This is a genomic window from Kribbella sp. NPDC051620, from assembly GCF_044453825.1.
In the GTDB taxonomy this organism is placed as follows: Bacteria; Actinomycetota; Actinomycetes; order Propionibacteriales; family Kribbellaceae; genus Kribbella.
The window spans coordinates 1-56,518 of sequence record NZ_JBITDB010000011.1; the positions used below are offsets into that span (position 1 = coordinate 1).

Sequence of the window (56,518 nt, forward strand, 5' to 3'; positions counted from 1 at the left end):
GGGGCGGGCACCCCCCCAACGTTTGGTGGTTAAACAACCCGGGGGGGGGCCCCCCCCCCCCGCCGCGCCCCCCCCCCCCCCCCCGGGGGGGGCCCCCCCCGGGGGGGGGGCCCCCCCACCCCGAGTTTCTTGCTGTTGGACCCGGGATGGGGTTCTATCGGGTGGGTGACGGTGACTGAGACGCACGGGGCGATCGACGCGGTCTGGCGGATCGAGTCGGCTCGGATCATTGCCGGGGTGGCGCGGATCGTGCGGGATGTCGGGCTGGCCGAGGAGCTCGCGCAGGACGCGCTGGTCGCGGCGCTGGAGCAGTGGCCGGAGTCCGGCGTACCGAACAATCCGGGTGCCTGGCTGATGGCGATCGCCAAGCGGCGGGCCATCGACCTGATCCGGCGCAAGGAGACGTACCAGCGCAAGCTCGCCGAGCTGGGGCATGAGCTCGAGATCGACGGGGACAGCGTCGAGGACGATGTCGAGGCGATCCTCGAGGACACCATCGAGGACGATCTGCTGCGGCTGGTGTTCACCGCATGTCACCCGGTGCTGACGACCGACGCGCGCGTCTCGCTCACGCTGCGGTTGCTCGGCGGGTTGAAGACCGACGAGATCGCGCGCGCGTTCCTCGCGCCCGAGGCGACCATCGCGCAGCGCATCGTCCGGGCAAAGCGCAATCTGGCCAAGGCGGAGGTCGAGTTCGAGGTACCGACCGGTCAGGACCTGATCGACCGGCTCTCGTCGGTACTGGAAGTCATCTACCTGATCTACAACGAGGGCTACTCCGCCACCGCCGGAGACGACTGGATGCGGCCGTCGCTGTGCAACGAGGCGCTCCGCCTCGGCCGGTTGCTCGCCGAGCTGATGCCGGCCGAGCCGGAAGTACACGGTCTGGTCGCGCTGATGGAGATCCAGGCGTCGCGCGCCAACGCCCGCGTCGGCCCCAACGGCGAGCCGGTCCTGCTGCTCGACCAGGACCGCCGCCGCTGGGACCGCCTGCTCATCCGCCGCGGACTCGAGAGCATCGACCGCGCCTGGAACCTCGAAGGCACCCCTGGCCCGTACCTGCTCCAGGCAGCCATCGCCGCCTGCCACGCCCGCGCCGCCGAGGCCGACGACACCGACTGGGCCCGAATCACAGGCCTGTACGCCGTACTCGCACAAGTCACCCCGTCACCCGTGGTCGAGCTCAACCGGGCAGTCGCGATCTCGATGGCCTTCGGTCCCGAGCGCGGACTGACGGCCGTCGACGCGCTGGCCGACGAACCGTCGCTGAAGGACTACCACCTGCTGCCGAGCGTCCGAGGCGACCTGCTCTTCAAACTCGGCCGCCTCGACGAGGCCCGAGCCGAATTCGAGAAGGCAGCCAGTCTCACCCGCAACGAGCGCGAACGAACCTTCCTATTGGACCGCGCCGCAAACTGTTAAGCCCCCACCCCGACTCGCTCGTCGGGCCGGAGTGTTGTGCCCGCCCGAATCACCTGCGGTGCACGGTCTGGCCAATGGGACTCGACTTGACGCTGACGTCGTCGAACGGCTGACTCACGCCCGGGCCGGCGTATAGGCCCCACCCCGACTCGCTCGTCGCGCCGGAGTGTTGTGCCCGCCCGAACCACTTGCGGTGCGCCGTCCAGCCCGCGGGACTCGTCCAGCGCTGGCGGTTGGTGCCGTCCACCGGTTGACTCGGTCCGGCCAGTCATAGGCCACCGCAAACCCACTGGTTGGATCAACGCCTTGCGCCAACCCGAACCACAGCCAGATAGCTCTCGCTGGTGGCGGGTTGCCGGATCAAGCGATGGTGTTTGAGCGGAAACTTCTCGTCGCCAGGTGACAGATTCTTTCCGGTCAGCTCTCCCAAACCGCCATCCCGGGCATGGCAGCAACGAGTTGCCGCATCGCAGGCCCGCGACCAATTGGCCACGCGTTCCAGGTACCCATGGCGTCGCCGCCCGAGTGGTTTGGGTGGGCTCAAGGCCCCAGCTCGACATGCGAGCACGGGTGGGGCTTAGACACCCACGCCCAAGCCCTGCGTTGGCAGCAACGAGTTGCCGCATCGCAGGGCCGCGACCAACTGCCTACGTGGTCCAGGTACCCATCGCGTGGCCGCCCGAGTGGTTTGGGTGGGCTCAAGAGTCCAGCTCGACATGCGAGCACGGGGGGCCTAAACACCCCACCCCAACCCCGCGTTCCGACCGTCTCAGAAATCTTTTGGGGTAGGTGTCGATTTGGTGGGTGGTCGATCGACGCAGCGGTGAGGCCAGATGAGAGGCATCGGCCGTTGTGAAGGAGCACATCATGCAGAAAGTCATCTCGGCCGACGGCACCCCGATCGCGTACGACCGCCTCGGCGACGGGCCCGCCGTCATTCTGGTCTGTGGTGGGTCGGTGGACCGGATGTCGAACGCGCCGCTGGCCGCGTTGCTGGCGCAGAGCTACACCGTCTACAACTACGACCGCCGGGGTCGCGGCGACAGCGGTGACGCCGAGGTCTACGCGATCGAGCGCGAGTTCGAGGACCTCGACGCGATCTTCGCCGAGGCGGGTGGCTCGGCCCACCTCTATGGCACGTCGTCGGGCGCCGCACTGGCTCTGCTCGCGACCGCAGCGGGCCGGCCGGTGAACAAGCTGGCGCTGTGGGAGCCGCCGTACTTCCTCGAAGGCGCCGAAGGCCGTCCGCCGGCTGACACCGCGTCGATCTACCGCGGGTTCGTCGCGGAGGGCCGGCGGGACAAGGCGGCGGAGTACTTCATGGCTGAGGTGGTCGGGATGCCCGCCGAGTTCGTGGCGCAGGCGAAGGCCTCGCCGTGGTGGCCGGCGCAGGAGGCGATCGCGCACACGCTCGCGTACGACGCGACGGTGATGGGCGACTATTCGGTACCGACCCAGGCGATCAAGGCAATTCACCAGCCGACCCGGGTGCTGACCGGGGGAGTCGCCTGGCCGTGGATGGCCGAGAGCAACAAGGCGGTGGCGGAGCTGCTGCAAGATGGCAGTCACGTAGTACTGGCTGAGCAGCAGCACAACGTCGACCCCGCGATACTGGCTCCCGCGTTGAAGGAGTTCTGGTCATGAACACCACGGTCTCGAAGGACGGAACCACGATCGCCTACGACCGGGCCGGTGATGGTCCGGTGGTGATCCTGGTCGACGGTGCGCTGTGCAGTCGCGCGCAAGGGCCGATGCCGGAGCTGGCCAAGTTGCTGGCCGGCGAGTTCACGGTCTACCACTACGACCGGCGCGGGCGGGGTGACAGCGGCGACGCACCGGAGTACGAGGTGGAGCGGGAGATCGAGGACCTAGCCTCGGTGATCGAGGCGGCGGGCGGGTCGGCTTATGTGTACGGATCCTCGTCGGGGGCGGCGCTCGCGTTGCGGGCTGCCGCCGCGGGGGTGCCGATCAGCAAGCTGGTGGTGTTCGAGGCGCCGTACGTGATCGACGACAGCCGGAAGGCGGTCCCGCTGACCTGGGTTGCTGACCTGCAGGCGCTGTCGGATCGGCCGGGGGAGGCGATCAGGTACTTCATGACGAAGGGGATCGGGCTGCCCGGTTTCGTCGTCACGCTGATGAAGCTGATGCCGGCGTGGAAGGAGTTGAAGGCGGTCGCCCATACGCTCTCGTACGACGCTGCGGTGGTCGGCGAGAATGCGTTCGGGAAGCCGCTCGACGCGTCGCAGTGGGCGGGTGTGGAGCTGCCCGTGCTGGTGGTGGGCGGCGGGAAGAGCCCCGCGTGGATGCGGGCGTCGGTCAAGGCGGTCGCGGACGCGATACCGGGAGCCGCCCATCGGGAGATCCCGGGACAGAACCACATGATCAAGGCATCGGCGATCGCACCGGTACTGACCGAGTTCTTCGGGGGTTGAGGTGAAGTTCACGACGAGGATCGCCGGGACGACGGTGACCGGGATCGAGGTGCCGGCGGAGGTGATCGAGGCGCTTGGTCGCGGGAAGAAGCCGCCGGTGGTGGTCACGCTGAACGGGTACACCTACCGCAACACGGTGGCGGTGATGGGTGGGCGGTACATGGTCGCGCTGAGCGCCAAGCACCGCGAGGCGGCTGGGGTGGCCGGGGGTGAGGAACACGAGGTGGAGCTGGTGCTCGACGACCGGCCGCGCGAGGTCGAAGTACCGGCAGATTTTGCCGCCGCTCTGGATGCTGATCCCAAGGCACGGAGGTTTTTCGACGGTTTGTCGTACAGCCAGCGCAGCTGGTTCGTCCTCGGCGTCGAAGAAGCCAAGAAACCGGAAACCCGCGCCAACCGCATCGTCAAAGCAGTCGAACGGCTGGCCTCGGGCCGAGGCCAGCGCTGACGACGACGGGCTCGTGGCGCTGGGCGCCACCTCGCCACCAGAAGGGGGAGTGGCGCAAGGCCGCCTTATGGGGTGGTGCAGGGCGGCCGACGTGCGAGGGCGGTGCAGGACGCCGATGCGCGAGGGGCGGTAGGGCGCCCGATGTCCGAAGAACCGCCGGCGGGCCGGGGTTCTTCGGACTGTCAGGTGTGGGTCAGGCGACGGTGATGAGGCCGCCGGCGTTGGTGCGGGCCGCGTCGAAGCGGGCCTGGGCGTCGGCCCAGTTGACGACGTTCCACCAGGCCTTGACGTAGTCCGGCTTCACGTTCTTGTACTGCAGGTAGAAGGCGTGCTCCCACATGTCCAGCATGACGATCGGGATCTGCCCGGCGGGCAGGTTGCCCTGCTGGTCGTACAGCTGGTGGATCAGCAGCTGGCCCTGCAGCGCGTCCCAGCCGAGGATGGCCCAGCCGGACCCCTGGATGGTGGTCGCGGCAGCGGTGAAGTGGGCCTGGAAGGCGTCGAACGAGCCGAACGACTCGTCCAGCGCGGCAGCCAGCTCGCCGTCCGGCTTGTCGCCGCCGTCCGGGGAGAGGTTCTTCCAGAAGATCGAGTGGTTGACGTGACCGCCGAGGTTGAAGGCGAGCGTCTTCTCCAGCCCGACGATCGAACCGAAGTCACCGCTCTCGCGGGCCGCGGCCAGCTTCTCCAGGGTGTCGTTCAGGCCGTTGACGTAGGTCTGGTGGTGCTTGGAGTGGTGCAGCTCCATGATCTCGCCCGCGATGTGCGGCGCCAGCGCGCCGTAGTCGTAGCCGAGGTCCGGAAGCGTGTACTTCGTAGTCAACTCTGCTCCTTCGTCAGGGCCCAGGAGGGCCGGTGGCTCTACCTTGAGACTTCAACCAGTGTTGAGGTCAAGCGGACACTTCCGTGCCCACCCGTACCCCGGCCGGCTAGCTCCTAGTCTGCCCCGTCCGTCCACAGCACCGTAGGCCGCCTCGCAACAGTTCACCCTCTGGTCGCTCCGGTACTTCGGCCAGCCCCGCCTCACCCCTTCGCGAGTACCGCCCGAAGTACCGGCTCGAAGGCCGCCGGGTCATCGGTGAAGCCGGTATGCCCGCCCGGAAACCGGGTGGGTTCGGCCCCCAAACCGGCCGCGAGCGCCGTCGAGGTGCGCTCACAGAGTTGACCACTCGACTCCACCCCGATCCCGACCACGATCCGGACCGGTCCGTCTCGCAGAGCGTCCACGTCAGGCTCCCAACCGACGCTCGGCCCCAGCTCGTGCCCGAACCAGAACCGCTCGTCCGTCACCGACTGCGGATCGCGCTCACCGCCGAACATCCCCTCGATCGCCCCCGGCGGCACCATGATGTTCGCCTGCGCGAAGAACTTCTCCCACGCGCCGATCACGTCCCCCGACAGATAGGTCGCCCGCAGCTCTTCGGACAGCCCGAGCTGCTCGACCCGGTCGTCGAGCAGGTTCAGCAGCGGCGGCTCGTGGGCAATCACCGTGCTGACCGCATCCGGGAAGAGCTCAGCCAGCGTCAGCACACTGACCGCCCCACCGCTCGACCCCAGCGCGACGGCAGGCCCGGCGCCGACGTGGGTGATCAGTGCGGCCAGGTCAGCAGCCCGTTGCGCCGGAGTCGAGTCCTGATCGGGGTTGTCGAGCGGGCTGCGGTTGATCCCGCGCGGGTCGGTCGTCAGCACCGTGTGGTCCGTGGCCAGCAGCTCGGCCAGTGGCGCGAAGGAGTCGGCGTCCATCGGAGCCCCGACGAGCACCACGAGCGGCCCGCTGCCGCGCAATTCGTAGTACAGGCGAGCATCGTCGACATCGAGGGTCAAAGCGGTCTGTGTTGTCATGGCTCGACCATGCGGGAGACCGTGCTCCGGACTCCAACACCTGTTGACCGGTGATTGACACGCCTGGTGTGTTAATAAGAACGAGTGCCCGACGATCTGGAGATCCGGCTGCTGCGGTACTTCGTCGTCGTGGCGGAGGAACTGCACTTCAGCCGCGCGGCGCAGCGGCTCTTCATCGCGCAGCAGGCGCTCAGCCGCGACATCCGCCGGCTGGAGGACCGCCTCGGGGCGCGGCTCTTCGATCGGACCACCCGCCGGGTCGAGCTGACGCCGTCAGGTCAGAAGCTGCTCGTCAGGGCCCGCGAGCTGATCAGCCTGCACGACCTCACCGTGCACGAGTTGCGCGGCTTCGCCCCGTCGATGACGGTCGACGTGGTTGGTCCTGGCCTGACACCCACGCTCGTACTCGCGGCCGCGCGCCGGATCGCTCCCGAGTTGGAGTTCTTCGTCCGCTTCCACACCGGCACCGAGGCCGCCGTACCGCTGGTGCTGGCCGACCGTCTCGACGTGACCTTCGGCCGGCATCCCGGGCGGGCCGAAGGTCTGCGTCAACGCGTCGTACGGTACGAACCGCTGGCCGTCCTGCTGCCCGAAGGCGACCCGCTCGCCGACTCGGCCGAGATCTCGCTGCAGGACCTGAAGGGGACCGGATTGTGTTACCGGGCAGGGAATCACGCCACCCCGGCCTGGGATCACGCGATCCTGCAGGTGCTCGCGCCCTGGGGTGTCGACCGGACGCTCGCGCATCCGCACGTCGAGGGTGGCGCCGACGAGTTGGCGCAGCACATCCGCGACCGGAGCTCCCCGATCCTGACGATGAGCACCCAACCGCCGGTCCCGGGCGCGGTACTGCGCCCTGTCATCGACCCGGTGATCCTCTACCCCTGGTCGATGGTCTGGCGAGCAGACTTGGCCCATCCCGCGCTGGACGCCCTCATTGCAGCCATCGACGAACTCGCCATCGACGACTGGCTCGTCATCCCTGACGGCGCCTGGCTCCCAGAACCTGAAAGCTCAGTCAGACGCTGACATCGAGTACGAGCTTGCCCTGCGTCCGTCCGGTCGCCATCCGCCGATGAGCCTCAGCGGCCTCGGCCAGCGGGAAGGTCTCCTCGACCTCTACCTGTACTTCGCCGTGCTCGACCAGCACCGCGATCTCGCCGAGCGCATGTCCGTCCGGCTCGACCAGGAACGGCCGCACCCGCACGCCGGCCGCCGCAGCCTTGGCGAGCAGTTCAGGTGAAGTACCGGATGGTACTGCGACCAGCAGTCCACCCGGCTTGAGCACCTTGATCGACTGGTCGACCGTGGTCTCGCTACCGATCAGGTCGACCACCAGATCGAGGTCGCCGGTCGCCGTCTCGACCGCCGTCGTCTGGTAGTCGATCACCTCGTCGGCGCCGAGCGACAGCAGCCAATCGTGTTTCGCCTTACTTGCCGTCCCGATCACGTACGCGCCAAGGTTCTTCGCGAACTGAACCGCCAGGTGCCCGACGCCGCCACCGGCCGCGTGGATCAGTACTCGCTGGCCGTGCTGAAGATCCGCCGCGGCGGTGAGGATCTGCCACGCCGTCAACCCGGCCAGCGGAAGGGCAGCTGCTTCGGCATGGCTGAGGTTGGCAGGCTTCTTCGCGAACTGACGGGCGGGCGCGGTGACGTACTCGGCGTATGCCGAAGCCGCCCGCGGGAACCACGGCATGCCGTAGACCTCGTCGCCGACCTCCAGCGTGTGTACGCCGAACCCGATCTCCTCGACCACACCGGACACGTCCCAGCCGAGGATGAACGGCGGCGCACCGAGTACGCCCTGCATACCGCCGCCCTCGCGGGTCTTGTAGTCGACCGGGTTGACGCCGGCCGCATGCACGCGGACCAGGACCTCGGTCGGCAGCGGCTCGGGTCGCTCGACCTCGGCGACGTACAGGACTTCGGGTCCGCCCAGCTTGTTCTGCGTGATGGCTCTCATGGGGCCGGACGCTATCTGCGCGACCGTACTTTCCCGCAAGGGCTGCTACTATCTTCTGGAAAGTGACCAGCTCAGGAGGGCCTTCCGTGACCGTCAGCTGTTCGACCGGAGTGCATGACAAGCATGATGTGTACGCCCTTCAGTGCCCCTGCCGCGACGTCCTCGACCTGCTCGCGAACAAGTGGGCCGCGCTCGCGATCGGTGCGCTGGAAGACGGCCCGGTCCGGTTCGGCGAACTCCAGCGCCGGCTGCAGGGCATCAGCCCGAAGGTCCTGACCAACACTTTGCGCCGGCTCGAGGACAGCGGCTTCATCGACCGCGAGATCTACGCCGAGGTCCCCCTCCGCGTCGAGTACTCCCTGACCGACCTGGGTCACAGCGTCTCCACCCCTCTCAGCGCCCTCCGCACCTGGGTCGAAGCCCACCTCCACGAGATCACCTGACAACTGCCGTGCGGCGTCCCGGCCGCCAACGGGTCATCCGTGGTGTGACTCCGGTCGCGGTCTCATAGACTGCGGCTCTCGATCCCCCGAATCTCGACCGAACCTGAGGAAGTTGTTCGTGCTCACGATGCAGGACGCGCTGCTCGCGCTGACCAAGTACTGGACCGAACGCGGTTGCATGGTGGTGCAGCCGTTCAACACCGAGGTGGGAGCCGGCACGCTGAACCCGGCGACCATCCTGCGCGTCCTCGGTCCCGAGCCGTGGCGGGTCGCCTACGTCGAGCCGTCGGTCCGGCCCGACGACGCGCGGTACGGCGAGAACCCGAACCGGCTGCAGACGCACACCCAGTTCCAGGTCGTGCTCAAGCCGGACCCGGGCAACCCGCAGGAGCTGTTCCTGAGCAGCCTCGAGGCGCTCGGCATCGACATCGACGCGCACGACGTCCGGTTCGTCGAGGACAACTGGGCCAACCCGGCGACCGGTTCCTGGGGACTCGGCTGGGAGGTGTGGCTGGACGGGCTGGAGATCACCCAGTTCACCTACTTCCAGCAGGCCGGCGGGATGACGCTGGACCCGGTGTCGGTGGAGATCACCTACGGCATCGAGCGGATCATGATGGCGCTGCAGGGCGTCTCGCACTTCAAGGACATCGCGTACGCGCCGGGCATCTCGTACGGCGAAGCGTTCGGCCAGGCGGAGTACGAGATGAGCCGGTACTACCTCGACGACGCGGACGTGGAATCGCAGAAGCGGCTGTTCGAGGAGTACGCGAACGAGGCCCGGCGGATGCTGGATCTGCGGCTGCCGGTGCCGGCGCACATCAACGTGCTGCGTTGCTCGCACACCTTCAACGTGCTCGACTCGCGCGGAGCGGTCAGTACTACGGAACGCGCCAAGGCGTTCGGCCGGATGCGGACACTGGCGCGCGAGGTGGCCACGCTTTGGGCGGAGCGGCGTACGGAACTCGAGCACCCGCTCGGCATCGCCTCATTGCCTGCCGCAGCTCCGGCGCCTGAAGCTTTCCCGACGATGAGCGGGACGCGGCAGCTGCTGTTCGAGATCGGTACCGAGGAGATGCCGCCGTCGGAGGTCACCAAGACCGCTGCCGCCGTCAAGGCCGCGCTGACCGAGAAGCTGGCGGCGACCCGGCTTGGGCATGGCGAGGTCACCACTTATGCGACGCCGCGCCGGGTGGTCGCTTTCGTGGCCGCTGTGCAGGCGAGTGAGCCGGATGCGGAGAAGGTTTCCCGTGGTCCGAAGAAGGCTGCCGCATTTGATGCCGAGGGCAACCTTACGAAGGCGGCTGCCGGGTTCGCGCGGGGCCAGAAGGTGGAACCCTCCGAGCTGCACGACCTGGTGGTCGACGGTGTCGAGTACGTCGCCGTGACCAAGCCTGACCCGGGGCGTGGGGCGGCCGAGGTGCTCAGCGGCGTACTGGCCGAGATCGTCAGCGGTCTGCGGTCGGACAAGAACATGCGCTGGAACGACGCCAAGCTGTCGTTCACCCGGCCGGTCCGCTGGATGGTCGCGCTGCTCGGTGACCAGGTCGTTCCGGTGTCGGTGTCGTCGCTGTCGGCCGGGCGTACGACGCGCGTCCTTCGTACCGCCGCCCAGCCGACCGTTGAGATCGCGTCGGCCGAGGGATACCTCGACCTGCTGCGGATCCACGGCATCGAGGCCGACCCGGCCAAGCGCCGCGAGCGGATCATCTCGGCTTCGGAGTTGCTCGCTCGTGAGGTGAACGGCAGCATCGACTTCGTCGCCGAGTCCGCGTTGCTGGACCAGATCGTCAACCTGATCGAGGAGCCGACGCCGATCCTGGGCAACTTCTCGGCCGACTACCTGGACCTGCCCGCCGAGATCCTGACGACCGTGATGCGCAAGCACCAGCGGTACCTGCCGGTGCGTGGCGCCTCGGGTGAGCTGTTGCCGCACTTCGTTGCCGTTGCCAACGGTTCGGTCAACGAGGCGATCGTGCGGAACGGCAACGAAGGTGTGCTGCGTGCTCGGTATGAGGACGCTGCCTTCTTCTGGCGGGCGGATCTGCAGAGCACGCCCGAGGCGATGAAGCAGGGGCTGGAGAAGCTCGCCTTCGAGGAGCGGCTCGGCTCGATGGCCCAGCGCGCCCGTCGGATCGCGGCCGTCGCTACGTCGCTGGCCTCCGTCGTGGAGCTTTCGGGTGACAATCTGGTGGCTCTGCAGCGTGCTGCCGAGCTGGCCAAGTTCGACCTCGGCTCGCAGATGGTCGTCGAACTGACCAGCCTGGCCGGCACGATGGCCCGCGAGTACGCCCGCCGCAGCGGCGAAACCGAGGCCGTTGCGCAGGCTTTGTTCGACATGGAGCTGCCGCGCTCCGCCGGCGACCCCGTCCCGTCTTCTGTGCCGGGCGCACTGCTGGCGTTGGCGGATCGCTTCGACCTGCTGGCCGGGCTGTTCGCGATCGGCGCCAAGCCGACCGGTAGCTCCGACCCCTTCGCTTTGCGTCGGGCCGCTGCTGGTGTGGTGGCGATCCTGCGCGAACACCCATCGCTGCGGGCGATCACGCTGTCGACCGGTCTGGCCGCTGCTGCTTCGGAGATCACCGCGCAGGGGATCGAGGTGTCCGATGCCGTGCTCGCCGACGCCGCGGACTTCACCGTACGGCGGTACGAGCAGCAGTTGACCGATCGCGGTGACGACCACCTTCAGGTCGCCGCTGTGTTGCCGTTGGCCGAGGCACCCGCAACCGCCGACGAAACCCTCGCCGAACTCCAGCGCCAGGTGTTGAGTGATGGGTTCGCCGACCTGGTCGCAGTACTCCAGCGAGCCCGCCGCATCGTCCCCGCCGATGTAGTCGCGTCGTATGACTCCACCAAGCTCACCGAACCGGCCGAGGTAGCCCTCCACGAAGCCGTCCAAAAGGTAGGCACCGCCCCCACCAACCTGGCCGACTTCGTCACCGCCACCCAGCCCCTGGTAGCCCCCATCACCACCTTCTTCGAAGAAATCCTCGTCATGGCCGAGGACCCAGACCTCCGCGCCGCCCGCCTCGGCCTCCTGGCCACCATCCGCGACCTGGCCGCCCCCGTCCTCGACTGGCAAGCCCTAGGCACCAGCCTCACCAAAGAAAACTGACCTAACCGCCGGCGTGGGGTACTAGCCCACGCCGGCGCCTGGTTCGCTCCTGCGTCGCTCCCACGGCGCTGAGCTCCCACCCGCCCTTGGTCGCGGGTTCCTCCGTCACCCGCTCAGCGAAGGCACCCGTGGTTGTCGAGGGCCCCTGTGCGGTGAGGTGTCCGTGGTCGCGTGTGCGGGTGGCCGTCCGGCGTGAGGTACTGACCTACGTCGGTGCCTCGTCGAGTACAAGGGCATCGTGGAGCGCCCGACCGTACCTGGGCTTCAGCCGACAGGCGCTCGTCCTGGGCGCTTGGATCGGTCTGGTTGACCTTCCTTGGCCCTTATCGTGCGGGACACGTGCGGCTTCGCAGGGAAGTACCGCACCAGCGAAGGGGGCTTCATGGTTACTCGGTATGGAACTGGTCGGCTGGCGCGGACGGTGGTTGCGCTCGGCGCCGCCGCGGCGCTTACCATCGGGGGCACGGTGACCGCTAGCGCGGCCTTGCCGAAGGTCAGTGGGCCGACCTTGGCGGGGATCGCGAAACCGACCTCGGCCAAGTACACGGCGCTGAACGGCGGGGTCACCGACGGGACGTACTGGTATGCCGTCGTGTCGGAGCACGCCAAGTCCGGCACCAAGATGTACGACTCGACCCAGCTGATCAAGACCAAGCTGTACGCGTCGACGCCGACCAAGGTCGCGACCTTCCGGATCCGCTCCGGTCACGCCACGAATCTGCTCGGGCACGGCAACGACATCGCCTACAACGCCGACACCAAGCGGTTGCTGATCCCCGCGTGGACCAACGACGACTCGGTCCAGGGCGCCACCCAAGGACGGGCCGTCCGGGTCATCAACCCGAGCACGCTCGCGATCGAGAAGACCGTATTGTTGCCGCACACAACGACCGGTCTGTGCTACGACGCGGTCAACAACCGGTACGCCGGCGGCACGCTGAACCAGTACTACTCGTACAACAGCGCGTTCAAGCAGACCGCGAAGTCGGCCAAGCTGGCGATGACCGGTACCGGGCAGGGCATCGACTGCGACCAGAGCTACGTCTACGTCATCACCAGCCCCAAGGGCACGCAGAAGACCAACCGGATCTTCGTCTACAACTGGTCCTTCAAGCTGGTACGCACCTACGAGCACGCTTCCGGCTCCGAGAGCGAGCACCTCACCCACCAGCGCGGCACCTACTACCTGGGCTTCAACATCGGTGCGGGCCGGCTCTACCGCCTGGACAACTTCCAGTTCACGGTGACGTACGCCGCCGGGGGCGGTACCGGATCGATGTCACCCACGATCGTGCTCTACGGCCGTACGACCGCGCTGCGGAAGAACACCTTCACACGCTCCGGCCACACCTTCGCCGGCTGGACCGCCAAGCGCTCCTACGACAACAAGACCCGCTACCAGAACCCGAAGGACACCACCAAAACCGGCTGGTACACCGCCGGCCACCAGCCCAGCGGCTGGAAGCCCTACCTCTACAAGAACAGCGCGACCGTACTCCACACCACCCCCCGCGGAGCCGTCGCCCTGACCGCAGTCTGGCGCGCCGCGTAGTACCACCATCACCAAGGAAAACCGAAGCGAGGTCTGTCCGGCGTGGGCTACTCACCCCACGCCGGCGCCTCGTTCGCTCCTTCGTCGCCTAGCTCCCACCCGTTGCGGTTTTGGTGGCTCCCGTAGTGGGAGGTCTGGCCGCCAGGCTCGGTATGACTTTCCCACCTAGTCGAGGTTCATGATCCCGGGTGTGGTGTCGCCGGGCCTGGTTGGCATTGAGGGAGACGTCCTGGATCCGGAGACGCTTTCCGAAGCCCTGGCCGGCATCACGACCGCCGTTCACCTGGCCGCCGTGTTCCGTACCACCGACGAAGCCCGGAGATCGACGCCACGACAGCGGACTGAACTGGGTGATCCTGCGTTTCCCCTTCGTGTACGGGGACCAGGACGGTCATCTCGAAGCGGCCCCGCGCCAACTGGCCGAGCTGGGATGGCATCCCGCGCGCAAACTCAGCGTCATCCACCACGAGGACATCGCAACCGCGATCAACCTCGCGCTGACCGGCGAACTGGACGGGCAAACGGTCAACATCGCCGACGACTCACCCCTCACCGCCTACGAAATGGCCCAACTCGTCGGCTCGACCTACGAGTCCTCCGGCGAGCCCCTGCCCAGCCCATGGCAAGGCCACATGGACATCTCGCTGGCTCGAAGCCGCGGCTTCCGACCGAAGGTGCCCACTGCCTACCAGGCCTATCGCGACGGAAGAATCTGATCCGAACGCGCCGGCCAGGAGCGGTCAGCGGCTGAGTTGGGACGCGACCGCATCGCGGTCGATGAGGGACCAGACGTGCGCGATCCGTCCGCCCTCGAACCGGTAGAAGACGTGCTCGGCGAACGAGACCGCCCGCCCTGTCGGTTCAAGGCCGAGGAAGGTGCTTGTCGGGGTGCAGTCGAACCAGAGCCGACAACCAACCAGGTCGCCATTGGTGGACAACAGGTGAGCCTCGTACCGTAGATCCGGTACCGCTCGAGCATCCTCCGCGATCATGTCGGCGTACTGCTGGCGGGTCAGCGGTTTGTCGTTGTAGACGAGTTCGTCGCAGACGTAACGGTCCAGCTCGTCGAACCGCCGGCCGTTCAGTACGTCGAGGTAGGCCAGGTACGTGGACTCCAGGTTGTGGTGGGCCACGGGTTCTCCTTCCGTGCCGTCCTGCACGAGCTGAAGCGGATAGTCCGCAAATGCCATGGCCGGTCGAGGTCGACCGTACATCGTGCCCCGGCATGATGGCGGGATGGAGCTGAGTGAGCGGATCGAGCGGGCTGAGGCGGAGTTGCTCTGGAGGCTTGGGGACGACTACGGCCCCGGCCCGACTGTGCTGGGGATGACGCGGCGCCGCTTCGGCTCGGTCGTCGCGCTGGCGGCACCGCGGGACACCTTGTCGTTCTGGTCCCAGGCGACCGGGTTCGGACTGGATGGGCCGGTGACCTCGGCAGTGATCGGCGAGGTCCTGGTCTACTTCAAGGCGGCCGGGTGTACGACGGCCAAGCTGAGCATCACGCCAAGTCTTCTCCCACCGGACTGGGACGAGATCGCGACGTCGTACGGAGTCACCCCGGGCCCGACCGACGTCCAGGTCGTACGCCGTGCCGAGCCGGTCGAGCAGGCAGCCACCGACTTCCGCATCGAAGCGATCGGGCCGCAGTACGCCGACAGTTGGGCGCAGCTGCAAGCGGACGCCTATCAGATGGACGACGACGGTTTCCGTACCATGCTCGAGGCCTACTGCGACTGGCCAGGCATGACGGCTTACGCCGCCTGGGATGGTGACACGATGGTCGGCACCGCCTCGCTGCACGTCGTCGACGGTGTCGGCCGGCTGCGCAGCGGCGCGACCCGGCCGGAGTACCGGGGGAGAGGCGCCCAGTCGGCGCTGCTCACCCGCCGGATCGCCGACGCCTTCGCCCAGGGCTGCGACCTGGTCACCACCGGCTCGTTCAAACCCGAGCCCGGCGGTCACAACCCGTCGCTGGCCAACATGCTGCGGCAAGGCTTCGAAGTGCTGACCGATCGCACGCTGCAGATCTGGCGACTGACCTAGAACCCACCGCCACAGATCGATGCCCTCGGCACCAACGGAAGGGGACTGTGAGGCCGTTGGCTATACCTTGCTCGCGACCACCATGTAGTTCTCGGCCTCAGGGTTGTACGTGGTCTTTTCCGTCCGGAGTCCGACCTGGTGCAGCTCGGCTGTGAGTTCGTCGTAGCGGTAGGGCCAGCACGACAGCAGTTCCGAGCGGACAAGAACCGGCCCGGCCGCATCAACTTCCGCGATCGCGATCTCGATGTGGTGCTCCTCCTCCCACTGTGACGCAATCTCCCAGCGGTAGACCACGACGGCATTGCGTCCGTTCCGGCGGATTAGACGGTCAGTGATGTCCAGCCGGGAACCTCTGGAACGCACGAGTTCCCAGGTGCGGGAGGTGAGTACCAAGCGCCCGCCGGGGCGCAGAAGCCGTGACATCGACTCCAGAGCAGCAAGCCTGCCGCTCGCGCCCACGGCATGGTGCAGCGAGTTGCCGACGCAGAACACCATGTCGAAGGTGCCGTCATCGAAATGGTCGGGCAACTCTTGCCAGTCGGCCCGCATTGTCCGGACGGGGGCCTTGAATTCCTCAGCCAACTCCGCAGTCCGGCGAACCATCGCTTCGCTGGCATCAGTTGCGACCACCTGCAGACCACGACCGGCGAGGCCGACCGCCAACTGTCCGGTTCCGCACGAACAATCGAGGACGTGAGCGTTCGGCGGCAGGAGACTGAGGACGTCGTCGAACGACGCAGCGAACTCGGCCGGGGCCAGCTTCGCATCCGAGATGAGCCACTCGTACACCTCGGCAAGCGAGTCATAGCTCGTCACAACTACTACCTCCGTCACGGGGCAGACGCACGGTCGCCCATCAGTACATCAGCGCAGCAAGTCGGCTCACCAATGGTTTTACAAGGGGCGATCCGCCCTGTCATGCCGCTTGCCGAGGAGGGCGCGCACCGGGACCTGCTCGATGTACGGCCGATAGGGATGAAGCACTTCCCGGAGCTCCGCTGCGATCTGTGGACGCTCCTTGGGCGAGGGAAGGCGGTCAACCGGTAGCGCGCTGTAGACCCCGCCGAGTACCTGATCGAAGTCGAGCTCGTCGGCATAGTCGAGCTCGACCTCGCTGACCTCGAAGCCATTGACCGTCAGGCTCTGGCGATAGTGCCGTTGCGTTGCGTTGTCGGTCCCGCAACTGTTGGCTGGACGCGCGCCCAACCAGTCGGACAGCCATTCGCGTAACGCCCGTGACCAGTCCGAGTCCTGCAGCCACAGCGGGATCCCGTTGGCCACGACCATGACACCACCGCCAGGACGCAGGAGCGGACCGACTGCGGCGAACAGCGCCTCATGGTTCATCCAGTGCAGCGCTTGTCCGATCGTCACGGCACCGACCGACTGTTCACCCAACAGCGATCGCAGCAGCGGAAGGTCGGAGTCGCTGCCGACCAGCCACGCCACATTCGTGACGCCCTGGTCCTGGGCGGCTGAGCGGGCGACGGCCAGCATGTCTGGTTCGGGATCGACCCCTATCACGGCCCGAACCTGCGGGGCTATCGGTGTCGCCAGTTGCCCCGTGCCACAACCGAGATCGATCACGAGATCGTCGCCCGTCAACGAGAACGCATCGATGCACGCGGCGATCAACCCTGACGGATAACCGCGGCGGTATCGGTGATACAGATCAGCAACCTCGCCGCCGAACCCCAGATCCATCGCCTCAGAATGCCTCCTCACGTCGATGATCCGACAGGGCTTCTGCCGCCGGCATAACGCCTGCCGGCCGTTCTGGAAGCTGACCGTTCCGCCACCGGGCCGGCATTGCAAGCTGGGTGGGTTAGAGGGGGAGGGTTAGGAGGGGGGCCAGGCGGGTGGCTATCAGGTGGTAGCCGTCGGGGTTGGGGTGTAGGTCGTCGGCGTAGAGGGTTTGGGCTTCGTTGGTGGTGAGGACGGTGCGGCCGTCTATCAGGTGGAGGTCGGGGAAGGTTCGGGCGCCTAGTTCTACGCAGGCTCGGATGTCGTCGAGGGTCAGGCCGACGGCGTTGGGTTTGCCTTCGAGGTTGGGGGCGACGAGCGGGGTGATGACGACGATCGGGGTGTGGGGGTGGCCGTCGCGGACGGTTGAGATGAAGGACTCGATCTGGCCGGGGAGGGTGCGGCCGTTGAAGGTCTGGCCGCCGTAGACGTTGACGCCGAGGCACAGCGAGATCAGGCGGGCCGGGGTGTCGCGGATGGTGCGGGCGGCGATCGGGTCGAGGTGGCATTCGCCGGCGAAGCCGAGGGAGATCAGGTCCCAGCCGTGTTGCCGGGCTACCAGGGCGGGCCAGGTTTCAGAAGGGCCGTACGCACCTGTGCATTGCGTGATCGAGCTGCCGTAGGTGATCCAGCGTGGGCCGGTCGGCGGCTGCGGTACGGCTTCACCATGAAAGAAAACCGCCCGTACCTCGATCGCGCCCCCTTGCGGCAGCCAGATCTGCAGGTCGGCTGGGTCGGCGGGAAGGTCGACGGTGATCCGTTGCTCGCCGGGCTCGACCTGGCAGCGTTGGTGGAGCTGACCGTTGATCAGGAAATCGACCGGGGCGATCGCCGCGTAGATGTCGAGGGCTGCTCGGATCTCCAGGGTTACCGATGATGCTGACGTCCGCCAAGAGGCTCGTACTCCGGCAGGGGTGGCGGCGCGGGACCAGAGGCGGTGGCCGGGGCGGTCCGGGCGGCCGAGCCAGTCGTGGAGTTCGAACGGCTGCTCGCGTGGGTCCAGTCGCCAGAACGTCTGCCAGCCGTCCGCGTCGACAGCTCGATGGCGGTAGCCGGTCCAGAGTGCGTCACTGCTCATGACGAAGTCCCAAGCCGGGTTGCCGCGCGGGCGCCGAGGCTCGCGTCGACATGGTCGCGCATCACGGCAGCGGCGGTCTCGGCATCGCCCGCGGCGATCGCGTCGACCAACGCTTGGTGCTCGGCATGGGTGCGGTCGAGGTCGGCCTGGCTCCGGTCGACGGTGAGCGCGAGCCGCCGGTAGCGGTCGGCCTTGTCCCAGAGCCCGTCGAGGGTCTGGACGAGCAGGTCGTTCTGCGATGCCGAGTAGATCGCGTGGTGGAACCGGCGATGGCTGCCCAGTTCCTCGGCCTTCGGATCCCCGCGGAGCGGAGTCAGCTCGGCCGCAGTGGCCCGGATCGTCTCAAGATCCGCGCGGGTACGCCGTTCCGCCGCGAGCCCGGCCGCGAGTGGGTCGAGCGACCGGCGCAGCTCGACCAGGTCGCGGGCCTCCTCCGCGGTCAGTGCGCTCACCCGGGCGTCGCGGTGGGCGTCCAGTTCGACCAGGCCGTCGCTCATCAGCCGGCGCAGAGCCTCCCGCAGCGGCGTCGTACTGATGCCGAGGTCACGCGCGAGCTGGCCTTGCTGGATGACGCAGCCGGGGGCGAGGTCGCCGCGCAGGATCTGCTCGCGGACCAGACCGTAGGCGACCTCGGCCTTGGTCGCGCGGGCGCCGTTCGGGTCGTCCATCGGTCCTCCTCCCGTGCCAGCAGCGAGGCTATAACCTACCGCAGCATACGATCCGACAGTGCTTATAACGAGATAAAGAGCCAAAGCTGAGGGAAACAACGCCAAACGAAGATCAGTCCGAGCTCTTGACGAGACAGGTTATAACGAAGGACAGTAGCTGTACCCCGCTCGACGAGAGGAACCACGTGCCGACCGCAGAACCACGAACCCACCGCCTCGGCGTCCTGCTCGGCGACGGCATCGGGCCGGAGATCGTGCCCGCAGCCGTCGAGGTGCTCGACGCCGCCGTCGCGACCGCCGGCGCCAAGCCGCTCGACTGGGTACCGCTGCCGGTCGGCGCCGCCGCGATCGAGAGCCACGGCAGCGCCCTGCCGCCCGCCAGCCTGGAGGCGCTCGAAGAGCTGGACGGCTGGCTGCTCGGCCCGCACGACAGCGCGGCGTACCCGGCGGAGCACCGGGCACAGCTGAACCCGAGCGGGTTCCTGCGCAAGCACTTCGAGCTGTTCGCCAACATCCGGCCGGCGAAGGCGTTCGAGGGTGTCCAGGCCATCACACCCGGGATCGACCTGGTGATCGTCCGGGAAAACACCGAGGGCTTCTACGCGGACCGCAGTACCTACCGAGGCACCGGCGAGTACATGCCGACGGCCGACGTGGCGATCGCGATGGGCATCTTCACCCGGCCCGCGATCGAGCGAATCGCGCGGGAGGCCTTCGAGCTGGCCCGTACCCGCCGCCGGCACCTGACCGTCGTACACAAGGCGAACGTGCTGCGGATGACGACCGGCTTCTTCCTCGACATCTGCCGCGAGGTCGGCGCCGAGTACCCGGACGTCGAGCTGGACGACTTCCACATCGACGCGATGACGGCCCACCTGGTACGCCGGGCCGCCGCGTTCGACGTGATCGTCACCGAGAACATGTTCGGCGACATCCTGTCCGACCTGACCGGCGAACTGGCCGGCTCTCTCGGCATCGCCGGCTCGCTCAACGCCTCCCACACCCGCGCGATGGCCCAGGCCGCCCACGGCTCGGCCCCCGACATCGCCGGGCAGAACGTGGCCAACCCCATCGCCGTCATCAGATCCGGCGCCATGCTGCTCAGCTGGCTCGGCACCCGCCACGCCGACCCCGCACTCCAGCAAGCAGCGACCCTCGTCGAAGCCGCCTTGGCGACCACTGTCGAGTCTGGAACCCGTACTCCGGACCTGCGCGGCACCGCCACCACGAGCGACTTCGCCGCCGCCGTAGCTGCCACCATCACCGCCGGCCGATGACCCCTCGACCACCGGCGCACCTGCCCCGAACCCTCCGGATCCTGCTGGAGAACGGCTTGCGGCACGGCACGAACACCGAGGAGCTCAGCAACTGGGCACCCGGCGTGACCGGCGAGATCGAGGTCCATCCGTCCCGGGTCTTCCTGCACGACACCAACGGCGTACCGGTACTGGCCGATCTGGCCGCGATGCGGGATGCCGTCGTACAGGCTGGCGGCGATCCCCGCTCGGTGGATCCGCTGGTGCCGGCAGAGTTGGTGATTGACCATTCCGTGATCGCCGATGTGTTCGGCCGGCCGGATGCGCTGCGCCGCAACGTGGAACTGGAGTACCACCGCAACGCCGAGCGCTACCGCTTCCTGCGCTGGGGCCAGCAAGCCTTTGAAACCCTGAAGGTGGTACCGCCGGGCTCGGGCATCATGCACCAGGTCAACCTCGAGTACCTGGCCCGCGTGGTCGAGGAGCGCGACGGCGTCGTGTTCCCGGATCTCTGCCTGGGCACGGATTCGCACACCACGATGGTGAACGGCCTCGGCGTCCTGGGCTGGGGCATCGGCGGTATCGAGGCCGAAGCGGCGATGCTCGGCCAGTCGGTCTCGATGATGATCCCGCCCGTGGTCGGCGTCCGCCTCACCGGCACCCTCCCGGCCGGCGCCACCGCCACCGACCTCGTCCTGACCCTGACCGAACGCCTGAGGGCGCACGGTGTGGTCGGCAAACTGGTCGAGTTCCACGGCCCCGGCCTGACCGACCTCCCGGTCGCCGACCGCGCCACCATCGCCAACATGAGCCCTGAGTTCGGCTCGACCGCCGCCTGGTTCCCGATCGACGACCAGACGCTCAGCTACCTGACCTTCACTGGCCGCGCCGCCGCTCAGGTGGCCCTGGTCGAGTCCTACGCCAAAGCCCAGGGCCTCTGGCACGACGACTCAGCGATCCAGTACGACGAAAACGTCACCTTCGACCTGGCCACCGTCACCCCCTCGATTGCCGGCCCGAGCCGCCCCGACCAACGCATCGTCTTGGCCGACGTCAAGAAGACGGTCGGTACTTCGGGTACAGGGCTGTCCGACGGGGCTGTTGTGGTCGCGGCGATCACGTCCTGCACCAACACCTCCAACCCGGCAGTGATGGTAGCGGCCGGGCTGCTGGCGAAGGCTGCGGTGGAGAAGGGTTTGGTGAGCAAGCCGTGGGTGAAGACGACCTTGTCGCCGGGGTCGCGGGTCGTGATGGACTACCTCGAGCGGGCGGGACTGACGCCGTACCTGGAGAAGCTTGGCTTCCACCTGGCCGGGTTCGGCTGCATGACGTGCATCGGCGCCTCCGGTGCGCTCATCGACGAGGTCGTGCAAACCGTACGGGACAAGGGCTTGTCGGTCGCGGCCGTACTGTCCGGCAACCGGAACTTCGAGGGCCGGATCCAGCCCGACGTCCGCTCCAACTATCTCGCGTCGCCGCCGCTGGTGATCGCCTATGCGCTCACCGGCCGGATGGACGTCGACCTGATCACCGAACCACTGGGCACAAGTGCCGACGGAAAACCCGTTTACCTGAAAGACATCTGGCCCCGCCCGAGCGAGATCGACGCCGTTATCCAGGAAGCGCTGCGGCCGGAGATGTTCACCGCGGCGTACGAGCGGATCTTCGAAGGCGACGACCGCTGGCGCGACCTCAGCGACGATGCGACCGGTGAGACCTTCGGCTGGGCCGACGACTCCACCTACCTCAGACGCCCCCCGTACTTCGAGCTGCAAGCGACCCCCGGCGACCTCCACAACGCCCGGGCGCTCGTCAGGCTCGGGGACTCCGTGACGACCGATCACCTCTCCCCGGCCGGCGCGATCCCACCGGACAGCGTGGCGGGCCGGTACCTGCGTGAACTCGGCGTCGACGAGCTGAACACGTACGCGTCCCGCCGGGGCAACCATCTGGTGATGATGCGTGGCGCCTTCGCCAACCTCCGGCTCCGCAACGCGCTGGCCGATGGCGTCGAAGGTGGGGTCACCCGCAAGGACGGCGTCCTGCTGCCGATCTTCGACGCCGCGATGGCGTACCAGCGCGAGGAGATCCCGGTGGTCGTCGTGGCCGGGAAGAACTACGGCACCGGCTCGTCTCGCGACTGGGCCGCCAAAGGGCCTGCCCTGCTTGGCGTTCGTGCCGTCCTGGCGCAGTCCTTCGAGCGCATCCACCGGTCGAACCTGGTCGGCATGGGCATCCTCCCGCTCGAGTTCCTGCCAGGCGAAGGCGACGACCTCACCGGCGAACACCCGATCGACATCGCGCTCGGCGACGACGGCTTCGCGACGGTCACCTCGGACGGCCGGTCCTACCGGTTGCGCATCCGCCTCGACACTCCTCGCGAGCATGAGTACTACCGGGCCGGCGGCGTACTGCCTTATGTACTGGCGCAGCTCCAAAGCAGGGAAGGGGTCAGCCATGCAGCAGCGGTCTGACCTCCTCGCCCAGGAACCGCGCGAACGCGGCGACATCCGGCTCGTCGCTGCAGGGCTGCACGGACAGGCCGGTCGCCCCGGCGTCGGCCAACTCCAGCAGTTGATCGGCGATGGCCCGGGCATCGCCCACGGCGCCGACGCCCGGGCCGCCCGGGATGCCGTAGTTGCCCAGCTCGGCATCGACCCGGGCGCGCGCGTTCGGTCCGGTCGCGACGATCAGACTCGCGTACACGTCATGAGGCCGATCGCCAGCAGCTGCCAGCACCGTCGCGGCCGACTCCTTCACCGCAGCGACGTCGAGGCCGAGCGCGAGCAGGGTGCCCGTGCCCAGCTCGCCGGCCGCAGCGAGCGACCGCGGGCCGGCAGCGCCGATCAGCAGCGCCGGCGGTTGCAGCGGGGGATAGGCCAGCGCAACCTCATCCAGGTTCACATACCGCCCCGACACGGAGACCTGCTCACCATCGAGCAGCCGCCGCAACGCCGTGGCGAACTCCCGCAGCAAGGTGAGCGGAGCCTCGGCCCGTACTCCGGCCTGCCCCATCCACCCCTGTACGCCGTGCCCGATGCCGCCCACGAACCGTCCCGGAAACAGCCGGTCGATGGTCGCGAGCTCCATCGCCGCCTGGACGACCGAGCGCAACGGCACCGGCAAGAGCCCGATCCCGACCCGCACCCGCTCGGTGGCCGCCAGCGCGGTCACCGCCGCGGCGACGGCGCTCTCCTTGAAGCAGTCCTCCGACACCCAGAAGTCGTCCAGTCCGGCGGCATCGGCGGCAGTCGCGACCGGCCGGAGCGACTCCGGCGGCAACGACGGGGGAAACACGAGTCCAAGTCGCGGTCGAGTAGTCATCGCTCCATCGTCGGCCCGGCCACCGACAGTTTCGGCCGCCGGACAAAGGTTGCCGGATCAGGAAAGTAACCAGTACGCTTATGTAACAGGTGATGCATTGTAACTGAGGTTATGCTCACCTACTCTTTCGAAAGGATCTGGAGATGACCGCGGAGCTGGCGGAGAGCCCTTCCGAACTGCACCACTCACACCGCGACGTGACCGGCGGCTGGCTGCGCCCGGCCACCTTCGGCGTGATGGACGGCCTGGTCTCGAACTTCGCGCTGGTGGCCGGCGTGGTCGGCGGCGGCGCGACCGGCAAGGTGGTGATCATGACCGGCCTGGCCGGGCTGGTGGCCGGCGCCTGCTCGATGGCGTCCGGCGAGTTCACCTCGGTGTCCTCGCAGACCGAGCTGATGCAGGCCGAGATCGAGGTCGAGCGGCGCGAGCTGCACAAGCACCCCGAGGAAGAGCTCAAAGAGCTGACGATGATGTACGAGGCCAAGGGACTGCGTCCCGAGCTGGCCGCCGAGGTCGCGCGCGAGCTGACCGCGGATCCGGAGGTCGCGCTCGACGTCCACGTCCGCGAGGAACTGGGCGTCGACCCCAACGACCTCCCGTCGCCGTGGGTCGCGGCCGGGTCGTCGTTCGCCGCCTTCGCGCTGGGCGCGTTGATCCCGTTGCTCCCGTTCCTGTTCGGCGCTTCGAGCGTGCTGCCCGCCCTGCTGCTCAGCATGGTCGGACTGGTGGTCACCGGCGGCATCGTCGGCAAGATCACGGCGCGCCCGTTCTGGTACGGCGGTGGCCGGCAGTTGCTGCTCGGCGCGCTGTCCGCGGGCGTGACGTACGCGATCGGCATGCTGGTCGGTACAGGGCTGTCATGACCGGCCATCCGCTCCGCGTCACCGCCCTGGTGAAGCAGGTCCCCAAAGGCGACCACAGTGGTCGGCTGGACGCCGACGGGCGGCTCGAACGATCAGGCGCCGTTGCTGAGATGAACCCGTGGTGCCGCCGGGCCGTCGCCCAGGCGGTGCGGCTGGCGGGGGAGTCGGGCGGAAGCAGTACGGTCGTCACGATGGGACCGCCGGCCGCGGTCGACGTACTCCGGGAGGCGCTCGCGTGGGGCGCGACCTCGGCGATCCAGCTGAGCGACCCCGTCCTGGCCGGCTCGGACTGTCTGGTCACCGCGCGAGCCTTGGCCGCGACGGCCGTGCTGGACGGTACGCCGGACCTCATCCTGGTCGGAGCCAGCTCAGTCGACGGCAGTACCGGTGCTGTCGGCGCGATGATCGCGGAGCTGCTCGGCCTTCCCTATATCGGTCCCGCGCTGCAGCTCGAGCCAGTAGGCACTGTGTTCCACGCAACCGTCCAGCACGACGACTGGACCGAGTCCGTGGAGGTCGAGCTCCCTGCGGTGGTCGCCGTCGCCGAACGCTCATGTGATCCCTGCAAGGCCCCCGCCGACAGCTGGCCGCCCGCAAGCGTGGTTCGCCGGCTGACCACAACCGACCTGCTCCAGCCGGTCTCGACCGCGTCCACCGCCGAAGGCCGCGCTGATGAGCTGCTGGGAGCCGGCGGCCGGTGGGGACTGCAGGGCAGCCCGACCAAGGTGGCCGGAGTACGGCCGCTAGCGCTCAGCCGGGAGCCCGTCATCTTTCGCGGTACTCCGCAAGTACAAGCAGCCCGAGCCGTGGCCGAGTTGCTGGCCCGAGGCTGCTTCGATGAGCTGGATCTCCAGCACGGTCTCGAAGACGCGGTGCCGGCCGAGCCGGTGTCGAACAACTCCTGGCCGTTGCCACAGCGTCCCGAGGTGGTCGTGCTGGTGGGGCCCGGACCTGATCTGGGTGTACGCGCTCTGCTCGGAGAAGCCGCTGTGCTGGCGGCTGGCTCGGATGCGACCGTCACCGCCATCAGGACCGGCGAGTCCGCCGACGCGCGGGAGCTGTCCTCCTGGGGCGCTGACGCTGTACTGACCCTGCGAAGTGACGAGCCGCGCCCGGCCGCCGCTGCCCTCGGCAGGTGGATGGCCACGAGGTCCCCGTGGATCGTGCTCGGAGCCGCATCGCGGTGGGATCGCGAGGTACTCGCGAGACTCGGCGTCTCCTTCGGCGCCGGACTGATGTCGGACCTGGTGAGCCTGTCCGTCGACGGCATCAGGCTGACCGGGCTCAAACCGTCAGGCGGCGGGACGCTCGCGGAGATCGTCAGTCACGGCTCTCCACAGATCGCCACCGTGCGAACCGGGCTGCTTCCCCTGCGCAGCCCGCGCGCTTCAGCTCAGCTTCCGCATGCCGTGCTAGCGGTCGACCCCGATCCGGGAATCCGGCGCACAGACCGCCGTACCGGTGGTGAAGGCGACGCGCTCGACCGGGCCGGCGTGGTGATCGGAGTCGGCCGTGGTGTCGACCCCAGCCAGTACGCCGGGCTGGAGCCGTTACGCGTCCTGCTGGGCGCCGAGCTGGCCGCCACGCGCAAGGTCACCGATCAGGGCTGGCTGCCACACGGCCGCCAGGTCGGCATCACCGGGCGCAGCGTCTCGCCGCGGATCTATCTCGCGGTCGGCGTGTCCGGCAACCAGAACCACCTGGCCGGCGCGAGCCGGGCGGGCACGGTCGTCGCCATCAACAGCGATCCGGCCGCGCCGATCTTCGCGCACTGTGACGTCGGCCTGGTCGCGGACTGGCAGGAGGTGATGCCCCACTTGGTCGAGCAACTCGGACTCGTCACCGGCCCGCGGGACCGGGAGCGCCGTGTCACCAGCGTCTGACGGCAGGCCGGATAGCCTGTCCGGCATGGCGACCCGACGTACCAAGGCACCCGCTGGGAACAAGCAAGCAGCCGATGGCTGGTTGCTGCTGATCTACAAGGTGCCCAGTGAGTCGTCGCGGGCGCGGGTGGCGGTGTGGCGGGAGCTGAAGCGGCTCGGTGGTTTCTACGTCCAGCAGGCGGTCTGCGTCCTCCCCGATCGGGAGGAGCTGCGGGCCGGCATGGTGAAGGTGCGGGAGAAGGTGACCGAGCTCGGTGGCTCGAGCGTCTTCCTCACCCTGACCGATGTCGAACCGGACGTACGGGACCAGTTCGTGGAGGGGTTCCGGACCCAGTCCGCGAAGGAGTACGCCGAGATCGTCGAGGAGTGCGACACCAAGTTCGTCAAGGAGATCGAGTTCGAGCGGTTCCGGGAGAACTACACCTTCGAGGAGGCCGAGGAGATCCGCCAGGACCTGGAGAAGCTGCGGCGCTGGCTGGCCAAGGTGGAGGGCCGAGACTGGATGGATGCCGACGGCAAGGAACTCGCGCGGGCCCGGGTGGCTGACTGCGAGCGCCTGCTGGAGGAGTTCGAGGCGGACGTGTACGAGCACACCGAAGGCAAGGTCTGACGGCTGGGGCCGTCGGCTACTTCTTCCGGCGGGCCGTGCGCTTGGCCTTGGGCAGTACCAGCTGCCCTTCCTCGGCCCGCTTGTAACCGTTCAGTTCTTCGCGCAACTGGTTCATCCGGACGGTGGTGTCGAGCGACCGGTCGCGTTCCTGCGCGGCCACGGCGATCGTCAGCGCCTCCAGCAGGATCAGCGCGGTCGCCTGGCTGGTGAACGTGCCGGGCCGGCTCATCGGCGCGGACAGTACGGCGGCGACCTCGTCGCGCAGTGCTTCGCCGAGCGTGTCGGTCACCAGGATCACCGGTACGCCCACTTCGGCGCAGTGATCCAGGATGACCCGGCTCTCCCGGACCAGCCGGTTGTGCGCCAGCATGACCACGACGTCCTCGGGGCCGAGCAGCAACAACCGGTCGGCGAGCCGGTAACCGGTGTCGGACGCGGACCGGGCCCGGTGCCCGATCCGGACCAGGTGGGTGGCGATGTACTCCGAGACGCCCTCCAGGCCGGCGAAACCGCTGATCACCGTCTCGCGGGCCGCGCCGATCAGCTCGACCGCGCGCCGGAACTCGTCGGTGTCGACGGTCTGCTCGGCCTGGATCAGCCGCTCGATGTGGTCGCGCAGCGTCGCGGCGAGCAACGTGCCGGGCTCGCTGCCGGTGGACTCGATGCTGTTGCTCAGCCGGTTCGCGGGCGTCAGCAGGCTCTGCAGATGCCCTTGCAGCGAACGCTTCAGCCCGGGCAGTCCGTCGAAGCCGAGCGCCTTCGCGGTCCGCACGACGCTCGCGTCGCTGGTGCGGGTCGCCCGTCCGAGCTCCTCGGCCGAGGAGAACGCGGCCTCCTGCGGATGCGCGGCCAGGTACTCCGCCACCCGCCGCTCGGTCGCGGTCAGGGTGGCGATCCGGGCGGCGACGCGTTCCTGCAGCGTGGGCGGCTTGGCTTCCGCAACTGACATCTCGGCTCCTTCGCTGGCTGTCGTCCGGCGCGATCACGAACAGCATGTCATTGGCCGGACCCGTTGACAGGCATTGTAGTGGTCACTACCGTCATATGAATATTCGTAGTAAACACAACGAACACCGTGTTGCCAGCGACCATTCTTCGTCCGCACAGGAGATTCCGTGACCGAGCTGCTCACCATCGACGTCTCCGCCGCCGATCCGCGCGACCGCGGCCGGCAGTACGGCGAAGCGGCCCGCGAGCCGATCGCCCGCTCGGTCGCCTTCTACGCCGAGTCGGTGGCCCGCGCGACCGGCCTGCCCTGGCAGGAGATCCTGGACCGCGCGCCGGCCTGGGTCCCGGTCATCGACGGCTACCTGCCGGACATCCTGGACGAGCTGCGCGGCATCGCCGAGGGCTCCGGCCGCAGCTTCGAGGAGATCCTCGCGCTGAACAGCCGGGGCGAGCTCACCCGTGGCAACCCGTTCAAGGCGGCGGAGCCCGGTACCGACGACGAAGGCTGTACGTCGTTCGCGATCCTCCAGCAGGCCAACCCGCTCGGGCACGTCTGGGCCGGGCAGAACTGGGACCTGTGGGACGGCGTCGCCGACACGGTCGTCGTACTGCGGATCGCGCAGCCCGGCAAGCCGACCATCATCTGTCACGTCGAGGCCGGCCAGGTCGGCCGGCACGGCGCGAACTCCGCCGGGATCGCCCTGAACGCCAACGGCCTGGGCGCCGGATTCGGAACGGGACTGGGGGTCCCCGGAACCTTCGTGCGCCGCAAGGTGCTCGAGAGCTGGGACATGCACGACGCGCTGGCCGCCGTCTTCGGCGTCCGGCAGAGCCTGTCCAGCAACCTTCTGCTCACCCATGCCGACGGTTTCGCCATCGATGTCGAAACCACTCCCGGCCGGCACGGCTGGATGTACCCGACCGACGGTCTGCTGGTGCACGGCAACCACTTCCAGTCCTTCATCCCGCCACAGATCAACGACTCCTACAAGCCGTTCTCGCTGGACTCTCTCTACCGGACACCGCGCGTCGAGGAGGGTCTGTCCCGGATCCGCGTCGACGGCACCAGCGAGGAAGCGGTCCACGACATCGTGCGGACCACGATGAGCGACCACTTCGGCCACCCCAACGCCGTCTGCCAGCACGTCGATCCGCGCCGGCACGAGCTCGACCGCTACTCCACGATCGTGTCCAGTCTGGTCGATCTGACCACCGGCGCGTATCGGCTCACCCCGGGCCTGCCCTGTCGCCACAGCTATCAGCTGGCCCCCTGGAATCTCTTCGACGGTCCTGGTTCCGAGGACCGTCCGCACGTCCCGGGGCCGGCGGCCGAGTCTCTCGCCGCCGCCCGGTGATCCCCGCCACCCCTGCCAGGCATCTTCGACTCGAGGAGCGAATGCCATGTCCCACTCCATCACGAGAATCCGGCGATCGGTCGCCGTTCTCACCCTGACCGCCGCCGCGGTCGCCCTGTCCGGCTGCGGCGGCTCGTCGTCCTCGCCGGCCACCGGAGCGGCGCCCAACGCCGACCGCGCGGCAGCCGCCCAAGGCATCAGCTCGGACGTCAATCTGGACCAGTGCGGCAAGCCCACCCGAACGATCAAGCACGACCTCGGTACGACGACGATCACCGGCAACCCGGCCCGGGTGGTGGTCCTGGAGTACTCCTTCGTCGACGCGATGGCCGCGGTCGGCCTGTCGCCGATCGGCGTCGCCGACGACGACAAGCCGAAACGGATCATCGAACCGATCCGGTCCAAGGTCGGCAAGTACACCTCGGTCGGCCTGCGGGCGACGCCGAACATCCAGGTGATCACCTCGCTGAAGCCGGACCTGATCATCGCCGACAGCGGCCGGCACAAGGCGATCTACGCGCAGCTGTCCAAGATCGCCCCGACGATCGCCTTCCCGAGCCTGAACGGCAACTACCAGCAGGTGCTGGACAGCGAGATGTCCTCGGCGATCGCGCTGAACAAGTGCGACGAGATGAAGACCCGGCTGGCCGAGCACGCCAAGCTGCTGGCCGACCTCAAGGCCAAGGTGCCGGCCGGCCAGGAGGCCAAGGCGCTGTTCGTCCGGGCGTCGGAGAAGGGCTTCACCGGTTTCCCGCCGAAGGCCTACACCCCAGGGGTGCTGGCCGCCGTCGGCATCGGCACCGCCCTGCCGGACGAGAACGGCGACGCGTCGGTGTCGCTCACCCTCGAGACGCTGACCACCACCAAGCCCGAGGTGATGTTCATCGCCCCGAACGAGGGCCCGACGCTGGCCGACCAGTGGAAGAAGAGCCCGCTGTGGCAGCAGATCCCGGCGGTGAAGGACAACAAGACCTACGAGGTCGATCCGGACAGCTGGTCGCGGTCACGTGGCCTGATCTCCGCCGAAGTGGTCGCCAAGCAGGCCATCGAACTGCTCTACGGGAAGTGACATGTCGCTCTCCACGCAAGCTGTGCCCAAGGCCGGTCAGGAGGCCGTCCACAAGCGGCCGAAGGTCGTCACCAGCAAGCAGCGGGTCACCTGGGTGACGCTGGCGCTGCTGATCCTCCTCCTGGTGGGTCTGGCCTGGGCACTCTCGATCGGCAGTCAGCAGATCTCGCTGGCCCGCCTGCCCGGTGCGATCTTCAAGGCCGACACACCGGAAGAGCTGATCATCCAGTCGATCCGGCTGCCGAGGGTGGTGCTGGCGCTCTGCGTCGGCGCCGCCCTGGCGGTCGCCGGCGCCCTGATGCAGGCGGTGGCGGCCAATCCGCTGGCGGCTCCCGAGATCATGGGGGTCAACGCCGGCGCGGTGCTGGTCGTCGTACTGGCGGTCACCGTCGTTCCGTCGCTGTCCGGCGCGCCGACGATCCTGCTCTCCTTCGGGGGCGCGGCGGCGGCAGGCGTGTCGGTGATGTTGCTGGCCGGTTCGGGTCGTGGCCGGGTGAGTCCGGTGCGGCTCGCGCTGGCCGGGGTGACGGCGAGCAGTCTGCTCATCTCGCTGACGCAGGTGCTGATCATCTTCGACGAGAACTCCACCGACAGCGTGCTGTTCTGGCTGGTGGGTGGCGTCAACTTCGCCGCCTGGCAGGACATCCGCAACCTGCTGCCCTGGCTGGCTCTCGGTCTGATCGGGGCGTTCTCGATGGCCCGGTCGCTGAACCTGCTGGCGCTCGGCGACGACATGGCCCGCGGACTGGGTCAGAACGTCGAGCGGACCCGGTTGCTCGGGTCGGCGCTGGTGATCGTGTTGTGTGGCGCGGCCGTGTCCGTGGCCGGACCGGTCGCGTTCATCGGTCTGATCGTGCCGCACATCGTCCGCAAGCTGGTCGGGTCCAACTACGCGGTACTGCTGCCGTTGTGCGCGCTGGGCGGCGCGGTCCTCGTGATCTACGCCGATGTCGTGTCGCGGTACGTGAAGCCGCCGTTCGAGGTGCCGGCCGGCGTCGTCACGGCGCTCATCGGCGCACCGATCTTCATCTACCTCGCGCGTCGACAGAAGGTGACCTCATGACGAGTACCGCGATCGTCGCGCGGCAGATCCGCCGTACCTCGCTGGCCCGCCGGCATCCCGCGATCCTGATGGGATCGCTCGGAGTCATCGCGGTGCTTCTGAGCCTCTACGGCCTCAGCGTCGGGGCGACCGAGGTGTCGCTGGGTGACGTACTGCGGGCGCTGACCGGCGACACCTCCAACCAGGCCTCGCAGATCGTGATCGACTTCCAGCTGCCGCGAGTGCTGCTGTGCTGGCTGGTCGGCACCGCGCTGGCCGTCTCCGGCGCGGTGATGCAGGGCGTGATCCGCAACCCGCTGGCGGCGCCCGACATCATCGGCGTCACGAAGGGTTCCGGTTTCGCCGGAATGCTTCTGCTGCTGGCGATTCCCGGGTTGCCGGTGGTGGCGATCGTTCCGGCCGCCTTCGTGGGTGGTCTGGTCGCGGCGGGGCTGGTGTACCTGCTGGCCTATCGGCGGGGAGCGACGCCGGTACGGATCGCGCTGGTCGGTATCGCGGTCAGCGCCGCCTTTGAAGCGGGGATCAGGTTCCTGCTGGTCCGCAACCCGCTCGACGTCAGCGCGGCGCTGATCTGGCTGACCGGCAGCTTGTTCGGCCGGTCGATGAACTCGGTGATCGAGATCCTGCCGTGGGTGCTCGTGCTGGTCCCGCTGATCGTGGTGTGGGCCCGCAAGCTCGACGTGCTCGGCCTCGGTGACGACCTGGCCGCCGGGCTGGGTGAACCGGTTGAACGAACCCGCCGGACGCTGTTGTTCTTCGCGGTCGCGCTGGCCGCGGCAGCCGTCGCGGTGTCGGGCACGATCGGTTTCGTCGGCCTGATCGCACCGCACATGGCCCGCCGGGTTTTCGGTGGCAAGCACCTGGCCTCGATCCCGGCGGCCGCGCTGTTCGGCGTACTGCTGATGCTGGTCGCCGACATGCTCGGTCGCGGCCTCGCACCACCGCTCGAGATCCCCGCCGGCCTGGTCACAGCCGTGGTCGGTGGTCCGTACTTCCTGTACCTGCTCGTGAAGACCGGAAAGTAGGAGATCCGCCATGCGTCTGCAGGCACAAGGCGTCCAGCTGGCCTATGACAAGACAGTCATCGCCGACAACCTGACGCTGACCATTCCCGACGGCAAGGTCAGCGTCCTGATCGGGCCGAACGGCTGCGGCAAGAGCACGGCGCTGCGCGCGCTGGCCCGGCTGCTGCCACCGGCCAAGGGCAGTGTGGTCCTGGACGGCAAGTCGATCCACGACACCTCGACCAAGGAAGTGGCCCGGCTGCTGGCGATCCTGCCGCAGGTCCTGACCGCACCGGAGTCGATCTCGGTGGAGGACCTGGTCTGGTTCGGCCGGCACCCACACCGGACCTCGTTGAAGGTGCCCAGTGAGGCCGACCGGGAAGCGGTCGAGTGGGCCATGAAGGTCACCAGCACGCTGGAGCTGCGGCACCAGCACGTCGACCAGTTGTCCGGTGGCCAGCGCCAGCGGGTGTGGATCGCGCTCTGCCTCGCGCAGGGCACGGACCTGATCCTGCTCGACGAGCCCACCACGTACCTGGATGTGGCTTATCAATTGGAGGTACTGGACCTGTTGCACCAGCTCAACCAGGAACAGGGCAAGACCGTCGCGATGGTGCTGCACGACTTCAACATGGCCGCCGAGTACGCCGACCATGTCTTCGTGATGAAGTCCGGCGCGCTCGTCACCCAGGGCACCCCGGAAGAGGTGTTCACCTGCGACATCATCCGGGACGTGTTCGGGGTCGAGTCGAAGGTCGTGCCGCATCCTGTCAGTGGCAAACCGATGTGCATCCCGCTGCGGGCCGGCCTACGTGCCCAGCTCGCGGTGGCGACCGGATAGGGAGAGCTGAATGACCGAAGGACCGACGCCCGCCGAGATCGCGAGCCGCTCTGAACGGGTCGCGCCGAAGCTGCGCCAGCACCTGCCCCTGACGCCGTTGCGGGCGTTCGGCGCGTTCAGCGACGAGCTCGGCGCGCAGGTACTGGTGAAGTGTGAGCATGAGCAGCGCACCGGCTCGTTCAAGGCGCGCGGATCGATGGCGAAGATCCTGACGCTGACCGACGAGCAGCGCGAGCGTGGCGTGGTGACGGCGTCCACTGGCAACCACGGCCTCGGCGTCGGCAACGCGCTCGCGACGCTCGGTGGCCGCGGCATTGTCTACCTGCCGGAGAACGCGTCACCCAGCAAGGTCGCGGCCCTGCGCCGGTTCGGCCTGGAGATCCGCGCCGAGGGCACGGACTCCGGCGTACTCGAGCCGAAGGCGCGGGCGTATGCGGCCGAGCACGACCTGACCTACGTACCGCCCTACAACGACCCGGACGTCATCGCCGGCCAGGGCACGGTCGGGGTGGAGATCCTCGAACAGCTGGCCGGCGAGAAGCTCGACGCGGTGGTCGTCGCGGTCGGCGGCGGTGGCCTGGTCAGTGGGATCGCGTCGGTGCTCAAGAGGCATCTGCCGGATGTGAGGGTGTACGGCGCTTCGCCGGTCCGGGACGCGGCGATGGCCAAGTCGGTCGAGGCTGGTGAGATCGTCCTGGTCGACGGCCAGGACACCTTGTCGGACGGTACGGCGGGCAGCGTCGAGCCGGGCAGCATCACGTTCGACCTGTGCCGGCAGTTGGTCGACGACTGGGTGCTGGTCAGCGAGGACGCGATCAGCGCCGCCTTGCGGATGGTGATCGACACTGAGCACCAGCTGATCGAAGGCTCGGCCGCGATGGCGTTCGCGGCCGCGCGGGCCCGGCGTACCGAGCTGGAAGGACAGCGGGTCGCGATCGTGTCCTGTGGTGGCAACATCTCGGCGAGCACGCTGGCGGCCGCGCTGGGCTGAGCACCGGTGCCGCCGTGGCGCCCGAAGAATCCTTGCCCCTGGGGGTCTTCGGGCGCTTCGGCCTGCCCAAAAGTTGCCAAGGGCAAATAAATCGGCCGGCTCGTTGACACGGACCGGAATGCGTAACTACCGTTCGATGCAGCATATGTTTCACATCGACCTGAGGAAGTGAGAGATGGACGCGGCAACGTGGGGGCTCGTGATCGCGACGTTCGTCGCGTGTTTCGTGGAGATGGTGGAAGCCACCACGATCGTGATGGCGATGGGCTTCACCCGCAGCTGGAAGTCGGCGCTGACCGGCACGGTGGCGGCGCTGGGAGCGCTGGCGGTGGTGACCTTGTTCGCCGGCTACGCGCTGGCCAACTGGCTGCCCGAATCGGCACTGCAGCTGGCGATCGGTGGTCTGTTGCTGATCTTCGGGCTGCAGTGGTTGCGGAAGGCGATCCTGCGGTCGTCGGGACGCAAGGCAGTGCACGACGAAGCTGCCATCTACAAGGAGGAAGTGGCTGCCGCGAAGGCGGCGGGTGAGCCCACCGGCGGGCTGGACATGTTCTCGTTCATGGTCTCCTTCAAGGGCGTTTTCCTGGAGGGCATGGAGGTGGTGTTCATCGTGATCACCTTCGGGCTGAACGCCGACAACGTTCCGGCTGCGAGTGTCGGCGCGGCCGCTGCCGTGGTGATCGTGCTGCTGATCGCGATCGCGGCCCGCAAGCCGCTGTCGATGATCAACGAGAACCTGCTCAAGTACGGCGTCGGCCTGCTGCTCGCGTCGTTCGGCACCTACTGGGCGGTCGAGGGCATCGGCATCTTCCGCGACGGCCGGTCGAGCCTGGAGTGGCCCGGCCATGACCTGATCATCCTGGCCCTGCTGGCGGCCTGGTTCGTGCTCAGCCGGATCTTCGTCGCGGTCCTGCGCACGCCGGCATCCGTGGCCACCCCGAGTGGCATGACCGTGGAGGTGGACAAGTGAAGTTCCTCAAGGCGTTCGGAGCCTTCTGGTACGACTTCATCATCGGCGACGACTGGAAGATCGCCGTCGCCGTGGTGACCTCGCTCGCCGTCCTGCTCGCGGCGCTGCGGGCCGACCTGTTCGGCGACACCGGACTGGCGCTGCTGGGTGGCGCGCTGATCGTGGTCGCGTTCGCGATCAGCCTGGCGATCGACGTCCGGCCGAAGCGGAAGTAGCCGCTTTCACCTGCTGCTGTTGACGATCGGCCCTGTCCGCGAGCTCTCGCGGGCAGGGCCGATCGCCTTTCCCGATCCTGCTCCTGTAGTGGATACAACGCTATTCACGAATCTCGTAGTGTCTGCTACAGTCGAGATCCGAGGCGCCCGTCCCACGAATCGGAGGAACCAGACGTGACTGAATCCCACCGTTCCAGGAGGCCCCGGTGATGCGAGACACCGCCGAGACGGTTCTCGGCCTGCTGCCCGCCGACGTCGAGTACGGCGATGTCCGCGTGGTCCGGCGAACCCATGAACAGGTCCTGGTCGAGCTCGAGGGCCCGGGCGAGGTGAACTACGACGACTCCCTCGGACTCGGGCTGCGGGTCGTGATCGGCGGTCACTGGGGCTTCGCCGCCACGCACCAGCTCGACCAGCGCGGTCTCGACGGCGTGATCGCGCAGGCCGTCGGTCAGGCCCGCGCCGCCGGCGGTGGCGGCCATGTGTCACTCGGCCAGCCCATCACGACCCGCGATTCCTGGTCGTCGCCGATGGCGGTCGACCCGTTCACCGTCGCGCTGTCCACCAAGCTCGACCTGCTGCAGGCCACCGTGAAGGAGGCCGCCACCGCCGGTCCGCTGGTCCAGCAGATCGAGGCGTCGATGGACTTCTACCGCGACGAGAAGGTCTTCGCGAACACCGAGGGCGCACTGATCGAGCAGACCCTGACCGAGAGCGGCGGCGGCCTGATGGTGAACGCCGGCGACGGCGACGACGTCCAGCGCCGGTCGTTCCCGCAAGGCGTGCCGCGGCAGATCCGCGGCCAGCGTGGCGACTTCGCCACGGCCGGCTTCGAGCACGTTCTGTCGCTCGGCCTGCCGGAGAACGCGGCCCGGGTGGCCTCGGAGGCGGTCGCATTGCTGACCGCGCCGCAGTGCCCGGACGAGATCACCACACTTGTTGCTGGCAGCAACCAGCTCGCGATGGTGCTGCACGAGTGCGCCGGCCACCCGATGGAGGCCGACCGCGCGCTGGGTACCGAGGCCAGCCTCGCCGGCGGCACCTACGCCACGCCGGAGCGCCGGGGCAACTTCCGCTGGGGATCGCCGATCGTCTCGGCGTACGCGGACGCCACGATCCCAGGTGGGCTCGGCTCCTACAAGTACGACGACGAAGGCGTACCGGCACAGCGCACCCAACTGGTGAAGGACGGCATCTTCCTGGGCTACATGTCCGGCCGCGAATCGGCCGCGACCCTGGGCGACGAGCCGACCGGCGCCTCCCGTGCGGACGGCTGGCAGCGTCAGCCGCTGGTACGGATGACGAACATCTGCCTCGAGCCGGGCGACTCCTCGCTGGCCGAGATGATCGCCGGCACCAAGCGCGGCATCCTGGTCGACACCAACCGCGGGTTCTCGATCGACGACCAGCGGATGTCGTTCCGGTTCCAGACCGAGGTCGGCTGGGAGATCCGCGACGGCAAGGTCGGCCGGTTGCTGAAGAACTGTACGTACCAAGGGGTCACGCCGCAGTTCTGGGCGGAACTCGACGCCCTCGGCGGCCCGGAGGAGTGGAAGTTGCACGGCGTTCCGTCCTGTAACAAGGGGGAGCCGTTGCAGGTGGCTCATGTCGGGCACGGCACCGTTCCCGGCAGATTCCAGAATGTGCAGGTGGGACGATGAGCATCGATCAGGCCCAGGTCGGGCAGGCGCTGGAGATCCTCGGCGCCGGAACGCGACTCGACATCCTCGGCGAGAACACCGACCTGCTCCGGTACGCCGAGTCCGAGATCACCGCCCAGCACAGCGAACGCAGGCTCCGGGTGCGGGTCCGCATCAACCGTGACGGCCGCGCGGTGGCCGGCTCACTCGAAACCCTCGACCCCGTTGAGGTCCGCGCGCTCGCCGACCGCCTCGGCGCTGCCCTGGCAGAGCTTCCGTGCCCGCCCGAGACTGCGGGAAGCGCCGCTGAGGTGACTGTGGACGCAGAGCTGGAGCAGCCGGAGGTCCCGGTCTGCCCGACGATCCTCGAGTCGGATCCGGCGGTACGGCATCAGTGGTTCAAGACTGTCCGGGACGGGCTCGGAGCCGAGGCCAAGCTGGGCGGGGCGATCCGGTACGAGGTGATGGACCGGGTCGTCGCCGACTCGACCGGCTTGTTCCGTGCCGAGACGTTGACGAAAGCCTCGATCCAGGCGATCGCCAAGCAGGACGGGCGATCGGCGAGCGTCAAGCTGCTGCATCGGGACGCGGACCAGCTCCCGATCGGCGAGATCCCGGCCAGGTTGCGGGAGGCGCTGAACCCGTTGCCGATGGGCGAGGCGCATCACGGTTCCTGCCGGGTGCTGCTGAAGCCGCAGGCCGTCAACAGCCTGATCGCGACCTATGGCTATGTGGCGCTCGGCGCGAACGCTTATGCCACCGGCCGATCCGCGGTGTCCGGCCGGCTCGGCGAGAAGGTCGCGAGCGAGCTGATCACCCTGGTCGACGACGGCGGCGACCCCGACGGGCTGCCCAGCGGGTTCGATGCTGAAGGCAACGTTCGGCGGAGGACCACGTTGATCGACTCCGGTGTGCTCACCGGTCTCGTGTCCGACCAGCGCCGGGCCGGGCTGACCGGCGGTGTGCCGACCGGGCACGCGGTACCGGATGGCTGGCGGTTCGGTGGTGACCCGGTCCCGTCGCACCTCCTGCTGGCGGCTGGTGAGTCCACCGAGGACGAGCTGCTGGCCGAGGTCGGCAGCGGCCTGGTGGTGAACCGGCTCGACTATCTGCGAGCCCTGCACCCCAAGGAGACTCTGGTCACCGGGACGACGCGTGACGCGACGTACTGGGCTGAGGACGGCAAGCTCGTCGCCTGGCACCCGCAGGTCCGGTTCACCTTCCGGATGGTCGACGTGATGAACGCGGTCCTTGGTGTCGGCTCGGTGCGCGAGCGCTGCGACCAGACCTTCATGGACAGCATCGTCGTACCGTCCCTGCTGATCGAGGCCGGCCCGCTCGTCCTCCCCTGAACCAGCAGGGCCTCGCGTCGCGTGCTCATAAACCACGCGGGGCCCTGCTGCTCCACTCCGACGAGGTCAGATGATCACTGCGCTGCTCAACGGCTATCTGATGCCGACCGATCAGGGGAATCCGGCGTTCTGCGCGGTCTACCTGATCGAGACCCCGGCCGGGCGGGTGCTGTTCGACTGCGGTCACGTCGGACGCCGCCGGGCGCTGCTGACCGCCCTGTCCGACCACGGGCTGTCGCCCGCGGATGTCGACGCTGTGGTGCTGTCGCACGGCCATTGGGATCATCTGCAGAACGCGGACCTCTTTCGCCGGGTGCTCCTGCATCCGGCCGAACTGCGCTACCTGCAGGACCCCGCACCGGAAGACCTCGGTACGCCTCGCTGGGCCGCCGGCGTGCTCGACGGACTCGAGGTCGATGAGGTCGTCGACGGACATGAGGTGTTGCCCGGCGTGGCTGTGATCGAGCTGCCGGGGCATACCCCTGGGTCGATCGGTCTGGTGGTCGAGCAGGAGACGGCTGTACTGACCGGTGATGCGGTCCCCTCGGCGGGAGTGCTGGTTTCGGGGCAACCGTTGGGGCGGAGCGCGGACGCGGTTAGGGCCGAAGAGTCCATCAAGCGGGTTGTGGGCCTGGCCGGGATGGTCTATCCAGGTCACGATCGGCCGTTCCGGATCAACCAGTACTGAGAGGCCATCGTGGAGCAGAGTGTGGGGCAGACGTCCAGCCTGGTCGAGGATCCGCCGGAGGTCGAGGCGGCCGCGGTGCTTGACCTGCTGCGAGCGCGGTACGGGATCGCGGCCGAACTGGAGCTGTTGCGCAGTGAGCGGGACCTGAACTTCCTGGCGCTGGCCGATGGCGGGCGCCGGCTGATCGTGAAGGTGTCGAACTCGGGCGACGATCCGGCGCAGATCGAGATGGAGAGCGCGGCGATGCGGCACGTCGCCACGGTCGACCCGGAGCTGCCCATCCCACGGATCGTCGAGGCCGTCGACGGCTCGCCGGAGGTTGTCCTGACGGCGGCCGACGGGCGGAGGCATCAGGTCCGGGTGATGACGGTGATGCCGGGCGCCGTCGGTGATCTCGCCGTACTGCCTGACTGGTTCGCGGGGGAGTTCGGGGCGGTGTGCGCCCGGTTGGTGCGCGCGATGCAGGGGTTCACCCACCGAGCCGCGGATCGCCACCTGGATTGGGATCCACGGCTCGTAACCACACTTCGGCCGTTCGCTCAGGCTGTCCCCGACCAGGCCAGGCGGGAGCCGCTGGAGCGGTTGCTCGATCGCTTCGAGGGGCTGCGCGAGCGGACGAGCAAGCTGCCTGCGTTCGTGCTGCACGGTGACGTCACGTTGAGCAATGTCCTGCTCGACGCCGAGGGGATCTCGGGAGTGATCGACTTCGGCGACATGCACCACACCGCCCGGGTCGCCGATCTCGCGATCAGCCTGACCTCGCTGCTGCGCGACTCCGCCGATCTCTGGCCGGCCGCCGGCCGCTTCCTCGACGGCTATCAGAGCGTCCTTCCGCTGGAGCCTGAGGAGGTCGAGCTGATCGGCGAGCTGGTGCTGGCCCGCTGCGCGGCGAGTGTGCTCATGTCGGCCTGGCGGGCGCCGCTCTATCCGGACAACGAGGAGTACCTGACCAGTCTGGTCGCGGGGAGCTGGCAGGTTCTCGACGAGTGGTCGGCGATGCGACCCGAAGACCTTGCCGGCCGGTTCCATCGGCTGTGTGGGACGTCGCGGGTGGCTTCCGTGCAACGACCTGATCCGACGCTCGCGCAGCGACGGAGTACGGCGTTGGGTGGCAGGTTGTCGCCGTTGTTCTATCGCGAGCCGCTGCAGGTGGTGCGGGCCGCCGGGCCATGGGTGCACACCGCCGACGGCCGCCGGTATCTCGATGCCTACAACAACGTTCCGGTGGTCGGGCATGCGCATCCGGCCGTAGTACAGGCGATCTCGCGGCAGGCCGCTGTACTGAACCTCAACTCGCGCTACCTCCATCCGAACGCCATCGAGCTGGCCGAGCGGCTGACTGCGTCGATGCCGGACGGACTGGACACCTGTGTCTTCGTCAACTCCGGCAGTGAGGCCAACGATCTGGCCTGGCGGATGGCGAAGGTCTTCACCGCGCGGTCCGGCGCCGTCGTCGCCGATCTCGCGTACCACGGGGTGAGCGAGGCGACCGCGGCCTGGTCGACGAACACCTATCCGCCGTCGGCCCGGCCGTCGCACGTCGAGGTCTTCGAAGCGCCCAGGGGACAGGAGGGTGCCGGGGTCGCCGCAGACCGGGTGCGGGCGGCGCGGTCGGCCTTGCAGGTAAAGGGAAACGACCTTGCGCTGACAGCCGTCGACAGCGTGTTCAGCAGCGCCGGCATTCTCACTCCGACCGACGGCTTCATGCTCGGACTCCAGGACGAGACCCGGGCGGCAGGCGGCTTGTTCCTGGCCGACGAGGTGCAGGCCGGTTTCGGGCGGGGTGGTCGGAACCTGTGGCGGTTCAGCGACTTCGGGCTCACGCCGGACTTCGTCACGCTGGGCAAACCGATGGGCAACGGGCACCCGGTCGCCGCGCTGATCACCCGGCGCGAGATCGCCGAGCAGTTCACCCGGATCGACGAGTTCTTCAGTACGTTCGCAGGCAACCCCGTCTCCTGTGTGGCGGCGTTGACCGTGCTCGACGTGATCTCGGAGAACGGCCTTGTCGTGCGGTCGGGTGCGATCGGTGCTCAATTGAAGGCCGGTCTCCAGGAGCTCGTTCCCGCAGGTGTCGAGGTCCGTGGGCAGGGTCTGATGGTCGGCGTCGACTTGTCCAGCCGGCCCGGTACTGCGCCGGCAGTGGCCGAGCAACTCCGTGAGAACGGTGTACTGGTCGGCACGACCGGCCCGGGCGGCGACGTACTGAAGATCCGGCCGCCACTGATCTGGGAGGCCGAGCACGTCGGGTATTTCCTGGAGGCGTTCGAGCGGACTGCACTAGCCTGACCAGGTGCGAGAACTGGTTGTGCTGGGCACCAGTAGTCAGGTGGCGTCGCGGGAGCGGAACCAGAACGGCTACTTCCTGCGCTGGGACTCCGAAGGCTTCCTGTTCGATCCGGGCGAGGGCACGCAACGGCAGATGCTGTATGCCGGGGTGCCCGCGACCGCCGTCACGCGACTCTGCGTCACGCACTTCCACGGCGACCACTGCCTCGGCGTACCGGGGGTGATCCAGCGGCTCTCGCTCGACGACGTGCAGCACCCCGTCCACGCGCACTACCCGCAGTCCGGGCAGGAGTACTTCACCCGGCTCCGGTACGCCGCTTCGTTCTACGAGCGGGCCGAGTTGCGGGAGGAGCCGGTGGAGGAGGACGGGCTGCTCTCCGTCGGCAGCTTCGGGCAACTCTGGGCGCGCAGGCTGGAGCATCCGGTCGAGTCCTTCGGCTACCAACTGATCGAGCCCGACGGCCGCCGGATGCTCCCCGATGAACTGAGCCGGTACGGCGTGAGCGGCCCGGCCGTCGGTCGTCTGCAGCAGGCCGGGTCGCTGGTCGTCGACGGACGCACCGTCAGCATCGAGCAGGTGAGCGAGCCCCGGCCGGGGCAACGGTTCGCGTTCGTGATGGACACCCGGCTGTGCGACGGAGTCTTCCGGCTCGCCGACCAGGCCGACCTGCTGGTGATCGAGTCGACGTACCTGTCGTCGGAGGCCCAGCTGGCCAGGAGCTTCGGCCACCTGACCGCGCGCCAGGCAGCCCGGGTCGCGCGGGAGTGCGGCGTACGGAAGCTCGTGCTCACCCACTTCTCCCAGCGCTACACCGACCTCACCCCGTTCCATGCGGAGGCGGCCGAGGAGTTCGACGGCGAGATCGTCGTCGCCACGGACCTGGCCCGTACGCCGGTACCGACCCGTCGGTGACCGGTCACCACCCGTTGGGCCGCGGGAACAATGGGTACCGGATGATGGTTCTAACTTTCATTACCCGCGTGAGCAAGGAGACCGCATGCTGTACGGAGCAGAACACATCAAGCGCTACGAGGAGACCGACGGTGCCGAGGGCTACGACTGGGGCGACCACGGCGCGCACATCCTCATTCTGTCGACGATCGGCCGCAAGTCGGGCGAGGAGCGCAAGAACGCGCTGATCTTCCGCGAGGTCGACGGCGGCTACGCGATCGTGTCCTCCAAGGGCGGTGCGCCGAAGCACCCGGACTGGCATTTCAACCTCGAGGCCGACCCGAACGTGAAGGTCCAGATCAAGGGCGACAAGTTCGCCGCCAAGGCCCGGGTGGCCTCCGACGAGGAGCGCGCCGCCATCTGGCCGAAGATGGTCGAGATCTGGCCGGACTACGACGAGTACACCAAGAAGACCGACCGGGTCATCCCGATCGTCATCCTCGAGCGTCAGTAGTCGCTCGTCTGCTTCCGGTACCGCCGTCCGCACCCTCGGGGTGCGGACGGCGGTCTGCGTTCGGGACGTCAGCGCAGGTCGCGGAAGAACTCGCGGACGTCGGAGACGAGGATCTCCGGCTCCTCCAGGGCCGCGAAGTGGCCGCCGCGGTCGACGTCGGTCCAGCGGGTGATGTTGTTGGCGGGTTCGCAGTACTTGCGGATGCAGACGTCGTGGGCGAAGGCGAGCACGGCCGTCGGTACGCCGGAGTTGACCGGCTGCTCGCCCCACGAGTTCTGCGCGTACCCGACGTACGCCGCCGAGCTCGCCGTACCGGTCAGCCAGTAGATCATCACGTTGGTGAGCAGCCGGTCCCGGTCGATGATCGTGTCCGGCAGCGCGCTGCGCGGATGCGTCCACTCGCGGAACTTGTCCATGATCCAGGCGAGCTGCCCGACCGGTGAGTCGACCAGTCCGTACCCGATCGTCTGCGGCCGGGTCATCTGGATCTGGATGTAGCCGAACTCCTCCCGCTGGAACGCCTGGATCCGCGCGACCCGATCCTGCTCCAGCGGAGTCAGCGCCGCGATCTCTTCCTCCGACATCTGCATCGGCGGCAGATTGGGCCCACCGTTCGTGTGGACGCCGACCACGTGTTCCGGCGCCGACCGGGCGACCTCCGGCGAGACGGCCCCACCGATGTCACCACCCTGTACGCCGTACCGCCCGTACCCGAGCTCGGCCATCAGCTTGGCCCACGCCCGGCCGATCCCGGCCCGGGTCCAGCCGCTCTCGTGCACCGGCCCCGAGAACCCGAATCCGGGCAGCGAAGGAATCACCAGGTGGAACGCGTCCGCCGCGTCGCCACCGTGCGCCGCGGGATCGGTCAGGGGCCCGATGATGTCGAGGAACTCCGCGATCGACCCCGGCCAGCCGTGCGTGAGGACGAGCGGGAGAGCGTCCGGGATGGGCGACTTCACGTGCAGGAAATGGATCCGTTGACCGTCGATCTCGGTCGTGTACTGCGGGAAGCTGTTCAGCTGCTTCTCCGCCGCGCGCCAGTCGTACTCCGTCCGCCAGTACTCGACCAGCTCACTCAGCCAGCCGACCGGTACGCCGGTGTCCCAGCCGTCACCGGGCAGCGGCGCGGGCAGCCGGCTGTGGTCGAGCCGGTACTTGAGGTCGTCGAGGGCACTCTGCGGGATGTCGATGGTGAAAGGCTTCATGTCTCCGACTCTCTCACCCGGTTAGGACAGCTTGTGTCCTAGCTCAATGGCAGACTTCGAAGCATGTTGGAAACCTCGGCCCGACTCCTCAAGCTGCTCTCCTTGCTGCAGTCCCCGCGCGACTGGAGCGGTACTGCGCTCGCCGAGGAGCTGGGCGTCGGCGTACGGACCGTCCGCCGTGACGTCGACAAGCTCCGCAACCTCGGCTACCCGGTCGACGCCGTGCCAGGCGTGGCCGGCTATCGACTCGGCGCGGGAGCCGCCCTGCCACCGCTCCTGCTCGACGACGAGGAAGCGGTCGCCGTCGCCATCGGGTTGCGCGCGGCCGCGACCGGAAGCGTGGCGGGCATCGAGGAGTCGTCGGTCCGCGCGCTGACCAAGCTCGAACAGGTCCTGCCGTCCCGCCTGCGCCATCGGGTCCGGCTGCTGCAATCCGTCGCCGTCGCACCGTCCGGAGCAGCCACGGTCGCACCCGAGGTCGTAATGGCGGTCGCGACGGCCGCCCGAGATCACCAGCGTCTCCGCTTCGACTACCGCAGCCACGACGGCGCCTCCACGGTCCGTACGACGGAACCGCACCGACTCGTCCATACCGGGCGAAGGTGGTACCTGGTCGCCTGGGACCTGGACCGCGACGACTGGCGAACCTTCCGCCTCGACCGCCTCGACCCCCGCATCCCGACCGGCCCGCGCTTCACCCCACGCGAGGCGCCCGAACTCGACCGGACGATGCAAGGCGTGGCATCCGGCGCCTACCGCTACCAGGCCGAGTTCGTCATTCACGCCCCCGCCGACCAGATCGCCGACCGAATCCCCAGCACTGTCGGCGTCGTCGAGTCGATCGACGCCACGAGCTGCCTGCTGAAGGTCGGCGCGAACTCCCTCGACGAACTCCTCATGCACACCGGCTCCCTCGGCTACGACTTCACCATCCGGCACCCACCAGAACTCATCGAGCGCTCACAGGTACTGGCTGCTCGCCTGACAGCGGCTACTGGCCGGCCGGCTTGATGTTCTGGTTCAGGTGGAAGACGTTCGCCTGGTCCCAGATGGTCTTCAGGGTGGTCAGACGGGCCAGCTTGGCGGGTGGGAAGGCGCGGTTGACGGTCTCGCCGTTCAAGGTGTTGAGGTAGGCGCCGCCGGCGTACTGGTCGAGGGTCGCGGCGTACGCGCGGATGGTGGCGATGCGCTCCGCGTCGTCGGCCGGGTCCTCCCAGCGGGTGGCGGTGACGAACTCGAAGAGGGTGTCGCGGTGGCTGAAGGCCGCGTCCTCGTCCGGTACTTCGGAGATCGCGCCGCCGTAGGCCTGCAGGCTCGCGCCGATGCCGGGGTTGCGGAGCAGGGCGCGGATCGCCTCGTCGGGCAGGCTCTTGAAGTAGTGGCCCTTCCAGTAGCGGCGGAAGCGGTGACCCTGAATGCTGTCGTCGCGGCTCTGCAGGGTCAGGTAGGACATCTCTTCGACGGACTCGCTGGTTGGGTTGCCGATCGCTCTGAAGGCGTCGAGCAGTGTGTCCGGATTGCCGGGGGCGCCGACCCAGACGAATCCGATCGTGACCTGGTCGCCGTTGATGTATGCGGTGAAGGTGGATTGCCGTGGGGCAGTGGCGTTGAGGTCGCGCCAGGCCTTCAGCACGTCGAAAGCCTCGGCGGTGGGATGGGTGAACTCGGCGACGAGCGCACGGGTGCCGATCTGGTGCAGCCGGAAGACGAACTCGGTGACGATGCCGAAGTTACCGCCGCCACCGCGCAGGCCCCAGAAGAGTTGCGGGTTCTGGGTTGCGGACGCTGTCACCACGTCGCCGTCGGCGGTGACCAGTTCGTACGAGAGGACGTTGTCGCAGGCGAGCCCGTACTGCCGTGCCAGCCAGCCCATGCCGCCGCCGAGGGTGAGCCCGCCGACGCCGGTGTGCGAGACGTTGCCGGCCGTCGTGGCCAGCCCGTACTTCTGGGCGGCGCGGTCGAGTTCGCCGAGCAGCGCGCCGCCCTGGACCCGGGCGACCTTGGCGACGGGGTCGACGTCGACCTCGGCCATCGGGGTGAGGTCGATCATCAGGCCGCCTTCGGGAACCGCGAGGCCGGCGATGTTGTGTCCACCGCAGCGCACGGCGAGCTCGAGGTCGTTGGCCCGGGCGTAGCGGACGGCGGCGGCGACTTCGGCCGTACTGCGGCAGCGGGCGATCGCGGCCGGGCGCCGGTCGACCATCGCGTTCCAGACGGTGCGTGCTTCGTCGTACCCGGTGTCGCCGGGGTGCAGCAAGGTCAGGGTGTCGGTGGCGGTCATCGTGCTGCTCCTCTGCGGGGGATTTGCTGGTGGTTCCACCCTGACAGCGAAGCGGTACCCGGATAAGGTCCAGTTGTATGAGCCGATCCAGGACCAATTCCGGTGCCGGCGAGCTGCTGGTCGAGCTCCGCCGGGACGGTTCCGTGCCGTTGCATCAGCAGTTGGAGAGCGGGATCCGGGAGCGGATCCGGCAGGGGTTGCTGCGTGCCGACACGGTGATGCCGGCGACGCGGGCGCTCGCCGCGGACCTGGGCTTGTCGCGGGGAGTGGTGGTCGAGGCGTACCAGCAGCTGGTCGCCGAGGGCTATCTGGTCAGCCGTGCAGGTGGGTATACACAGGTCGCGCCGGCCGCTGTCCCCGAGCAGGATGGCTCTAGAGCCAAGCCCACAAGTACCACTGCACAACAGATTGATGGACCGCTGCGGATCGACTTTCGGTACAGCCGGCCTGATGTTTCGCAGTTTCCGCGGGCTGCCTGGTTGCGGTCTGTTCGCCGCGTTCTGAACGAGACTCCGCATCGAGCGCTGGCTTATCTCGACGGGCAGGGGGCGATCGAGTTGCGGGAGGCGATGGCCGACTATCTCAACCGGGTTCGCGGGACGTCGGCGGAGGCCGGGAACATGCTTGTCTGCAACGGGTTCGCGCAGGGGTCACGGTTGCTGCTCCAGGTGCTGGCCGCTGCCGGGTACAAGCGGTTGGCGGTCGAAGACCCATCTGATGACGAGCTTCGCGGTGTCGCGGCGGCTGCTGGGCTGGAGGCTGTCGGCGTACCGGTGCTGGAGGCCGGCATCGATGTGGAGGCGCTCGAGCGGTCCGGGGCGGATGTCGTACTGGTGACCGCGGCGCATCAGTTCCCGACCGGGGCGGTGACGTCGGCGGCGACGCGGGCCGCGCTGATCGAGTGGGCGACGCGGCGGGAGGCGTTGATCATCGAGGACGACTACGACGCGGAGTACCGGTACGACCGGGAGCCGATCGGCGCGATGCAGGGGCTGGCGCCGGATCGGGTGGCGTATGCGGGGACGGCGAGCAAGACGCTGGCGCCCGGGCTGCGGCTGGGCTGGCTGATCCTGCCCGACTGGCTGGTCGAACCGATGGCGACGGCGAAGTTCGTCGACGATCGCGGGTCGTCGGTGCTGGACCAGTTGACGTTCGCGGACTTCGTCGCGCGGGGCGAGTTCGACCGGCACCTGCGGCGGATGCGACCACGGTACCGGGCGTTGCGTGATGCGCTCGTCGGGCAGTTGGCGGCGAAAGTACCGGACCTGCGCCCGATCGGCGTATCAGCAGGCCTCCACGTAATGACCTGGCTCCCCCCAGACCTGACCGAACCCGACGTAACCCAAGCCGCCCTCGACCGCGGAGTCGGCGTCTACGGCCTGAAGCCCTACTGGGTCCAAGGCACAGGCCCCGAAGGCCTAGTCTTCGGCTACGGCAGCCTGACCGCCTCAGATGTCACCAAAGGCATCGACCTCCTCGCGGACGCAGTCGCCGCCGTACGGACGTAGAACGCCGATGGTGGATCGGTACCCCGACACGGTGCTGGGCCGGACCCGCCTGCGGATCAGCGGATCCGCCCCAGCAATGCGGTTCTACAGGCGTTCCTAGGGATGGTGCCCGGGGTGTCCGCGGGCCCACGTGTCCGAGCACGCGGCGGCTCGAACCGCGCTCCGAGACAACCCGCGGTCGTGCCCTCGAATGCCCGGCCGAGGTCAACAAGTTCGTCGCCACCTACTCGTGACTGCCGACGGCCCGCCCCGCCTTCCCTTCCGTGTGTTTGCTGCCGCAAGGCAGCAGTGTGGGTCGGCGGTGGTCTTGTAGGTGTCTTAGTCGTAGTCCGTCGACGTGGTGACTTCCGCCCAGCGGGCGGCTTCTTCGGCGCGGGAGTGGGAGGCTCGGTCGGCGTGTTCGAGGGCGTCCTTGCCGAGTAGGAGCCGGAGTGGTGGTTCGTCGAGGGCGACGATGCCGATGATGGCCGCGGCCGCCTTGGCCGGGTCGCCGGGCTGGCGGCCGTCGACCTTGACGCGGTAGCGGTTGAGTTCGCCGACGGTCGACTCGTAGTCCTCGCCGACAGCAGCGATCGCCATCGACGACCCACCCCAGTCGGTGCGGAAGGCGCCCGGCTCGACGATCGTCACCTTCACCCCGAACGGCTTCACCTCGTTGCTGAGCACCTCCGAGAACCCTTCGACGGCAAACTTCGCGGTCTGGTACGCGCCCATTCCCGGCGTACCGCCGACCCGTCCGCCGATCGACGAGAACTGCAGGAAGTGGCCGGCCCGCTGGGTCCGGAAGTACGGCAGCGCGGCCCGGGTGACGTTCACGACGCCGAACAGGTTGGTCTCGAGCTGCGCGCGGAAGTCGTCGTCGGGCGTCTCCTCGATCGGCGCGCTGTTCGCGTAGCCGGCGTTGTTGGCGACGACGTCCAGACCGCCGAACTGGTCGATCGCGATCTGTACCGCGCCCTTGGCCGCCTCGGCGTCCGTGACGTCGAGCGCCACGGCCCGGATCCGATCGCCGTACTGCGCGACCAGATCGTCGAGCTGCTCGGGCTTGCGGGCGGTGGCGAGGACGCGGTCGCCGTTGGCGAGTACTGCCTTGGTGAGCTCACGGCCGAGGCCGCGGGAGCTGCCGGTGATGAGCCAGGTCTTGCTCATGATCTCTCCGCTTGATGTAACCGACTGGTTGGATACTTCTATGAAACCTCGCCGGGCGGCAATATGCAACTGACCGGTTGGTTGGCTAAGCTGGGCGGCATGCAGCGAGACGCGGAGCGGACCAAGCGGCAGATCCTGGCGGCGGCGACCGACGAGTTCGCCGAGCGGGGCATCGCCGGCGCCCGGGTGGACCGGATCGCGACGGTCGCCGGCTGCAACAAGGCGATGCTCTACGCGTACTACGGGAGCAAGGACGGGCTGTTCGACGCGGTCTTCACGGCGTATGTGGAGCTGTATCTGGCGGAGGTGGGCTTCGACGCGGAGGATCTGCCGGCCTATGCGGGGCGGGTCTTCGACTATTTCGAGCGGAATCCCGGGCATCTGCGGTTGGCGACCTGGTACCGGCTGGAGCGGCCGCAGAGCACGCAACTGGATGCTGTGGTCGCGGTGAACGCCGAGCGGCTGGGCGCGCTGAAGGAGGCGCAGTCGGCGGGGGAGGTACCGGCGGACTTCTCTCCGGTCGCGTTGCTGTCGCTGATCCAGTCGATCGCGACGAGCTGGTCGACGATGAACCCGGAGTACCGGGGTGCACAGCCGGCTCGGGCGGCGCGTCGGCAGGCGGTTGTGAAGGCAGTTGAACTGCTTCTTCATCGGTAGTTCACGGGGGTGTTCCAGGTCACTTCGGATTCTCAGGTGATTCATCGGTTCAGCCGAGGGAGCTCTCAGACTGCCGAGGTCTACTCGTTGTCAGGCAGGAAGGGCTGAGGAGGCAACGGGACATGAACAACACCGAAGGACCGCAGGAGCCGGGAAACCAGGACAACCGGCAGTCGGCGCAAACAGGAGGCGTGCAGCCGGGAGGTGCCGCGGAGGCGGCCGGTGGGCCGGCGCAGCAGCCGCCCGCACCGCAGACGCCGGGGCCGGGGCAGCCTTCGGGGAATTCACAGCCAGGGCAGGGATATCCGCAGCAGGGGTGGGTGCCGGACGGGCAGCCGCACTACGGGCCGGCCCACCTGGGCAATGGGCCGCAGGGGCAGCCGCAGTACGGGCAATCGCAGTACGGGCAAGCGCCTCACGGGCAAGCGCCTCACGGGCAGGCGGCCCAGGGTCCGGGTCCGTTCGGGCCGGGGGCTTATGGGCAGGTGCCTTACGGGAATGGGCAGTTCGGGCCTTCGCAGTACGGGCAGCAGTACGGGCCGCCGGCGTACGGGCCGCAGTGGGGGCCGCAGGCTCCCGCGCCGAAGCGGCGCAAGCGGCTGCCGATGGTGGTCGGGGCGCTCGGGCTGGCGGCGGTCGTCGCGGCCGGATCCGTTGCCTGGGGCATCGAGCAGCAGTCGAACGCGAACAGCTCGACGATGTCGCAGGTGATGACTCCGTCGGCGGTGGCGGCGAAGGTGACGCCCGGGCTGGTCGACGTGAACACCGTGCTCGGCTTCCAGGGTGCCCGCGCCGCCGGTACCGGCATCGTGCTGACGTCCGACGGCGAGATCCTCACCAACCACCACGTGATCGCCGGCGCGACCGAGATCAGCGTGGTCGACAAGGGCAACGGCAAGACGTACACGGCCACGGTGGTCGGCTATGACACGGCGCACGACATCGCGGTACTGAAGCTGAAGGACGCGTCCGGGCTGGAGACGGCGAAGATCGGCGACTCGTCCAAGGTGAAGGTCGGCGACCAGGTCGTCGGCATCGGCAACGCGGGCGGCAAGGGCGGTACGCCGAGCTACGCGGCGGGCAGCGTCACCGCGCTGAACCAGGCGATCACCGCGACCGACGAGTCCGGCTCCAACCCGGAGAACCTGGCCGGGCTGATCCAGACCGACGCGAACATCCAGCCGGGCGACTCCGGCGGGCCGCTGGCCAACTCGGCCGGTGAGGTGATCGGCGTCGACACCGCCGGTGGCACCAGCAACCCGGGCAGCGGCAACTCGCAGACCGGCTACAACCCGAACGTCAACAACAGCTTGGTGCCCAGCACGGCGATCGCCGCGCTGACCGACTTCGGCTCCGGCTCCGGTACGGGCAACGGATCCGGCTCCGGCGAGGGCAACGACCCCTTCGGCAACGGCGGCGGCATCCCGGCTCCGGGCTTCGGCGACGGACAGGGCTTCGGCGACGGGCAGGGCAACGGTCAGGGCTTCGGCGGGCAAGGCTTCGGCGACGGCCAGGGTGATGGGCAGGGTGACGGGCAGGGCGACCAGGGTGGCGGTCAGGGGCAGAACGGCGGTCAGGCGACCACCACCGGGTACGCGGTACCGATCAACCAGGCGATGGACGTCGTCAAGCAGATCGAGGCCGGCAAGGAGTCCGCGACCGTCCACATCGGCAGCTCCGCGATGCTCGGGGTCTCGGTCCTCTCGAACGCCAACGGCACCGCCGGCGCGGTCATCAACGACGTGGTCGCCAACGGCAAGGCGGCCCAGGCGGGCCTGGTGGCCGGCGACGTGATCACCAGCTTCGACGGCAAGACGATCGACTCGCCCGACGCGCTGTCCACCGCCCTCAACGCCCACCACCCCGGCGACAAGGTCTCGGTCTCCTGGACCGACGAGTCCGGCACCCAGCACACCAAGACCATCGAACTCACCACCGGCCCGGTTCGCTGACACCCTCCCGTCACCGAACCGCCCCGAACGGGCCCGCGCGCTCCCTCCCCCCACAGCGCCCGGGCCCGTTCGCATGCCACGCTGACCCGGTGAAGAAGGGCGCGGGACTTGATCTGCATCTGGAGTTGCGGCTGGATCCGGCGCAGTCGATCGGGCGCGCCCTGGAGCAGGCGCTCCGTGAGGCCATCCGCTCAGGACGCCTGACGACCGGCGCGAAGCTACCGGGAACACGCTCGCTGGCCGGCGATCTGGGGATCGCGCGCGGGACCGTCGTACAGGTCTATGCGCAGTTGGTGGCCGAGGGCTGGCTGCTGGGCCAACCTGGGGCGGGAACGCGGGTCGCGGCAGTGGCTACAGGTGCTGTGCGCGGCAACGGCGCAGATCTCGCGGCGGCGGCGTCGGGGGAGCGGGGTGGGCTGGATGTTTTGAGTTTGCAGGCTGGGCGGCCGGATTTGAGTTCGTTTCCTCGGCAGGTTTGGGGGCGGGCGGTGCGGCGGGTGTTGGCGGGGGCGGGGAGTGAGAGTTTTGATTACGCGCCGCCGGAAGGGTTGCCGGTACTACGGAACGCGGTGGCCGACTATGTGTCGCGCGCTCGGGGAGTGCATGCGACGGCCGAAGACGTGGTGATCACCGCCGGGTACTCGCATGGGCTGGCCTTGTTGGCGCGGATGTTCCGGGAACTCGGCGTGGAGCGGGTGAGCATGGAGAATCCTGGGCTTGCGCGGCATCGCAATCTGGTCATGGCGGCTGGGTTGGAGATCAGCCCCTTGGCGGTCGACGCGTCGGGCGCCAACCCGGATGACGTTCGCGGTCAGGTGGCGGTGTTGACGCCGGCTCATCAACATCCGCAGGGCGCAGTACTGGCTCCTGAGCGGCGGATGAGGTTCGTCGCGTGGGCGAAGGATGGGTTCGTCGTCGAGGACGACTACGACGGCGAGTTCCGGTACGACCAGCAGCCGGTCGGTGCGATGCAGGCGCTGGCGCCGGACCGGGTGATCTTCGCCGGTTGCGCGAGCAAGGCCCTCGCCCCGGGGGTTCGGCTCGGCTGGCTCGTCGTCCCGCCGGTACTCCGCAGGTCGTTGCTGCAGGCAATGATCAGTACCGGCTCCGGCGTCTCGGCGATGGAGCAACTGGTGATGGCCGACCTGATCACCCGCGGCGACTACGACCGGCACATCCGCAAGGTACGGCTGGAGTATCGCCGCCGCCGGACCGAGCTCGCCGATCGCGTCAACTCCGTCTGGCCGCATCCGCTGGAGGGGATCGCGGCCGGCATGCACGCCCTGCTTCCACTCGAATCGGCCGAGGAGGAGCGGAGGCTGGTCGACGTCGCGCAGTACGGCGGATTGTCGGTCCATGGCCTGCATACGATGGGCTACTGGCACACCGAGGACGACGCCCAGCCCGCGGCGCTCGTCCTCGGCTATGCCACTCCACCGCCGCATGCTTGGCGGACGGCGCTCGGCCGCCTCACCAAGGTGCTTCAGGCAACAAATCCGTCGCGCCAGGACGGATAGCGCGGCGTCCACTTCAAGTGCTTGCGGGCATAGTGATTGTCCGCCCCACGCGCCCACGGCGTGCGCTCCGAGTCGACCGGCTCCGGCTCCGGCGCACCGACCGATCGCGCGAAGGTCGGCACCCAGGCGGTACCGGCCGCCGGCTCGTCATCCACGATGTTGACCGGACCAGTCGGCCATTCCAGCGCCTGTACCGCGGCAGTCGCCGCATCCTCGATGTGCAAGAAACTGGTCACGTCGGCGTTCGGTACCACCTTGCCGGCGCGCACCGCGTCGTCCATCAACCCGCCCTTCGCGTACCAGGTGCCCGGACCGTAGAACAGCCCGTACCGCAACACCACCCACTCAGGCGCCTCCGCAACAATGTCCTCCAACGCACCGACCGCCGCGACCGTCTGCCGCCGGGCGCCCTCGGCCCGCAGGTCGAGCGGGTCCTGCTCGGTGGCCGGCGCTGGGGCTGGGGTGGTGGTCGTAGTGGCGGGCGCTGACGCCGGCGCTGGGCCCGGGGCGGTGGCGGCAGGGGTGGCGGGGACGTCGTCGGTGGGAGCGTAGGCCCAGGCGATGCTTTGCGCGATCACCTTCCGCACGCCTGCGGCGGCTGCCGCGTCGACCAGGTTGCGGGTGCCGGTCCGGCGGATCTCCATGTTGCCCGCGTAGTTCTGGTTGGCCAGATCGGTCAGTTGATGCATCACGACATCCGGCGCGGCCGCCGCAACAGCCGCCGCGACCGCCGAGGCGTCGTACACGTCGGCCAGCACCGAATCGGCCCCCTGGCTCCGCAGACCCGAAGCAGCCTCCGGCCGCCGGATCAACCCGGTGACCTGATGCCCCGCCGCCACCAACTCAGGCACCAGCAGCCGCCCAACCGCCCCGGTCGCACCGGCCAAGAACACCCGCATCAGTGCCTCGCGCCTTCCGAGCCAGAGCCAGCGGCAGAGCCGCCGCCTGCGCCGGACGCTGCGTCCGCGGCCGCGCTCTGCCCAGTGCCTCGTGGGGCTCCGCGCCGGTCCCGCCGGGCCTCGAGTTCCTCTGCGTCGACGTAGGTGAGCATTGGTTCGCCGGGGACGCCGATCATGACGGCGACGAACTTGCTCTGGCGGTCGGGGAGGTTGTTGGCGGCCTGGTAGTGGATGACGTCGCCGCCGGGTTCCCAGAACGCCTCGCCGGCCTTGATCACGTACGGGTCCTCGCCCTCCAGCTCGAACAGGATCTCGCCCTCGAGCAGGTACCCGAAGACCGGTCCCGAGTGCCGGTGCGGCGCCGCGCCCGGATCGCCCGGCGGCAGTTCGTTGGTGATCGTCATGACCTCGGCGCCGGCCGGCACCATCGGCGGCACGAGGTCGAGCAGCATCGTCACTTTGTTCGTCATGCTCGCCAAGCTAATCCTGCTCCGGACCATTCACCTGGTCCACTTCCGAAGCATTCCACTGGACCACTTGAGCCACCTCCCGGCAAAGGTGAACGATCGTTTAGCATGAGAGGTAAACAAGCGTTCACCCCTGCCCGGTGAGGATCCCCGTTGACCGTCCGTCCTGCTGCTCACCCACGCCTGGTACTGGCGGTGCTCTCCTCCTGCGGAGTGCTCGTCGCCGTCATGCAGACGATCGTCGTCCCGTTGCTGCCAGAGCTCCCCGGCCTGACCCACAGCAAGCCGGCCGACGTCAGCTGGCTGGTCACCGTCACACTGCTGACCGGCGCGGTCTTCACCCCACTGCTCGGCCGCGCCGGCGACATGTACGGCAAGCGGAAGGTGCTGCTGGTCGCGCTAGCGTCGATGGTCCTGGGCTCCCTGCTCTGTGCCATCAGCTCGCTTCTGCCGGTACTGATCCTCGGCCGCGGCTTCCAGGGCGCGGCCGTCGCCGTCGTACCGCTCGGCATCAGCATCCTGCGCGACGAGCTGCCGCCGGAGCGCGTCATCCCGTCGATCGCGATCATGAGCTCGACCCTCGGCGTCGGCGCCGCGTTCGGCATCCCCGCGGCGACGCTCGTGGTCGAGTACCTGAACTGGCACATGATGTTCTGGATCTGCCTCGCCCTCGGCCTGCTCAACATCGCGGCCGTGCTGCTTGTCGTCCCGGAGTCGGCATTGCGCGGCAGCGGGCGGTTCGACGTACTGGGCGCGCTCGGGTTGAGCGGATTCCTCGTCTGCCTGCTGCTCGCGGTGTCGAAGGGGAGCGCCTGGGGCTGGGGCTCGCCGGCGACCGTCGGGTTGTTCGTGGCCGCGCTGGCGATCGTGCCGCTGTGGGGCTGGTACGAGCTGCGCGGCGCGACGCCGTTGGTGGATCTGCGGGTCTCGGCTCGTCCGGCCGTGTTGTTCACCAACCTGGCGGCGCTGCTCATCGGCTTCGCGTTCTACGCCAACTCGCTCAGTACCGCGCAACTCGTCCAGGAACCCAAGTCGACCGGCTACGGCCTCGGCGCCTCGATCGTGGTCAGCGGGTTGTGCCTGTTGCCGGGTGGCGTCGCGATGGTGCTGCTGTCACCGGTCTCGGCCCGGATCTCGAAGACTCGCGGGCCGCGGTTCACCCTCGCGGTGGCCTCCGGGCTGATGGCGCTCGGGTACCTCGTCCGGCTGTTCACCAGTGGCAACCTGGCCGCGATCGTGGTCGGTGCGACCGTGGTCTCGGCCGGAACCGCCGTGGCGTACTCGGCACTGCCCGCCCTCATCATGCATGCTGTGCCGGTGACCGAAACGGCCGCGGCGAACGGCCTCAACACCTTGATGCGCACGATCGGCCAGGCGGTTTGCAGCGCCATCGTGGTGACAGTGCTGACCAATGTGGTGGCGACGCACTCCGGAGTCACCGCGCCGACCTTGCACGCGTACCTGCTCGTCTTCGTGATCGCGGGCGGCTGCGCGCTGGTCGCGGTCGGCCTGACGCTGCTGATCCCCGCGCGGCGCGCAGTACCGGCGAGGCACCCCGAGCTGGCCGAGGCGGGCCGTACGACGTGACCGACGCCAGCCGCCCCGCCATCCTCAAGGCAGCCCGCCGCGCCTTCGCCCGCCAGCCCTACGACGCGGTCACCCTGCGCGGCATCGCCGCCGACGCCAACGTCAGCGCCTCGCTGATCATCAAGCACTTCGGCGGCAAGGAGGCTCTGTTCGACCGCGTCGCCGACTTCAGCGACGCCGCTGACCTCCTGCTGGCGGCGCCGAACGAGGAGCTCGGCCGGCACGCCGTCGAAACCCTCATCAACTGGCGCCGCGAAACCGAGACCGACCTATTGCTGCGGGTCATCTTCGCGATCGGCGTCGGCGACGAACGCAAACTGCTCCGCGAACACTTCCGCGACCAGGTAGTGCACGCCTTCGCCAACCGCCTCACCGGCGACCACACCGCCGTCCGCGCCGAACTCATCGTCGCCCACCTCCTTGGCCTCGGCGCCGCCCTCTCCGTAGACAAGGAAGGCCCGGCCGCCACGGCGGACCCCTCCCTGATAGCTGACCTCTACGGCCCTGGAATCCAGACGCTCATCGGAGAGCAGTAGCGAGGGCCGTCTCAAGTACTGGCGAGTAATCTCAGTAGTTGGGCAGTGATGCTGGGTTCGGCCGTCTCGGTCAGTAAGATCGGGGTCCAGGTCGAGAGGCGCTGCGACGGGCCAGGACGGCTCGCCACGCTCGGTCTGGTTCCACCGAGTAAGGGCGCCTCCGGAAACTCTTCTGGAGGTGGCCGACGGTGACGGATCGTCAGACCGAGTTGCGGACCTTGCTGGACCAGCGGGTCGCGGT

Annotated in this window: 52 protein-coding genes and 1 riboswitch (1 of these 53 cut by a window edge); of the genes, 37 read left to right on the plus strand and 15 right to left on the minus strand. The window is 68.4% G+C overall.

Translation table 11 applies throughout. From position 1 onward, the window contains the following. Positions 1-165 precede the first annotated feature (165 nt). The 4 genes from ACIA12_RS39085 (at position 166) to ACIA12_RS39100 (ending at position 4,302) form a co-directional block, all read left to right on the plus strand. Positions 166-1,422 (plus strand): RNA polymerase sigma factor, encoded by a 1,257-nt coding sequence (locus ACIA12_RS39085; RefSeq protein WP_396372513.1) that lies wholly within the window; start codon positions 166-168, stop codon positions 1,420-1,422. Between the two features lie 867 nt (positions 1,423-2,289). Next, positions 2,290-3,066 carry an alpha/beta fold hydrolase gene (locus tag ACIA12_RS39090; protein ID WP_396372514.1) on the plus strand — a complete coding sequence of 259 codons (777 nt, stop codon included), beginning with the start codon at positions 2,290-2,292 and terminating at the stop codon, positions 3,064-3,066. Continuing rightward, on the plus strand, positions 3,063-3,854 hold the full coding sequence (locus ACIA12_RS39095; protein ID WP_396372515.1) for an alpha/beta fold hydrolase: 792 nt from the start codon (positions 3,063-3,065) through the stop codon (positions 3,852-3,854). The genes ACIA12_RS39090 and ACIA12_RS39095 overlap by 4 nt, the downstream gene beginning before the upstream one ends. A gap of 1 nt (position 3,855) precedes the next feature. After that, positions 3,856-4,302: a YdeI/OmpD-associated family protein gene (locus tag ACIA12_RS39100; protein ID WP_396372516.1), complete on the plus strand. Its 447-nt coding sequence runs from the start codon at positions 3,856-3,858 to the stop codon at positions 4,300-4,302. A gap of 193 nt (positions 4,303-4,495) precedes the next feature. On the opposite strand, the gene ACIA12_RS39105 is transcribed toward ACIA12_RS39100, so the two are convergent. Both ACIA12_RS39105 and ACIA12_RS39110 read right to left on the minus strand, forming a co-directional pair. Then, positions 4,496-5,125: a superoxide dismutase gene (locus ACIA12_RS39105; protein WP_396372517.1), complete on the minus strand. Its 630-nt coding sequence runs from the start codon at positions 5,123-5,125 to the stop codon at positions 4,496-4,498. A gap of 200 nt (positions 5,126-5,325) precedes the next feature. Beyond that, positions 5,326-6,144, minus strand: a complete 819-nt coding sequence (locus ACIA12_RS39110) for an alpha/beta fold hydrolase (protein ID WP_396372518.1) — start codon at positions 6,142-6,144, stop codon at positions 5,326-5,328. A gap of 84 nt (positions 6,145-6,228) precedes the next feature. On the opposite strand from ACIA12_RS39110, the gene ACIA12_RS39115 reads away from it, so the two are divergent. Beyond that, on the plus strand, positions 6,229-7,173 hold the full coding sequence (locus ACIA12_RS39115) for a LysR family transcriptional regulator (protein ID WP_396372519.1): 945 nt from the start codon (positions 6,229-6,231) through the stop codon (positions 7,171-7,173). Here ACIA12_RS39115 and ACIA12_RS39120 read toward each other — a convergent pair. Further along, complete coding sequence (locus tag ACIA12_RS39120) at positions 7,163-8,110, minus strand: NADP-dependent oxidoreductase (protein WP_396372520.1); 948 nt, start codon at positions 8,108-8,110, stop codon at positions 7,163-7,165. The two genes, ACIA12_RS39115 and ACIA12_RS39120, sit on opposite strands and share 11 nt — an antisense overlap. Before the next feature lie 86 nt (positions 8,111-8,196). Here ACIA12_RS39120 and ACIA12_RS39125 point away from each other — a divergent pair, with 86 nt between their 5' ends. From ACIA12_RS39125 to ACIA12_RS39140, 4 genes are all read left to right on the plus strand, one after another. Beyond that, on the plus strand, positions 8,197-8,553 hold the full coding sequence (locus ACIA12_RS39125) for a winged helix-turn-helix transcriptional regulator (RefSeq protein WP_396372521.1): 357 nt from the start codon (positions 8,197-8,199) through the stop codon (positions 8,551-8,553). A 127-nt stretch (positions 8,554-8,680) separates the two neighbouring features. Then, on the plus strand, positions 8,681-11,668 hold the full coding sequence (locus ACIA12_RS39130) for a glycine--tRNA ligase (protein WP_396372685.1): 2,988 nt from the start codon (positions 8,681-8,683) through the stop codon (positions 11,666-11,668). 466 nt (positions 11,669-12,134) lie between these two features. Continuing rightward, positions 12,135-13,220, plus strand: coding sequence for an InlB B-repeat-containing protein (locus tag ACIA12_RS39135; RefSeq protein ID WP_396372522.1), 1,086 nt, complete (start codon positions 12,135-12,137; stop codon positions 13,218-13,220). A gap of 350 nt (positions 13,221-13,570) precedes the next feature. Then, positions 13,571-13,936, plus strand: coding sequence for a hypothetical protein (locus ACIA12_RS39140; protein WP_396372523.1), 366 nt, complete (start codon positions 13,571-13,573; stop codon positions 13,934-13,936). 24 nt (positions 13,937-13,960) lie between these two features. Here the strand turns inward: ACIA12_RS39140 and ACIA12_RS39145 are convergent, their stop codons facing one another. Beyond that, entirely contained in the window at positions 13,961-14,353 is a 393-nt protein-coding gene (locus ACIA12_RS39145; protein WP_396372524.1) for an ester cyclase, read from the minus strand. Between the two features lie 103 nt (positions 14,354-14,456). Here ACIA12_RS39145 and ACIA12_RS39150 point away from each other — a divergent pair, with 103 nt between their 5' ends. After that, positions 14,457-15,263, plus strand: coding sequence for a GNAT family N-acetyltransferase (locus ACIA12_RS39150; RefSeq protein ID WP_396372525.1), 807 nt, complete (start codon positions 14,457-14,459; stop codon positions 15,261-15,263). 60 nt (positions 15,264-15,323) lie between these two features. Here the strand turns inward: ACIA12_RS39150 and ACIA12_RS39155 are convergent, their stop codons facing one another. The 4 genes from ACIA12_RS39155 to ACIA12_RS39170 form a co-directional block, all read right to left on the minus strand. Then, on the minus strand, positions 15,324-16,079 hold the full coding sequence (locus ACIA12_RS39155) for a class I SAM-dependent methyltransferase (RefSeq protein ID WP_396372526.1): 756 nt from the start codon (positions 16,077-16,079) through the stop codon (positions 15,324-15,326). Between the two features lie 78 nt (positions 16,080-16,157). Continuing rightward, entirely contained in the window at positions 16,158-16,967 is an 810-nt protein-coding gene (locus tag ACIA12_RS39160) for a class I SAM-dependent methyltransferase (protein WP_396372527.1), read from the minus strand. A gap of 121 nt (positions 16,968-17,088) precedes the next feature. After that, entirely contained in the window at positions 17,089-18,084 is a 996-nt protein-coding gene (locus ACIA12_RS39165) for a GDSL-type esterase/lipase family protein (protein WP_396372528.1), read from the minus strand. Then, positions 18,081-18,752 (minus strand): GntR family transcriptional regulator, encoded by a 672-nt coding sequence (locus tag ACIA12_RS39170; protein WP_396372529.1) that lies wholly within the window; start codon positions 18,750-18,752, stop codon positions 18,081-18,083. The genes ACIA12_RS39165 and ACIA12_RS39170 overlap by 4 nt, the downstream gene beginning before the upstream one ends. Before the next feature lie 185 nt (positions 18,753-18,937). On the opposite strand from ACIA12_RS39170, the gene ACIA12_RS39175 reads away from it, so the two are divergent. Both ACIA12_RS39175 and acnA read left to right on the plus strand, forming a co-directional pair. Further along, on the plus strand, positions 18,938-20,029 hold the full coding sequence (locus ACIA12_RS39175) for an isocitrate/isopropylmalate dehydrogenase family protein (RefSeq protein ID WP_396372530.1): 1,092 nt from the start codon (positions 18,938-18,940) through the stop codon (positions 20,027-20,029). Further along, positions 20,026-22,482 (plus strand): aconitate hydratase AcnA, encoded by a 2,457-nt coding sequence (gene acnA, locus ACIA12_RS39180; protein ID WP_396372531.1) that lies wholly within the window; start codon positions 20,026-20,028, stop codon positions 22,480-22,482. The genes ACIA12_RS39175 and acnA overlap by 4 nt, the downstream gene beginning before the upstream one ends. On the opposite strand, the gene ACIA12_RS39185 is transcribed toward acnA, so the two are convergent. Continuing rightward, on the minus strand, positions 22,460-23,332 hold the full coding sequence (locus ACIA12_RS39185; RefSeq protein WP_396372532.1) for an LLM class flavin-dependent oxidoreductase: 873 nt from the start codon (positions 23,330-23,332) through the stop codon (positions 22,460-22,462). The two genes, acnA and ACIA12_RS39185, sit on opposite strands and share 23 nt — an antisense overlap. A 143-nt stretch (positions 23,333-23,475) precedes the next feature. Between ACIA12_RS39185 and ACIA12_RS39190 the strand changes: the two genes are divergently transcribed. Genes ACIA12_RS39190 through ACIA12_RS39200 form a run of 3 tightly spaced genes read left to right on the plus strand, consistent with a single transcriptional unit; the run spans position 23,476 to position 26,688 of the window. Beyond that, positions 23,476-24,195, plus strand: a complete 720-nt coding sequence (locus ACIA12_RS39190; RefSeq protein ID WP_396372533.1) for a VIT1/CCC1 transporter family protein — start codon at positions 23,476-23,478, stop codon at positions 24,193-24,195. Further along, the gene (locus ACIA12_RS39195) at positions 24,192-26,078 is read left to right on the plus strand and encodes an FAD-binding protein (RefSeq protein ID WP_396372534.1); all 1,887 of its coding nucleotides are present in this window, start codon (positions 24,192-24,194) and stop codon (positions 26,076-26,078) included. The genes ACIA12_RS39190 and ACIA12_RS39195 overlap by 4 nt, the downstream gene beginning before the upstream one ends. Positions 26,079-26,103: 25 nt before the next feature. Beyond that, a complete protein-coding gene (locus ACIA12_RS39200) occupies positions 26,104-26,688 on the plus strand; it encodes a Chromate resistance protein ChrB (protein WP_396372535.1) in 585 nt (194 codons plus the stop codon). Positions 26,689-26,704: 16 nt separating this feature from the next. Here ACIA12_RS39200 and ACIA12_RS39205 read toward each other — a convergent pair whose 3' ends face one another. Then, entirely contained in the window at positions 26,705-27,637 is a 933-nt protein-coding gene (locus ACIA12_RS39205; RefSeq protein WP_396372536.1) for a MurR/RpiR family transcriptional regulator, read from the minus strand. A 166-nt stretch (positions 27,638-27,803) separates the two neighbouring features. On the opposite strand from ACIA12_RS39205, the gene ACIA12_RS39210 reads away from it, so the two are divergent. The 14 genes from ACIA12_RS39210 to ACIA12_RS39275 all read left to right on the plus strand — a co-directional run bounded on the left by ACIA12_RS39210 (position 27,804) and on the right by ACIA12_RS39275 (position 42,519). After that, positions 27,804-28,991 (plus strand): C45 family autoproteolytic acyltransferase/hydolase, encoded by a 1,188-nt coding sequence (locus ACIA12_RS39210; protein WP_396372537.1) that lies wholly within the window; start codon positions 27,804-27,806, stop codon positions 28,989-28,991. A 46-nt stretch (positions 28,992-29,037) separates the two neighbouring features. Then, positions 29,038-30,060 carry a Fe(3+) dicitrate ABC transporter substrate-binding protein gene (locus ACIA12_RS39215; protein WP_396372538.1) on the plus strand — a complete coding sequence of 341 codons (1,023 nt, stop codon included), beginning with the start codon at positions 29,038-29,040 and terminating at the stop codon, positions 30,058-30,060. Position 30,061: 1 nt separating this feature from the next. Next, positions 30,062-31,123, plus strand: a complete 1,062-nt coding sequence (locus tag ACIA12_RS39220; RefSeq protein WP_396372539.1) for a FecCD family ABC transporter permease — start codon at positions 30,062-30,064, stop codon at positions 31,121-31,123. Further along, the gene (locus ACIA12_RS39225; protein WP_396372540.1) at positions 31,120-32,148 is read left to right on the plus strand and encodes a FecCD family ABC transporter permease; all 1,029 of its coding nucleotides are present in this window, start codon (positions 31,120-31,122) and stop codon (positions 32,146-32,148) included. Before ACIA12_RS39220 ends, ACIA12_RS39225 begins: the two co-directional genes overlap by 4 nt. 10 nt (positions 32,149-32,158) lie before the next feature. Then, complete coding sequence (locus ACIA12_RS39230) at positions 32,159-32,968, plus strand: ABC transporter ATP-binding protein (protein ID WP_396372541.1); 810 nt, start codon at positions 32,159-32,161, stop codon at positions 32,966-32,968. Between the two features lie 10 nt (positions 32,969-32,978). After that, positions 32,979-33,959: a threonine/serine dehydratase gene (locus ACIA12_RS39235; protein WP_396372542.1), complete on the plus strand. Its 981-nt coding sequence runs from the start codon at positions 32,979-32,981 to the stop codon at positions 33,957-33,959. A 175-nt stretch (positions 33,960-34,134) separates the two neighbouring features. Next, a complete protein-coding gene (locus ACIA12_RS39240; RefSeq protein WP_396372543.1) occupies positions 34,135-34,929 on the plus strand; it encodes a COG4280 domain-containing protein in 795 nt (264 codons plus the stop codon). Continuing rightward, positions 34,926-35,144, plus strand: a complete 219-nt coding sequence (locus ACIA12_RS39245; RefSeq protein ID WP_396372544.1) for a hypothetical protein — start codon at positions 34,926-34,928, stop codon at positions 35,142-35,144. The genes ACIA12_RS39240 and ACIA12_RS39245 overlap by 4 nt, the downstream gene beginning before the upstream one ends. Before the next feature lie 209 nt (positions 35,145-35,353). Further along, positions 35,354-36,805, plus strand: a complete 1,452-nt coding sequence (locus ACIA12_RS39250) for a TldD/PmbA family protein (RefSeq protein ID WP_396372686.1) — start codon at positions 35,354-35,356, stop codon at positions 36,803-36,805. Then, complete coding sequence (locus ACIA12_RS39255; RefSeq protein WP_396372545.1) at positions 36,802-38,136, plus strand: metallopeptidase TldD-related protein; 1,335 nt, start codon at positions 36,802-36,804, stop codon at positions 38,134-38,136. The genes ACIA12_RS39250 and ACIA12_RS39255 overlap by 4 nt, the downstream gene beginning before the upstream one ends. Before the next feature lie 70 nt (positions 38,137-38,206). After that, the gene (locus ACIA12_RS39260; protein WP_396372546.1) at positions 38,207-38,824 is read left to right on the plus strand and encodes an MBL fold metallo-hydrolase; all 618 of its coding nucleotides are present in this window, start codon (positions 38,207-38,209) and stop codon (positions 38,822-38,824) included. 9 nt (positions 38,825-38,833) lie between these two features. Continuing rightward, positions 38,834-41,113: an aminotransferase class III-fold pyridoxal phosphate-dependent enzyme gene (locus ACIA12_RS39265; protein WP_396372547.1), complete on the plus strand. Its 2,280-nt coding sequence runs from the start codon at positions 38,834-38,836 to the stop codon at positions 41,111-41,113. Positions 41,114-41,117: 4 nt separating this feature from the next. Continuing rightward, complete coding sequence (locus tag ACIA12_RS39270; RefSeq protein ID WP_396372548.1) at positions 41,118-42,026, plus strand: ribonuclease Z; 909 nt, start codon at positions 41,118-41,120, stop codon at positions 42,024-42,026. An 85-nt stretch (positions 42,027-42,111) separates the two neighbouring features. Next, positions 42,112-42,519 carry a nitroreductase family deazaflavin-dependent oxidoreductase gene (locus tag ACIA12_RS39275; RefSeq protein ID WP_396372549.1) on the plus strand — a complete coding sequence of 136 codons (408 nt, stop codon included), beginning with the start codon at positions 42,112-42,114 and terminating at the stop codon, positions 42,517-42,519. Positions 42,520-42,587: 68 nt separating this feature from the next. Here ACIA12_RS39275 and ACIA12_RS39280 read toward each other — a convergent pair whose 3' ends face one another. Beyond that, entirely contained in the window at positions 42,588-43,724 is a 1,137-nt protein-coding gene (locus ACIA12_RS39280) for an epoxide hydrolase family protein (protein ID WP_396372550.1), read from the minus strand. 63 nt (positions 43,725-43,787) lie between these two features. Here ACIA12_RS39280 and ACIA12_RS39285 point away from each other — a divergent pair, with 63 nt between their 5' ends. Next, positions 43,788-44,735: a helix-turn-helix transcriptional regulator gene (locus ACIA12_RS39285; RefSeq protein WP_396372551.1), complete on the plus strand. Its 948-nt coding sequence runs from the start codon at positions 43,788-43,790 to the stop codon at positions 44,733-44,735. On the opposite strand, the gene ACIA12_RS39290 is transcribed toward ACIA12_RS39285, so the two are convergent. Next, positions 44,716-46,005 (minus strand): FAD-binding oxidoreductase, encoded by a 1,290-nt coding sequence (locus ACIA12_RS39290; protein WP_396372552.1) that lies wholly within the window; start codon positions 46,003-46,005, stop codon positions 44,716-44,718. The genes ACIA12_RS39285 and ACIA12_RS39290 overlap by 20 nt on opposite strands. 77 nt (positions 46,006-46,082) lie before the next feature. Here ACIA12_RS39290 and ACIA12_RS39295 point away from each other — a divergent pair, with 77 nt between their 5' ends. Further along, complete coding sequence (locus ACIA12_RS39295; RefSeq protein ID WP_396372553.1) at positions 46,083-47,513, plus strand: PLP-dependent aminotransferase family protein; 1,431 nt, start codon at positions 46,083-46,085, stop codon at positions 47,511-47,513. 318 nt (positions 47,514-47,831) lie between these two features. On the opposite strand, the gene ACIA12_RS39300 is transcribed toward ACIA12_RS39295, so the two are convergent. Next, positions 47,832-48,662: an oxidoreductase gene (locus tag ACIA12_RS39300; protein ID WP_396372554.1), complete on the minus strand. Its 831-nt coding sequence runs from the start codon at positions 48,660-48,662 to the stop codon at positions 47,832-47,834. A gap of 99 nt (positions 48,663-48,761) precedes the next feature. Here ACIA12_RS39300 and ACIA12_RS39305 point away from each other — a divergent pair, with 99 nt between their 5' ends. From ACIA12_RS39305 to ACIA12_RS39315, 3 genes are all read left to right on the plus strand, one after another. Further along, positions 48,762-49,319, plus strand: a complete 558-nt coding sequence (locus ACIA12_RS39305; protein ID WP_396372555.1) for a TetR family transcriptional regulator — start codon at positions 48,762-48,764, stop codon at positions 49,317-49,319. 122 nt (positions 49,320-49,441) lie between these two features. Then, on the plus strand, positions 49,442-51,271 hold the full coding sequence (locus ACIA12_RS39310; RefSeq protein WP_396372556.1) for a trypsin-like peptidase domain-containing protein: 1,830 nt from the start codon (positions 49,442-49,444) through the stop codon (positions 51,269-51,271). Positions 51,272-51,360: 89 nt separating this feature from the next. Next, the gene (locus ACIA12_RS39315; RefSeq protein ID WP_396372557.1) at positions 51,361-52,788 is read left to right on the plus strand and encodes a PLP-dependent aminotransferase family protein; all 1,428 of its coding nucleotides are present in this window, start codon (positions 51,361-51,363) and stop codon (positions 52,786-52,788) included. Here ACIA12_RS39315 and ACIA12_RS39320 read toward each other — a convergent pair. Continuing rightward, on the minus strand, positions 52,755-53,687 hold the full coding sequence (locus tag ACIA12_RS39320; RefSeq protein WP_396372558.1) for an NAD-dependent epimerase/dehydratase family protein: 933 nt from the start codon (positions 53,685-53,687) through the stop codon (positions 52,755-52,757). The two genes, ACIA12_RS39315 and ACIA12_RS39320, sit on opposite strands and share 34 nt — an antisense overlap. Continuing rightward, positions 53,687-54,157 (minus strand): cupin domain-containing protein, encoded by a 471-nt coding sequence (locus tag ACIA12_RS39325; RefSeq protein ID WP_396372559.1) that lies wholly within the window; start codon positions 54,155-54,157, stop codon positions 53,687-53,689. The genes ACIA12_RS39320 and ACIA12_RS39325 overlap by 1 nt, the downstream gene beginning before the upstream one ends. A 150-nt stretch (positions 54,158-54,307) precedes the next feature. Here ACIA12_RS39325 and ACIA12_RS39330 point away from each other — a divergent pair, with 150 nt between their 5' ends. From ACIA12_RS39330 to metH, 3 genes are all read left to right on the plus strand, one after another. Next, positions 54,308-55,741: an MFS transporter gene (locus tag ACIA12_RS39330; protein WP_396372560.1), complete on the plus strand. Its 1,434-nt coding sequence runs from the start codon at positions 54,308-54,310 to the stop codon at positions 55,739-55,741. Continuing rightward, entirely contained in the window at positions 55,738-56,277 is a 540-nt protein-coding gene (locus ACIA12_RS39335; RefSeq protein WP_396372561.1) for a TetR family transcriptional regulator, read from the plus strand. The genes ACIA12_RS39330 and ACIA12_RS39335 overlap by 4 nt, the downstream gene beginning before the upstream one ends. Positions 56,278-56,364: 87 nt before the next feature. After that, positions 56,365-56,444: riboswitch (S-adenosyl-L-homocysteine riboswitch) on the plus strand. Positions 56,445-56,465: 21 nt separating this feature from the next. Then, positions 56,466-56,518, plus strand: partial view of a methionine synthase gene (metH, locus tag ACIA12_RS39340; protein WP_396372562.1) — the beginning only. The gene runs 3,559 nt beyond the window's last position; only the first 53 of its 3,612 coding nucleotides appear in the window; the start codon lies at positions 56,466-56,468; its stop codon lies off the right edge, out of view.

What these genes read in the sequence shown, in the direction of transcription:
- ACIA12_RS39090 (WP_396372514.1), top strand. Translation starts at nt 2,290, where the DNA reads ATGCAGAAAGTCATCTCGGCCGACGGCACCCCGATCGCGTACGACCGC.
- ACIA12_RS39275 (WP_396372549.1), top strand. Translation starts at nt 42,112, where the DNA reads ATGCTGTACGGAGCAGAACACATCAAGCGCTACGAGGAGACCGACGGT.
- ACIA12_RS39240 (WP_396372543.1), top strand. Translation starts at nt 34,135, where the DNA reads ATGGACGCGGCAACGTGGGGGCTCGTGATCGCGACGTTCGTCGCGTGT.
- ACIA12_RS39230 (WP_396372541.1), top strand. Translation starts at nt 32,159, where the DNA reads ATGCGTCTGCAGGCACAAGGCGTCCAGCTGGCCTATGACAAGACAGTC.
- ACIA12_RS39215 (WP_396372538.1), top strand. Translation starts at nt 29,038, where the DNA reads ATGTCCCACTCCATCACGAGAATCCGGCGATCGGTCGCCGTTCTCACC.
- ACIA12_RS39170 (WP_396372529.1), bottom strand. Translation starts at nt 18,752, where the DNA reads ATGGACGACCCGAACGGCGCCCGCGCGACCAAGGCCGAGGTCGCCTAC.
- ACIA12_RS39225 (WP_396372540.1), top strand. Translation starts at nt 31,120, where the DNA reads ATGACGAGTACCGCGATCGTCGCGCGGCAGATCCGCCGTACCTCGCTG.
- ACIA12_RS39200 (WP_396372535.1), top strand. Translation starts at nt 26,104, where the DNA reads ATGGCGACCCGACGTACCAAGGCACCCGCTGGGAACAAGCAAGCAGCC.
- ACIA12_RS39130 (WP_396372685.1), top strand. Translation starts at nt 8,681, where the DNA reads ATGCAGGACGCGCTGCTCGCGCTGACCAAGTACTGGACCGAACGCGGT.
- ACIA12_RS39320 (WP_396372558.1), bottom strand. Translation starts at nt 53,687, where the DNA reads ATGCGGGTGTTCTTGGCCGGTGCGACCGGGGCGGTTGGGCGGCTGCTG.
- ACIA12_RS39160 (WP_396372527.1), bottom strand. Translation starts at nt 16,967, where the DNA reads ATGGATCTGGGGTTCGGCGGCGAGGTTGCTGATCTGTATCACCGATAC.
- ACIA12_RS39290 (WP_396372552.1), bottom strand. Translation starts at nt 46,005, where the DNA reads ATGACCGCCACCGACACCCTGACCTTGCTGCACCCCGGCGACACCGGG.
- ACIA12_RS39255 (WP_396372545.1), top strand. Translation starts at nt 36,802, where the DNA reads ATGAGCATCGATCAGGCCCAGGTCGGGCAGGCGCTGGAGATCCTCGGC.
- ACIA12_RS39325 (WP_396372559.1), bottom strand. Translation starts at nt 54,157, where the DNA reads ATGACGAACAAAGTGACGATGCTGCTCGACCTCGTGCCGCCGATGGTG.
- ACIA12_RS39120 (WP_396372520.1), bottom strand. Translation starts at nt 8,110, where the DNA reads ATGAGAGCCATCACGCAGAACAAGCTGGGCGGACCCGAAGTCCTGTAC.
- ACIA12_RS39165 (WP_396372528.1), bottom strand. Translation starts at nt 18,084, where the DNA reads ATGAGCAGTGACGCACTCTGGACCGGCTACCGCCATCGAGCTGTCGAC.
- ACIA12_RS39095 (WP_396372515.1), top strand. Translation starts at nt 3,063, where the DNA reads ATGAACACCACGGTCTCGAAGGACGGAACCACGATCGCCTACGACCGG.
- ACIA12_RS39250 (WP_396372686.1), top strand. Translation starts at nt 35,354, where the DNA reads ATGCGAGACACCGCCGAGACGGTTCTCGGCCTGCTGCCCGCCGACGTC.
- ACIA12_RS39190 (WP_396372533.1), top strand. Translation starts at nt 23,476, where the DNA reads ATGACCGCGGAGCTGGCGGAGAGCCCTTCCGAACTGCACCACTCACAC.
- ACIA12_RS39295 (WP_396372553.1), top strand. Translation starts at nt 46,083, where the DNA reads ATGAGCCGATCCAGGACCAATTCCGGTGCCGGCGAGCTGCTGGTCGAG.
- ACIA12_RS39185 (WP_396372532.1), bottom strand. Translation starts at nt 23,332, where the DNA reads ATGACTACTCGACCGCGACTTGGACTCGTGTTTCCCCCGTCGTTGCCG.
- ACIA12_RS39310 (WP_396372556.1), top strand. Translation starts at nt 49,442, where the DNA reads ATGAACAACACCGAAGGACCGCAGGAGCCGGGAAACCAGGACAACCGG.
- ACIA12_RS39260 (WP_396372546.1), top strand. Translation starts at nt 38,207, where the DNA reads ATGATCACTGCGCTGCTCAACGGCTATCTGATGCCGACCGATCAGGGG.
- ACIA12_RS39220 (WP_396372539.1), top strand. Translation starts at nt 30,062, where the DNA reads ATGTCGCTCTCCACGCAAGCTGTGCCCAAGGCCGGTCAGGAGGCCGTC.
- ACIA12_RS39300 (WP_396372554.1), bottom strand. Translation starts at nt 48,662, where the DNA reads ATGAGCAAGACCTGGCTCATCACCGGCAGCTCCCGCGGCCTCGGCCGT.
- ACIA12_RS39110 (WP_396372518.1), bottom strand. Translation starts at nt 6,144, where the DNA reads ATGACAACACAGACCGCTTTGACCCTCGATGTCGACGATGCTCGCCTG.
- ACIA12_RS39150 (WP_396372525.1), top strand. Translation starts at nt 14,457, where the DNA reads ATGGAGCTGAGTGAGCGGATCGAGCGGGCTGAGGCGGAGTTGCTCTGG.
- ACIA12_RS39235 (WP_396372542.1), top strand. Translation starts at nt 32,979, where the DNA reads ATGACCGAAGGACCGACGCCCGCCGAGATCGCGAGCCGCTCTGAACGG.
- acnA (WP_396372531.1), top strand. Translation starts at nt 20,026, where the DNA reads ATGACCCCTCGACCACCGGCGCACCTGCCCCGAACCCTCCGGATCCTG.
- ACIA12_RS39195 (WP_396372534.1), top strand. Translation starts at nt 24,192, where the DNA reads ATGACCGGCCATCCGCTCCGCGTCACCGCCCTGGTGAAGCAGGTCCCC.
- ACIA12_RS39285 (WP_396372551.1), top strand. Translation starts at nt 43,788, where the DNA reads ATGTTGGAAACCTCGGCCCGACTCCTCAAGCTGCTCTCCTTGCTGCAG.
- ACIA12_RS39305 (WP_396372555.1), top strand. Translation starts at nt 48,762, where the DNA reads ATGCAGCGAGACGCGGAGCGGACCAAGCGGCAGATCCTGGCGGCGGCG.
- ACIA12_RS39205 (WP_396372536.1), bottom strand. Translation starts at nt 27,637, where the DNA reads ATGTCAGTTGCGGAAGCCAAGCCGCCCACGCTGCAGGAACGCGTCGCC.
- ACIA12_RS39280 (WP_396372550.1), bottom strand. Translation starts at nt 43,724, where the DNA reads ATGAAGCCTTTCACCATCGACATCCCGCAGAGTGCCCTCGACGACCTC.